Source organism: Desulforamulus aeronauticus DSM 10349 (assembly GCF_900142375.1).
GTDB lineage: Bacteria > Bacillota > Desulfotomaculia > Desulfotomaculales > Desulfotomaculaceae > Desulfotomaculum > Desulfotomaculum aeronauticum.
The window spans coordinates 63,552-121,222 of sequence record NZ_FRAR01000005.1 but is presented as its reverse complement, the minus strand read 5'-3'; the positions used below and the strand labels follow the sequence as shown (position 1 = coordinate 121,222).

Below are 57,671 nucleotides of genomic sequence, written 5' to 3'. Positions count from 1 at the left end.
TTGTAATATATTCCACACTTTTAATATCATCTAAAAAAATATCTCGCTTTGCCCAAGGAATCTGCAAAGCTTTAGCGGCAGGAATTACCTGAGAATTTGGCGTAGTAATGCTATCCAATACATACAATCCCTTTTCCTTAGCCACTTCCAACATAAACGTTATTTTTTCCCGGCTGCTGGTTATTTTGGAACCAGTATGATTATTAAAACCACTGGCATGAGGGACAGATTCCAAATTTTTCACAAAGGTAGTTTTGATTTGTTCATCACTCATATCATATGTGATAGCTCCGGGTCCTAGCCAAGACTTCTTTCCTTTTACAGGTTCCATCGGTTGATGCAAAATTACTTCATACCCTCTTTGATGGGCTTCGTTACTGTGCTCTATCGAATGAAGCAAATTGGGCATAACTGCCACGGTAATGGGCACGTTCATGTTCATGAATTCCGCCACACCATGAATGTCTGCTCCACCAAAATCATCAATCACAATAGCTAAAACCGGTGGATGTTTTTCTTGTAATTCCTCCCCGGTAGCTGATAAATTATGGATAAACGCCAAGAATACACAGCCAAAGAGAAAGGCCACCCCAAAAATAAGGCGTAAGTTACATTTTCGAACCAAAATTAGCTCACCTTCTTCTGTAGATTTTTTAGCAATGTCTCTCTATTCTTGTCTTGAAGATAATCTAAAATTCCCCGAGCAATGGCTTCCGAAATCTTTTGTCGGTATTGGGGTTTTAAAAGCTTTTGCCGTTCTTCCGGATTATTGATAAAACCGGTTTCTACAATAACACAAGGAATCTCTGTGTGTGTCAAAAGATAATATCTACCGGTTTTTATCTGTCGCTGATTAATTCCTGGTATTTCATGTAATTCTTTCTGAATATTTTCAGCCAACAGCTTACTAATGGTATCTTTGGGGAGATAAAAAGTTTCGGGACCAGAGCTTTTCCGACGACTTACATTAACATGAATACTGATCATAGCATCTGCATTAAAACCTTTGGCCATCTCAATTCTTCGTTCGAAATCATATCTTTTTGCCTCTTTACCATGAAGTCCTACCACGGCATGATTATAATCCCCTTCTCTGGTTAACAGGCAAGCAACTTTTTTCTCCATCAGTATTTTTTTTATTTCCTTGGCAATCTCTAAATTTATATCTTTTTCTGCAACCCCTTTTCTTATAGCGCCGGGATCGTACCCACCATGCCCAGGATCTATAACAATTCTCCCAAAACTCTCTGCTGCCCAGCCAAATTTAGGAGAAGCTAAAAAAAATACAATCAAAAGAATTCGCCAAAGCACTTTCATCACCTCACAGGGATTATTTTGTCCTTAAAAATCGGAAATATAAATGTTTTCAGTAACCTAAAAAAAGGTTGTAGTTACTCCTTTTCCATTGACGTAGCACATTGGCCTAATAAGGAAAATATGTTAAAATAACCAACAAAAGACAAGCAAGGAGTTGACTAAATGTCCCTAATTAAGGAAATAGATCTTCCGGGCATTGGCAGAAAATTTCAAGTTAATGCCCGCAGTGGGGATAAGCTCGTCATTGTCGTACATGATGATGGCCGTCGGGAAATTCACCACTTTGATAATGATGATCCAGAGGAAAGTATTTCGATGGTGACATTAGATGATACAGAAGCTCGCCGTGTTAGTGGTATTATCGGCGGTATGGCCTATATGCCGAAAGCACTGGAGTCTGTAGATGTAGCCTTTGATGAAATGGTATTTGAATGGTATAAGGTTGAGAGTGGAGCCAAAGCCATTGGCAAAAACATTGGTGAGTTGCACATTCGCAAAAAAACCGGAGCAATGATCATTGCTATCATTAAGAAGGACAAAAGAATCGTTAACCCGGGACCAGATCAGGTGATACCAGAAGGAGCAACTCTGGTAGTTATTGGTGATCGGAAACAGGTTAAGAGTTGTAAAGAGCTCATCCTGCATGGGAGTCTGTAACCATGGAGGGTCATATATTATTTGAAATTGGTTTAGCCTTGATGGTCGTGGCGGCGGCTGGCCTTCTGGCAGCACGCTTTCGAATTTCCATCGTACCTTTTCTAATCCTGGCCGGTATGGTTGTTGGTCCTCACGCACCGGTTTGGGGCGTGCTTGATTTTCGCTTCATTCAAAGTGCACCCCTAATACAGTTCATGGGGCGTTTGGGTGTCCTTTTCCTGCTGTTCTATTTGGGGCTGGAATTTTCCGTTGGTCGTTTATTAAAAGCAGGTAAATCCATCTTTCTGGGTGGTACCACCTATATGCTGATCAACTTTTCCTTGGGAATGGCCCTGCCTTTTTTGTGGGGTTGGCCACTGCGGGAAGCCTTAGTGGTGGCCGGTATCATTTCTATCTCTTCCAGCGCCATTGTAGCCAAAGTTTTGGTTGATTTAAAAAGAACCGTTAGAGCAGAAACAGAGATGATCCTAGGCTTGATGCTTTACCAGGATGTGTTCGTGGCCGTTTATCTTTCTGTGCTCTCCGGTTTAGTACTAAGGGGTTCCAGTTCTCCCTTGGAGGTCTTGAAAGCTGCGAGTATCTCCCTTGGTTTTATGCTGGGCTTTATTCTTATTGGGCGAAAGCTAGCGCCCAGGATTAATCGGTTGTTGAATGTTCCTTCGGATGAAATTTTTATGTTGATTGTCTTTGCCCTGCTTACCGTAGTGGCCGGTTTTTCTGAAACCATTCATGTGGCAGAAGCAATCGGTGCTTTGCTGGTGGGATTGGTGCTGGCAGAGACAGATCATTTCGAACGTATCGAGCACATTGTAGTTCCCTTCCGGGATTTTTTTGGCGCCCTCTTTTTCTTTAGCTTTGGTTTGAGTATAGACCCCACTTCACTGGATGGCGCTATTTGGCCTGCCCTGATTGCGGTTGTGGTGACCCTATTAGGTAATTTTATCGCCGGTGTCGTGGCCGGTCGTAAGGCAGGGTACTCCTATTACGGCTCTACGAATATAGGTTTAACCATTACATCACGGGGTGAATTTTCCATTATTCTGGCCAATTTGGCAAAGGCAGGCGGCTTACTGCCCTTGCTACAACCCTTTGCAGCACTCTATGTACTGCTGCTTGCCATAATTGGTCCACTATTAACCAAAGAATCCAAATGGATTTATAGTAAATTGGCAGTGGTTTTTAAATGGCCTGCCATTAAAGAGAGAAAACAAAGGAAACAAGCTATGGAAAGCTAAATATGACAAGTGGACCTCCTACAGGAGATATCCGCTTGTCATATTTTATCTAACCATCTACTTGTTTCGAATTTTCTTGCACAATTGGTATTCGAATGGTGTTTTCCATGTTCCGTATTCTAAGATGCCATTTATAGATAATAGAAAAAATACGTAACAGGGTAGTAGCCAAGAACAGTATATACAACTGTACCGGATTATCATTTTGAATAAAACCAAAACCCAGCATTAACCCTGCAAACATGGCCCATACAGCATAAATCTCTTGGTGCAAAACCATCGGTCTACGCCGGGCCAAGACATCCCTCAATATTCCACCGCCAATGCCAGTAACCACCGAGCAAAGGATAATCCCCCCTGGAGGAAGTTTTAAGGCGATGCCATAGAGCGCCCCTTGAATGGTAAAGGCAGCTAAACCGATGGCATCAAAAAAATCATTCCAACGGTTCCAAGATTTAAGCCATCTCTTCGGTAGTACGTAAATAATGGTAATGGAGATTAAAGCGGTTTTCAGTAAAATTCCTTGTTCCCATAAAGGAATTACCGGGACCCCGATAAGAACATTGCGAATAATACCCCCTCCAAAGGAGGCCGCTAATCCCAAGACATATACACCAAAAATATCGTACTTTTCCTCCAAAGCCACAATGGCACCGCTAAAGGCAAAGGCAATGATGGCGATGATGTTAAAAATATCCCACTCCACATAAGTCACCCTCTAAGGCTTATTAAGACATATAAAGTATATGTCAATGCTCATTATTTTTCTATACTTTCGATTATTGTTTAAACTTTTAGATTAAAGCAAAATCTTCTAATAAAAAGACAGCCCCTATTTTTTGTCAAGGGACAGTAAAATAGGGGTGTTTGTTAGTTTAAATTTTACATAAAACGTTGTTCCTGCTGATCCAGTATCAACATCAATTTTAGCATTATTCCGTTCCGCGATACTGTAACAAGTAGCTAAACCTAATCCTGTACCATTTTCCTTCGTAGTTAGGAATGGCGTACCCAGATTATTTAGTATCGAAGCATCAATACCATGGCCTTCGTCGCTAATTGCTAATACAATTTCCTGCTCAATGGTGTACGTTTTGATTAAAATGGAGCCTCCCGGGGACATTGCCTCTAAGCCATTTCTTATCAAATTAAGTATTAACTGTCGTATTTCTTTTTTATTAAGTAAATTATCCGGAACGTTATCTAGTTCCAATAAAATATTCTTATCCATATTCAAAGCATCGGCCTGCAGTAATGGAAAGAGTTCATTGATGATTAGATTTAGGTTGTGCTTAGCCAATTCACAAGGTCTGCACTTGGCCAAAGATAAAAACTCCGTAATAATTGAATTAGCCCGGTCTAGTTCACTGATCATTAGGTCGAAATAATCCTTCTCCTCAGCAAATTTTGGCTTTCTACCAAGCATCTGAAGAAAGCCGCGTACCGTTGTCATGGGGTTCCTTACCTCATGCCCAATACCAGCAGCCATTTTACCGATCATATTTAACCTATCTAAACGTGCAATTTCTTGTTGCGTGTTTTTTCTTTCCGTTAAGTCTACGGCTATTTTTACAGCTAAAGGTGTACCATCAAGATCAAAAAACGGGTTTTCATAGATTCCATAGTTAATACCGTTACTAAGGGTACCTTCCCAATAATTTGAAACTTGATTATTAAATACCTCTGTCGTGGGACATTCCTCGCAAGGTTCCTCCCTGGCAAAGAATATTTTATAACAAGGCCTGTTATCTGTGTTGCCAAATACTTCTTTGAACTTACTATTCGCTAATCGTATGGAATAGTCCGGTGCCAGTATGTAAACTAATTGCGGCATACTGTTTATTAATAGATGCAGCCGTTGGTGTTCAAGTTCTTTTTTTTCTTCGGCTCTTTTTCTATCCGTTATATCCATAAGATAAACAGCTAAACCTTCCCGGGAGGGGTAAATGTTTACTTTCAACCACTTCCCGGCATAGGGCGCGAAGCTTTCAAATCTGCCCGGTTTTCCGGTATTTTTTGCTTCATGGTATTGTTCATAATAGTTAGTCTCAACTAAATTGGGGAACACTTGCCATATATTTTGGCCGAGTGCAACTTCAGGATAAGTCTCTCGTGCAACTTTGTTAAGATAAGTAAAATTCCAATCATTATCCAAGGTATAAAAAATATCACTGATGCTTTCCAGGATTCTTGTTATTCGCTTATTTGATTGCTCAATTCTTTCCTCCATCTGTTTTCTGATGGTAATATCCCGGCCAACATAACAAAGTACCTCTTGGTCTGAGATTAAAACATTTGTCCATTCAATCCATTTATAGAACCCCTTTTTACTACAGAAACGAATAACAAATTTAGTATTGGGTGTATTCTGCAACAATTGAACAGAGTCCTTTGGGAAGGATTTAAAATCTTCTGAATGGATGTAACGTAAAATCTTCGTCCCAATAACTTCATTTTTTTCATATCCTAAAGCAGTTCTAAAAGCCAAATTAGTATGTTTTATCACAAAATTATAGTCTACTATACATAGCAAATCCTGCGATAGTTCAAAGAATTGCTCTAACTCAAGCTCCTTTTGCCTATGCTCCGTAATATCAGCAAGCGTTAAAATTAATATTTCCACTTCATCATGATCATTGGTAATCGGTTCCAATGTCCAATTCCAGTAGGTGATACCTCTTTCGGGATTGTGGAAGTAGATAAAGGCACTGTTAAAAATTTGATACGTTTGTTTCGTCTGCACAACCTGCTCGAAGATAGCTTTAACATTATCATTAGGATAATATGTAAAGTGGTTATAACCCGGAAAGTCATCTACTGAACGATTATCCACCTTAGCATATAGTTCGTTAACTTTTATAAAATTAAAGTTCCTATCAAGAATAGCCATTGCCGTATGCGCATTGTTAAAGATTTTTTCCAATAAGATTGAACTGTTAAGCAAGCTATCTTTCTCCTTTTAAAAAATGTTATTTATATTCTGTCAATTGTTCGTTTATTACTTTTAAAATTCCTGCTATGCAAGCATATTTAAACTTTTGTTTACACTTACATTCTATTTTGACGAAAAGCACCCATTAGAATAACATTATCATCTCCAGCCAACTAATAAGGTTAATGAATCTTCCCTTTGATTAGAAAAACTAAGCCTCCGCCAAGTCTTTAGACGCCAGCGGAGGCTTAGTTTGCCTTTATGCAGAGATAAACGAGCCAAAGAACTGATGGAACAATTGCTTTTTACAGTAGAAAAAATATTTAAGATTCACTTAAGAGTAATGCTTTATTTTTCTTTTCTTTGATAAATTGCATGAAGTTTTTGTTGCACCTCTCGGATGGCTCCAGTAGAGCCCTTGGAAGGTGCATAGACAAAAGGCTTCCGGTGGCGCTTACACATCACCTCTACATCGGGTAAACGGTGAGACATCATTTCTGTTACAATCACTACAACATCTGAATTTCGTACTTTAGACTCGATGTTACGTCCAGTACCGCCCTGAAACCCAGATTCCCAGGAAAATATCGCTCCTCTTCGTTCAAACATGCGTTGAAAGGAATCTTTATATAAGTCAGCCCCAACAACTAGGATTTTGCGTCCTTCTAAAAGAGGATCTGCAACATCTATGAGTGGTTTTGTTTTTTGAATTCGTTGTTTTGCTTTGTTGCCAGTCACCTGATCCAGCGTTTGTTCTTCGAACACCCAAGCAATCCGGGCTTTGTCTATTTCACCCTGCATATAAGCGACCTCTACAAGCCGCCCTTCCCGAAGCCTTAAGGCTGTCACTTCACGGGAATTCAGAGTTATTGTGGTTTCTTCCTCCGGGTTGTAGACCATCCATTCTCCTGCATGATATAACAATGCTGCTATAACCGCCATTCGTTTAGAAGGGATTTTTTGGTTTCTACGCTCCATAACGGTAAACTCGTATAACATACTCTCATCAAGAATTCCCAAAGGATCAGCAGCCATCCAATCTCCGTGCTCTATTCCCAGTCTTCTAACCCAAATTTCAGGCACAAAGACCTCCGAATCCTCACCAATTATAATACCGCCTTTAGCAATTCGAGAAAAAGGACCTAAAACTCTACCTTCCGGTTCCTCTTCAAAATCCTCATAAGTAGACAAAATGTTTATTTTATTTACATCTTCTTTAGATGACATGTTTTAAGCAACTCCTTAGGAAATTTGCTTAATTATAAATAAGTAGTTTAATTAAGTAAAGGATGTTGCAAAGGAATAGATCATAATTTTTATTTATTTAGCTAGCCTGTTTTTTATTCGGCATAATCCTTGTTGAGAAACAGCTAATTCTAAAGTTCAAATCTCTTTACATATTTTTATTAAGTATAATATCCAAAATTGCCCTATCCGCTGAAGTAGAACTAAGCCTGGAAAGTTTGCCCAGATTATCTACCGTATTCTCCACCTTCTCCTCAATGATGCCATCGGTAGCCCGGATGGTGATGTTTTGCAATGCTAAAAATGCTGATTGTACTGCAGCAGATGTACAGGTTGCAATCTTCAAAGCACAGCCCGACTTGGCCCCGTCACACAACATACCCGTCACATTTCCCAGCATGTTCTTGATGGTAAATGTAACTTGTGCCAAGTTACCCCCAAGCAGATACACAATACCACAACTTGAACCAGTAGCAGCAACAGTTGCACCACACAGAGCGGATAAGCGCCCAAAGGAAGCCTTAATATAAATAGTAATCAAACAACTCAAGGCAACGGCACGAATCATTGATTCTTCATCTTTATTCAACCTTTGGGCAATGGCTACGATAGGCAGAGAAGACTGAATCCCCTGATTACCGCTACCTGAATTAGCATAGGCCGGTAAAGTACATCCTGCCATCCGAGCATCTGAACCCGCAGCAGTCAAGGCCATAGCATAAGAACATAGATCGTTTACGTAAAAACCATCTTTTATGCCGTTAATGATACTTCGCCCAACTGCCAGCCCATAAGGATTCTTTAAGCCCTCTTGACCAAGCCGTGTGTTAACCTTGATTAGCTGTTTGATCATCTCAAGTTTACTTATTTGTATATTTCGGCTAAAGTCCCAAATTACGTCCGGGGTGAGTTCCTGCTCCAAACGGGTAATATAGTTACTACCCTCTGAGGGAAAATTGTCTACTAAAATTTTCCCGTTAACCACCAATCTGGCCACATGGGTATGATGGCCGGCCAAAATAACCGTGGCCTCACCTTTATCCGTTCTAACAGTCGCGGCAATATAAACCTTATAAGGAGTATCCGCAATCTCTACCGTTACACGCCCTTGGCGAATCAGTTTTCTCGCCTGATCGTGATCTGCCGCTGTCAATTCAGACAAAACCTCCAGCTTTTTTGAGGAACGTTTACTCACCGCTCCCAAAGCAGCAGCTAAATCCATGCCACATCCGTCCGTGCCCGGAATCGTAACGGCTGCAACATTTTTTATGATATTAATGCTGGCAGATACTTCTATCTGATCGATAAAACAACTGGCAACCTGCTCACAAGCTAAGGAGGTAGCATAGGCCACAGCACTGGGTTCAGTGCAGCCAAGAGCGAGTACAAGTTCTGCATCCAATATTTCAAAAATAGCATTGTTCTTCACAACATATCCTCCCCACGGTTTTTCTAACAAATAATCACGCAAGAACTATACCAACCTTGAAGCCCGTGGCAAAGGACATTTAATTAACAATGGAAACCATATTTTTCTCAGAAGTAAGAAAAGTGTTACAGAGTTAAAAAAATGGCATTGGCTCAGGCCCCTGCCATTTTCTCAAAATTGATAAATAAATTCTTCCTATTGAGAAATATTGAATGTTGTTTTTATCAACCTAGATTATATTTCTCTAACTTACGGTATAAAGTTGCCAAACTAATTCCTAATTCTGAAGCTAGCTGATTTTTTTCTGCAGTAGAAGCACCCTGCTTTACTTTTTCCCGCAGAAGCTTCCCTTCATAATTTGCCAATAATTTAGCTAACGTAAGCCGTTCAAAGGCAAATTGGGTTTTATTCTCTTGAAACTGTTCGGGAAGGTCCTGAATACTTAAATAACTGCTGTTGCTCATATTGATCATATATTCAATAACATTCTCCAACTGGCGGATATTTCCTGGCCAAGGGTACCTTGTCAGCCAATCCAGCAAAGCCGAATCTGCTCCCCGTATTTCCTTATAAAGAAAGCAGTTGTATTTCATTATAAAATGCTGAACATATAAAGGTATATCTGTAGCATGTCTGCGTAAAGGTGGTAAAAAAAGGGGAATAACATTTAAACGATAGTATAGATCTTCCCGAAATTCCCCTGAGGACATCTTTGCTTCCAGGTTACGATTGGTAGCGGCGATTATCCGTACATCCACTTGAATTGATTTCTTGCCTCCTACCCTATCAATAGCTCGCTCTTGCAAAACACGCAATATTTTGGGCTGTAAAGCTAAAGACATATCACCCACTTCATCTAGAAAGACCGTTCCTCCTTGGGCCAGTTCAATCTTTCCTGGCTTCCCTTTGGGATTTGCTCCAGTAAAAGAACCTGCCTCATAACCAAAGAGCTCGCTTTCTAATAAAGCTTCCGGTATGGCAGCACAATTTATGGTAACAAAGGGCTCTCTACAACGACAACTCTCACTATGAATGGCCCGGGCCAGCATTTCTTTACCGGTTCCACTTTCGCCACGAATAAGCACCGTTGATGCACTTGAAGCTACCTGTTTTGCTTTCTCTAAAACCTCTCTAAAATGAGGATCATTTCCCAATATTTTGCCAAAAGCATTTGGCTCATTTGCTGAAACTTCTTTTACTCTGTCCTGAAGATATTGATTTTGTTTCAGTAAAAGCAGCTTACTTTCTAAAAGATTACTCATGTGTTTTAGAAAATTCCATAGTTTTGGAGATGTATTAATCAGTTTCTGTCGTTGCTCCTCAGTAAAGGCACTAATGCCAATGATGCCAATAGGCTGGGAACGGGCAAAGAGAGGAAATCCCATGGTTGCTAATTCCTTGCAATGCCCAACCAAGGTACAAGTACTACAAGAAAAAGTTGTCCTCATATCTTCAATAACACCAGGGTTACCGCTGGCCAGTACAGATCGAAAAAAAGAACCATGCGGCACCTCCTGACATAGACTTCCTTTATGAGGACCGGTACCAGCAATACGTATACCTTGTTCATCAACGATTGTCACATCCAGCTCCAACACATCGGAGATTGTTTCAGCATATTCCTGAACAAAATCCTTGATTCCCATAAGTATGGACACTGATTATCATCTCCGTAACACGCCAACTTTTAAGCAGCATAACACTTGTCTTTTTTTTATGTCAAGGTAAGAAAATTACCCCAATAAAAAACTCGCCCTTGTAACTAATTTGTAATGCAATATAGATTAAAATGGTAAGAAAATCCTGCTATAATTTAATGTATTACAAATCTCGGGGGAGGGCTACAAACATGCTTCCTAGCAATCAAAGCTCTTTAAATTACACTGATGAAATTGGAAAACTTGCCGGGTCATTCATGACCATGCGGCAAAATCTGCGAGAGCTAATTAGTCAACTAGCAGAAAAATCTAACCAGACTAATGATTTAGCCAATACCATGTCCCAAAGTACCAGCCAGGTATCAGAAGCATCCTCCTCCACGGCCGCTACCATTATGCAGATAGCGGCAAATTCAGACAATGTTGCCGAACGAGCCCAGGAAGTCGCTGTTAAGGCCAGAGAATCGGCGGATTTGGCTGATCACGGAGCCCAAAATATGCAGCAAATGACTGCTCAAATGAACTCCATAGCCACCGCCTCCCAGGACGCCGTGGCAGCAGCTCATCGTTTAAATGCTACTTCTACCAGAATAAACCAAATCCTGTCGGTTATTGGCAATATTGCCGACCAGACCAATCTTTTGGCCCTAAATGCTGCCATTGAGGCTGCCAGGGCTGGAGAACATGGCCGGGGGTTTGCCGTAGTGGCAGACGAAGTACGCAAACTGGCAGAGGAATCAGCCCAGTCCACCAAGGAAATCAGTAACTTAATTAACGGGATTCAAGTAGAAATTTTAGAAATTGTCTCCAAGATGGAAAGCACCAGCCAGGAAGCTGTTAAAGGAAGTGAAATTGTACAGGTAACATCTACCTCCTTTGTACAAATCCATGATGCCGTAAACGGAGTTAGCTCCCAGGTTGAGGATATGGCCTCAGCTACCCAGGAAATATCCAGCGGGGTACAAAATATTGCCGCAGCGGTGGAAGAACAGACCGCAACCCTTGAGGAAGTTAACAGTAATATTGAAATATTGGCCAGTGTATCCGATGATCTGCAGGGTATGGTTAAAAAATTCAAGCTATAAAGCGGAGGATGCTATGAAGAATTTAAGCTTAAAATGGAAGGTGTTAATCCCACTTATACTCGTGTTAGCCACCACTGTTTTGCAAATCAATCTCATTATAGCTATGAACCGTGCCCAACAGGAGGATGCTGTACGGGTTAACGTTGCAGGACGGCAGCGGATGCTAAGTCAACGCATGGCCAAGGATGTGTTTGGCTTTGTTTTATCAGCAAATTCCCAACACCAAGAGGACTTAAAAAAGGCCATGGATATTTTTGAAGAATCCCTTGGTGCTTTAAAAACAGGTGGCTCCTTGGAAGTAGGGGGAACCAAGGTAGAGGTAACGAAAACAAAAAACACAGAGATTGTAAAACTTTTGGTGGAAGCAGAAACAAACTGGCAAGGCATTAAGTCTGATATTCAGGGAATTAGCAGCATCACTGCTGATGCCATAGATCAGGCGGAGGCTGTTAATGTCAAGTTAGTTAAGATGGTAACCACCTTTGATCAAGCAACCAAAATGTACGAAACCGCTTCAGCTGTTACCGTTAAGGAAAATATGACTGTCATTTATGCCTGTGCAGTGGGCTATTTGTTACTGATACTCTTTTCCTGGCAGATTACTAACAGGTATATCATTAAACCTGTAACAGTATTGCAGAAGGCAGCGGAGGATATTGCCAAAGGAGATTTATCGCTTAACGACAAACACTAATTTTTTCAGCGAGGTCCGTGTTCAATAATGCACGGACCTGCGCTATACCAACTGGTGCCCCGTTTTTGGGAGGTAACGGTGCCATCTGGGTATTCTACTGTAACCCAAGATCGTACAACCAGCCCCTCTTGGCCGGGCATCATTATTTTTTCTTCTCCCGGTAATAAAGCAGGGTTTAATCGTTCCACTATCCAGTAATTTAATCGTTTAGTAACCACGTGGTGCCAGGTAACTTTGGGGGGGCTTTGTTGGCCGTAAAAGGCCATGTAAACGCTATTATCGACCTTCTGAGACCAAATTAACACCGGGCCACTGGTGTTATTTAAAAACCGTATGTCCTTTATACCATAAAATACCGTGGCATCCTGCCCCGGCGGCACATAAGGTACAGTCATGGAGTGTGGGCTACGTAAAACTATCTTTAAATTGCTAAAGGTAGCTACATTGTAAAGGAGTGAGGCAATCTTACAAACGCCGCCGCCTACCGTAGTGGTTACATTACTACCGGAATAAGTCGGCCCAGCCTGGTAACCCCGGTAAGAGGTATAAGGACCGATGGCACCATTCTGGGAGAAAATCTCACCGGGCTGTACTACCTTACCCGATAGTTGGCTTGCAGCCAAGCCTACGTTGTACTCTTCACCGGGTAACGGGTCGTGCAGGGTAGCCTTATAAGCTGCCATTTTGATAGGGGTATTATTTTTTGTTAAGGTAGCTTGAAACAAGGGGTCGCCTTCCCAGGGCAACGGTCCTTCATAAGATCGATCCATATCAGGAAATTGTTGATAAATATCCTCCGCATAAACCTCCTGCTCCGGCTTATCTATAGATATTTTTTCTTTTTCCACAGCATAAACGGGAATCTGGCAGAAGAGAGTTAGAAAAATTAGTAAGAATAAAGCTGGATATTTTACCATTGTTAGCCCCCATTTATCCGATAGTAATAAATTCGTAGCAATACTTTATTATGTTCAAACTGTTTTTTGTCATCCATCATCTCCAAATTTCCATTGTCCAGTGCCAGTCTATTATAAAAATAGACATATTTAAGAACAATAAATATATTAGCAAGATGTTACATAGCAAACGGTCTTGCTAACGTGGCCGCAGAAAAGGTAAAATTATCCTCGCACTGACTATTTTAGCAATATTTGGCGGAATAGATAACGCAGAGAAAGTAGATAGTTTCTAAGAGGTGATGGCATAGCATGCACGAGATTACAACGATCCTTCTCCAAAATATATATACGATCATTACAATCCTCAATATTTTTCTGGCCATCATTGTCATTTTTATGGAGAGAAGAAATATTGCAGAAACCTGGGCTTGGCTAATGGTTTTGCTGTTTTTGCCAGTGCTTGGTTTTATCCTATATTTAATTTTTGGTCAAAATATGAGCAGAAGAAAATTATATAAACTCAAAGAAGAAGAACAAAGCATCGTACTTAACATCCTGGGTAGCCAATGGGACCAGTTTTCGCAAAATCAATACCCCTTCTGTGACCCAGAGGCAGCGGCCTACCAGGATATGATTATGATGAATTTGAGCAGTGGAATGGCATTGTACACACAGGATAATAGTGTGGATGTTTTTACAGACGGAAAAGAAAAGTTTGAGGCGTTGTTTAAAACAATTGAAGAAGCCAGAGATCACATTCACCTTATGTATTACATCTTCATTGATGATGATATTGGGAGACGATTAAGGGATGCTTTGATTAGCAAGGCCAAAGAAGGTGTCGAAATTCGTCTTTTATATGACGATGTTGGCAGTGCTAACTTATCTAATCAATTTTTCCGTCCTTTTAATGAGGCAGGAGGAAAAGCAGCCGCTTTCTTTCCATCAAAAATCCCTTATTTAAATATTCGGGTAAACTATCGTAACCACCGTAAGCTAGTCATTATCGACGGACAGATTGGTTTTCTTGGCGGGTTTAATATTAGCAATGAGTACCTGGGATTAGATCAGCGTATTGGCTATTGGCGAGATACTCATTTACGTATTTGCGGCAGTGCCGTTCTGCAGCTTCAGGCTCAATTTTTTCTGGATTGGAATTTGGCTTCGTCTGATCCACTACAGGCCGCCCCGCGGTACTTTCCTATGGAGCAATCCACTGAAGCTCCCATTGGTCAAATCGGCATCCAAATCGTTTCAAGTGGACCTGATAATGAGAGAGAACAAATCAAAGATGCCTACATAAAAATGATTTACAAGGCAAAAAAATGCGTCTGGATCCAGACGCCCTATTTTATTCCAGATGAGAGTTTACTGAATGCCTTACGATTGGCCGCTTTATCGGGTATAGACGTTCGTATCATGATTCCGCGGGTTCCCGATCACAAGATGGTGTATTGGGCCACTTACTCCTATTTAGGAGACTTATTGCCATTAGGCGTTAGATGCTTTTTGTATGAAAAAGGCTTTCTCCATGCCAAAACCATTGTCGTGGACGGCCTAGCCACCTCTGTGGGAACAGCCAATTTCGATATTCGCAGCTTCAAATTAAATTTTGAGACAAACGCTTTTCTATACAATAGAGAAATCGGTACCCGGATGTTGCAAATTTACGAAAAGGATATCGAGAACTGTTGTGAATTATCCTTAGATGAATATGAGCAACGTTCACGATTCCAGAAAGCAAAAGAGTCCTTTACTCGATTGTTGTCGCCGATTTTGTAACCAGGATCAGGTAATCTACTATGAAGGAGTTTCTGTCATGCGTGAAACCTGTATTGATCAGACAATGAAGGAATGGACTAAATTTTTAATTACCTATAAATTTGCCTTAGATGAAATGCGAACAAAGCTTACTATTTTAAATGAGGAATTTCAGATTATGCATGATTACAATCCTATCGAACATATTAAAACTAGATTGAAAAAGCCAGACAGTATAGTAGGGAAATTAAAAAGTAAAAGTCTTGCCATTTCTTATGAAAATGCTCAACTACATATACGAGATATCGCTGGTGTACGGATTATTTGTTCCTTTACAACAGATATCTACAATATTTTAGACCTGATTTGTTCACAAGATGATGTTCGAGTACTGGAAATAAGAGATTATGTAAAAAACCCCAAACCAAATGGGTATCAGAGCCTCCACGCAATTATTGAAATTCCCGTTTTCTTATCCGGTGGAGCAAAACATCTTGCTGTAGAAGTTCAGATTCGAACCATTGCCATGGATTTTTGGGCTAGCTTAGAACATAAAATTTATTATAAATACAATAAAGGCATACCATCCAGCATCCAACATCGTCTGAAAGAAACAGCTGATATTGTTGCAGCGTTAGATTCAAAAATGTTAGCCTTGCAAAATGAAATTGAAAATCTACCCTAAGTTTCATTTGATATTGCTTACTGCTAAATCTTACTATTCCCAAACAGGCGTAATTTCCGTATAATTCATAAGGTAGATTTATCTAAAATAGGTAAAACTGTGTAAGAAAGGGGTGACGTATTTTGCTGGCAAGAGAGTTTTGGGACATAATTAATCGATATGATAAAAAATTTATAGCTTTTACCGAAAAGCAGCCAACACTAACCTTTACCCAAGATATACCGGAGTATTCCACCGGGCTGGAAAACGGTATGATGGCTGAACTGACCTACATTTCTGAACAGCAGGACATGCTCCATGTTGTTTGCGATTTGACGAACTTTAAAACATATAACAAAACATTTGAAAAACCGATCTATGAGGGAGAAAATGGTGCGTTTGTCAAGTGGAGTGAATCGTTCTTTTATCCTGAAGATAACATCGTAGAGTTCTTTATAGAGGCTAAAAATGAACTTCCCTTTGAAGTAGGGCAAAGCAATGGGTTATACAAAGAATACCTGGAAAGTCAATCTAACCTTACATACATAAAATGGCTAGAATCAACTTTGTTACAACTGAGGGAGTCCAGTTAAGGCGTTAACACCTCTGTCTTGGTTGCCGACCGGATGTACAAAAAGAGTCAGGGTACCATCCCTGACTCACCCTAACTCGTTTATTACATTGATAAGGTGCGTTTTAAAAATTCCCTGGTACGTTCTTGTGTTGGATTATTAAATATTTGCTCCGGGCTCCCCTCCTCGGCAATAACCCCTTTATCCATAAATACCACACGGTCCGCCACATCTTTAGCAAACCCCATCTCATGCGTTACAATTAACATTGTAAGACCGGATTCGGCAAGTTCTTTCATAACTGTGAGAACCTCTCCTACCATCTCTGGATCAAGGGCTGATGTTGGTTCATCAAACAACATCACATCCGGTTCCATAGAAAGTGCCCTGGCGATCGCCACGCGCTGTTTTTGGCCACCCGATAATTGTTTTGGCTTTGCATGAATATATTGATCCATCCCAACAACTTTTAAATATCTCATAGCTACTTTTTCGGCATCTGCTTTGGAGCGCTTTAATACTTTCATTTGTCCTACAACGCAATTGCCTAAAACATCATGGTTATTAAATAAGTTGAATTGTTGGAATACCATACCTAACTTGGTACGGTAGGCATAGATATCATGCTGATCATCTAAAATATTTTCTCCCTTATAAATGATTTGACCACCACTTGGTTTTTCTAACAGGTTAATGCAACGAAGAAGTGTTGATTTACCCGATCCAGATGAACCAATGATGCAGACTACCTCTCCTTTATTAACGGAGAAATCAATATCTTTTAGCACTTCATGATTACCAAAGGATTTGCTTAGATGTTGTATGTCAACCACTTTTTCCATAGTACTCATCCTTCGTTTATTATTATTTTCATCACGGTTTTGTTCTTCGCAACATATCTTCAGGTCTTTCTACTTGCATTTGATTACCACACAAGATGTAATTTTCCGGACCATCTAATTTCTTTTCGATAAAACGTAAAATTCTTGTTACTGTAAAGGTCATTATAAAATAAATAATACAGGCCACGAAAAAAGATTCAAAATACCTAAAGTTATTGCCAGCTACCGATTTTGTCTGGAAATATAATTCTGTTACAGAGATTACGTTAAGTACTGAGGTGTCTTTGATATTAATTACAAATTCATTACCTGTTGCTGGTAAAATATTCCGAATTACTTGTGGTAACACAACGTTTAGCATTGTCTGAATGTGATTCATGCCAATCGCATGAGCCGCTTCAAATTGTCCTCTATCGATGGAAATAATACCACCACGAACAATTTCTGACATATAAGCCCCTGTATTAATCGATACGATAAAGATAGCTGCAACTAATCGGTCCATATCCCACCCAAAGGCTAAAGCGGAACCGTAAAAAATAACCATCGCTTGCACAATCATAGGTGTTCCACGGAAGAATTCTATATAAGCAGAAAGAATAGCATTGGTAACTTTCAGAGCTACTCTTTTTGATCCCCGTTCAGGCATTGGCATAGTACGTATAACACCTACTATTAAACCAATAAGGGAACCTAAGATGGTACCAGTAATGGAAATTAAAAGGGTAATACCTGCGCCACGAATGAACATTGGACCATTTTCTAAAATAATTTTGATTATCCACTCAAAGCTCATCTTAGTCCTCCTTTAATATCGTTATAAAACCGGGTGCTTAAGGCACCCGGTTTTACATAATTATTATTTAGCTGCAGGTTGATTCTTGATAGCAGTATCCATAATACTTGTACGTTCTTCCTCTGAGATGCCTGCTAAAATTTTATTAATTTGTTCAGTTAAGGGGCTCCCTTTTACCACACCCACGGCAATTGCGGTATCATCATCGGAGGTATTGAATCCCTCTTTAAATTCTACCATGGCAAATTTGTCGTTAGCGGCTGTTGCACTAACACCTTCTGGGCGTTCTGAGACATACCCATCAATAATCCCCGATTCAAGAGCAACTCTCATCACTGGGAAATTATCCATAGCCGGCTGTTGGGCTACACCTTCAATTTGTTTAATTACTGAATAGTGGAATGTATTTAATTGAGCCGTTATTTTCGCTCCTTTGAAATCTTGGATAGCAGTAGCTCCCTCATATTTTCCACCTTTTTTAACAACCATAACTAAGTTTGATTTATAGTAGTTATCTGAGAAGTCAATGGTCTGCTTACGTTCTGCGGTAGGTGACATACCTGCGATAATGGCATCAATTTTGCCTGAAGTTAATGCCGGTACCAGACCATCCCATTCGGTCTTAACAATAACTAATTCTTTTCCTAAACCTTCAGCAATCTTTTTAGCGATTTCTACATCGTATCCACCTGCATATTCTGCATTGCCATCAATTTTAACACCACCATTGGACCCATCCATTTGAGTCCAGTTGAATGGTGCATAACCACATTCCAGACCAATCTTAAAGGTTCCACCCTTGGTGGCTGCTGGCTCGTTTGCCGGTTCTTTTGTCGGTTCTGGACTGCTACTTGACCCACACCCGGTTAATAGCATAACCGCTGATAGAGCCATTACTAAGAATAATGACAATTTCTTTCTCATACTAACCCTCTCCCCCACAATAAATTTAACATGTATTTTGGAATTATAATGCCGACCCCACTTGGTACTTAATTGATTGAAAACTGTCTAAGCTTGTCAATTCAACTTAGTAATTTTATCATTTTTTCCAAGTAGTTTCAAGAATAATCTGAGTAGTTTCACTTGTGAAGCCCTTTTCTTCTGAGGAAAAGGGCTTCACAAGGTTGCTTAAAAACAGGAGGATTATATCTATTGATTTTTGATGTTCATCATCAATGCCAAAACCCATCGAGACAGCGATATTACCACCAAAAAACCACCGACATCTAAACAATAAGCTATTACTGATGACCATTGCCTAGGATAAAAGTATCCTAACCAGCCCATTATTATTTCAAGCCCTAGAAAAAGTCCTGCTGTAAAAAGGATATAAAGAACCCTTTGCCAATTTTGGGAGGGATAATGATAAACTAGTATCATAGCAGCAGGAAATGCACTGGTCCAATAAAATGTGGGCAAGCCAACTAATTTATATAATAATGTATGATCTGTCCTGTAACTAATAGCTCCCAGCTTGATTAATAATATGTCAATGAGATATAAAAGGATTAGGCCAACTATGCCAGCAGGCCACAATTTCCTCCACTCTTTTATTGGTACTAATAATAACGCCAGCAACCAGGCCGCAAAGAAAAATACTATCCAGCCCACGGAATCTCGTCACATCCAACGGTACAGTCAAATCCGGCAGAACCTGTCCCAATAATGGCCATACTTATTCCCGCTTTCTTATAAAGAATAACATTTATTATGTTCAATAGCCAAAGGTACTATACCTTCTAACAACAAGCTGGATAATAATTGCATTGACGAATGGTTACCCTCTACTAGGTACATGCCAATTTACAAAGAATCTACCATGGTCTTTACTTCTCGGTTTATATCCGCAAAGTTCTTGTTAACTCCTTCATGCCATCTCTTGTCTTCAGCATATTTATGATTAATCCAAACTATTGGATCTATTGCTTGAGGTCTATTCTTACTGAGTTCTACCACAGTTCTTGCAGCAATCCTGGCTGAATCAAGAATATCCGTGTTATAGACTTGCCAACTGCCAAAAACATTAAATGGATTATTAGCAATAATGGCTGCATTACTGTGATTTTTAGGAACATAGGCTTGTTCCTGACCCGTAATCGCAATTAATAGTAATGGGTTAACATCCAGTTCAAAGGAAGCTTGAATGATTGCAGAAATATATTTTTCTTCGCTTAGTAGGGAGTTCTTCCTTACTAAATATGTAACTAAACTATCTTTATCGACCTCCCTATATCTTAAATAATTAGGCAAACTACTGTTACTTATTTGTTTTCCAGTGACCTCTTCCGCCTGTGCATTTTTAGAATTATTTTGTTCTAAAAATACATCATCCATATTTCCAATGGCTAAATAGGTAATAAAAACGGTTGTTATCAAAAATGAAGCAACTACCCTAGAATAAGCTAGCTTTCTAGCAGTAATTTTTTGCTTTACATAAGTATAAGTAACATGAATCCTATCTAGCAATTGTTGCAGTAACAATACCTTGTTTTTAAAGGTCCCGGCTCGGCCTAGGTCATATTCTATCCATTCGTCAGAAGAAGTGGACTGCCTGCGATACAATTGATCAAGATATTCCTTTTTAATGGAAGAATTACATTTGTTATTCAGCCAAATGACTAACGATTCTTTAAGCTCCTCTTCCGTATCTTTTAGAGCAAGACAAGCATAAAAAATATCCGTTCCCTTGATATTGTAATTATCTTTCATTACAGCTCGTTTAAGAACCTCATGTTTAACCCTATCCCTGATCTTTGTATCAAATTCTTCGATATGCTTATTCATTGCTTTATAAACTGCATCGGCTAAGATGATGGATCTCTCTTCTGGACTAGCCGTAGGAAATTTTTTCTGGATGTAGTTTCTAAATAATGTAACATGATTACTTTGCAATATCTCAATCTGTTCTAGTTTGGCTTCAAATTCCACCAGACTCACCTTTTAAGACTATATTTAACCATTCTACATAGAATAATATAATTTTTTATCCTTGACAAGAAACACAAATAACACGATTAATCAAGTGGGGAGATTACTATTTTGGCATTCTCCAACTATATCGTGACAAACTCCCCAATTCTGGCTTGTTTAAGAATTTCTTTACTATTGGTTTTTACTGCATCGTTTCTAAAACCGTTATCTTTAAAAACCACCCGCATCTTTTCGGGGGCTAGTTTATCCTTAAGCTGAATGATACTATCGATTAGAGCTGTGGTAATATCATCGTCCAGGCAAATCACCAGGGAGCCAAAACCTAGGGAATAAAGTTTTTTGCCGTTAACATCATATTCCTCCATTGGGACGGCGAGATCGATGCCATACTTCAGCATAATTTCATAGACCACATCCATTTCAGTCCGTCCCTGAACGTAGTTTGAAATCATATCTTCCAGGCTTGTTTGCAAATCGGCCAAATCGGGGTTCCATTTTTTAAAATTGGAACTAGCCAGCTTGAATACTTTAAAACCTATGTCCAGCCCCTCCACTGCACTCCCTTGTTCTGCTTTCATTTTTGCCCCTGCCCGACGAATACGTTCTTTGCCTATTTCACAGATATTTTTATATCCTACCTTGACAGCTTCTGAAGTCAGAGCGCAGGGTTCGGGCAGTTGCGCCATGATAAATCTTCGGTTACCCCCATCTTCAGCGTTTAGCTGCAATACCGCTTGGGCTGTGGTGGCAGAACCTGAAAAGAAGTCCAGAACTACATCATGCTGACCAACATTAAAATTCAGAAGATATTTTACTAGGCTGACAGGTTTCGGATAATCAAAAACTTTAAAGCCAAATAATCGCTCCAATTCCTTACTGGCCTCTTCATTGGTTTTTACGTTGAAGCTTCGATTAATTAAATTCCAGGGAACCTCAGGTTCATATTCCTTCTTTTCATAAGAGGGCGAGAATGCGATGGTCTTAATCGAAATTTTCGTCCCCGCCTCTATTTCCTTATTTAATTTATCCTGGCCCCACTTAAAATTGGCTTCCAAAATGACATCCTTAGTGAAATACCCGTCTTTAACCTCTGTGTCCTCCAGTAAGATTATCTTGTAACTGCTGGTACCATATTGGCCAGCCTGATACACCCCATCTGCTAAAGAAGTATCTACCACCTGCTTAGGAAATACTAATCTTTTCACCGCATTGCTTTGATTCAGCAGTCCGTTACTACTTTTACTTTCTTTTCTCAATCCTTTGAACTTGTGGTCATTTTTATTTTTTTCATAGCAAAGGATATATTCCACTGCCTTTTTGGTTTTTTTAGACAGGTTGGCAGGGGTCTCCGTTTTAACCCAGGAGAAGATATCAATAAAGTTGTTTTCTCCAAAAACTTCATTGCAAAGCTTCTTTACGTTATCCAGCTCGTTATCATCAATACTGATAAAGATCACGCCATCGTCTGTCAGTAAATTCCTGGCTAATCGTAAGCGTGGATACATCATATTTAACCAGTTGGTATGATAGCGACCCGCTTTTTCACTATTGGTAGAAAGCTTTAAGCCATCCTCCGTTTTTTGCCCGGTCAGGCGTAGGTAGTTTTCTAGGTTATCTCTATAATCATCGGAATAAACAAAATCATTACCTGTATTATAGGGTGGATCTATGTAAATAGCTTTCACTTTATTGTGATAGGCCTTTTGCAACAGTTTTAAAACCTCTAAATTGTCTCCCTCCAGATAGAGGTTTTGTGTGGTATCCCAGTCCTTGCTCTCCTCCTGGCAAGGTAGCAGCGTCCCAGTGGACGGAGTTTGCGATAATCGCAAGGCCTGGACTTTACCTTGCCAAGTAAAACTATACCGTTCATTAGCATGATCTATATGTTGACCTAAAACTGCTTGCAGCATTGCAAAATCGATTTTATCCTCAGTCACAATTTCCGGGAAGAGTATCTTCAGTTTCTTTACATTTTCTGAAACCAGGTCTAAACTCGTGCCATTAAGGGATGCTTCCAACATATTGTTGTCCTCCTCCAAGTGAATACCCCCCATACTCCTGAACCGCAAACTATTGAAAACCATTCCCTACACTTCTTCGATAAATGTCTTAAAATTATCTACATCTTTAAATGCTACACCATGCCCCAGTTCTTCAAAGTGTTTATAGCCGCACTTCATTTTTGCATACTCCGTAGGCCTTAGTGCCTCAGGTAAAATAGTAGCCTTGGTTTCCAACACAAAATAGAGCTTTTGCTCACCATTCTTTTCAATTAGCACCGCCCAATCGGGGTTATAACTTCCCAGAGGGGTAGAAATTTTAAACCAATTTGGTAGCTTGGCATAGAGTTTAACCCCTGGGTTATGCTCAAACCTTTCGGCAAAACCGGCTTCATTGGCGGAATCGTAAATCACATACTGATAAACAGATTTAGAACTCTCCAGCATATTTTTTGAGAGATAGCCGAAGAGCTCCTTATCCTGAAATAGCTCCTGGGCGTAATATTCTTTATCACCAATTTTGGTGTATTTGATACCATCCACAATAAACAACCGCATTTGTGTGGAAATAATTTTGGCTACCTTATCCATATATTTTTGAGGATTTTTCTTAAACAGGTGCAACGTATTGCTTTTTAGTAAGATATCTACGATGGTCCTACGGGTAAGGCTGGTTTCATTTTGCAAAAAGGAGATAATGTCCGGCAGGGTTTCCCGCAGGTTGGTAGTCAGCACCGATTCTCGTTTTTTTTCAGTGGTTGCAACGCCCCCGGCGGCAATATCCAAGGTTGCTTTGGTATAGATGAGCCTGGCTGCTTCAACGCGTACATTGTTTTGTATTTCTCCACAGCACTTGTCGATAAGTTTCTTGCTATCAAAATCAACAGCATAGGTGGTTTTATACTTAATTTTATCCCAAAGTAAGTTGAATTCTTCGCTCAGGAATACCTGCTTATTCAAACTGACTTTCTGTCTGTCGGCGGTATTTTTAATAGGTAGGGTACCGCTAACCTTCTTAACAAGGGTTACAATGTCAGTTCTGGCAGATTCGTACGCCTTGGGCAGCTCCAGAGCGTTATTTTTGAGAGCCGTTTTCAACTTATCCTGCACTTTTCCCCGGACATCAATATATTCCCTGGCCACAAAGAATTTGTATAGTTGTTCCGATGCTTCCCGACCTAGATAGATAAAGTCTCCCTCTGGCTGCCTGAGAGAAAGGTTGGCAAAGAAGTGGGTTTCTATCACGCCGAATTTAATGCCTTCTTCCCTTTCAATCTCTTCCTGCAAGCCTTTGGCAAAACTTTCATAGCTTTCATTGGCCATTACCGTTAAAATGTTTATTCCAAAGCCACGCAGGCGCTCGCCCTGCTGATTGACACAAAGGCGCAACCCCCGGCCAATTTCCTGGCGTTTTTTTACCTCAGAGGAGGTTTCATTGAGGGTACAGATTTGAAATACATTGGGGTTATCCCAGCCTTCTCGCAAAGTTGAGTGGGAGAAAATAAAGCGCAGCTTGGTAGCAAAACTTAATAATTTTTCTTTATCCCGCAGGATGAGATTGTAGGCATCCTCATCGGCTTGGCTTTTCCCACTGGTATCCTTAAATGTCCCTTTCTTATCCTGGGAAAAATAACCATTATGAACTCCTGCCAGGGCACTATCTACATCAATATCCCCCAATAGTGTACGATACTTGGGCAAAGTAATTAAATCCTTGTATTCCTCTTCAAAGATGATGGCGTATTTACCCTGCCGGGGATTCCCTTGTTCATCGTAATAGCGGTAGTTAGCCACCCGATCGATAAAGAAAAGACTAAGAACCTTGACTCCCAGATCCTTAAAACGTAGCTCTTTATCTAAATGTTCTTCAATAGTCTTACGGATTTGCTGACGCTTGATGGCTAGGTCATCGATATCCCCCAGTGATAAACCGATGCGTAAGATTTCCTGTTTGCTGGTAAAATTAACATATTCCTGGCCTGGGACACAGTAGATTTCATTCACGATATAGTCCTGATAAACATCTCGACTGCCGGATTTCTCGTATAAATTATCTCCCTGTTTTACCGTGACGGTTTTACGCTGAACCTGGCCTTTCCTGTGCACATCAATTTCGATTTTAGCCGTAATGGGGGATTTTTTATTATCCACACTGACCAGCTTTAAATAGGCGTTATTATGATAATCCTTAGATTCTAAGCCGGCTACCTCGATTTGTTTGACTAAGCCCAGTTCATAGGCATCTACCGAATCCAGTTTGTACACCAAATTATGTTTATCCACATGAGTAGCAGAATAGCGTAAGGTACACAGGGGATTGAGGGATTTTATAGCTTCTTTGGACTTGGGTGTGGTGTCCACCGATTGAGGTTCATCAATGATCACGATCGGGTTGGTCTCCCGAATTAATTCAATGGGTTTCATACCATTCATGCGATCGTTTCTACGGTGAATGATATTGGCCTTACTTTCTTTACCGGTATTCTCAAAACTTTTACGGAAAGCATCAATATTAATGATCATGATCTGGATATTGTCACTAACCGCAAAATTACGCACCTGCTCCAGTTTTTCACTATGGTAGATAAAAAACTCATAGATGCAATTATCGTAGAGGTCTTTAAAATGTTCCTTGGTAACTTGCAAAGATTTATAGACCCCTTCTTTAATGGCGATGGAGGGTACAACGATAATGAACTTGGTAAAGCCATAGTTCTTGTTCAACTCTAAAATGGTGCGGAGATAGACATAGGTTTTCCCTGTGCCGGTTTCCATTTCCACAGCAAAGTCGTATTTGCCTTTCCCAAGCATTTTAGTCTGGGCTAAACCATACCTTAATTGCACGGCTTGTAGATTTTTTAGAATAGCCGCTTCATCTAGCTCCCGCTTATTGCCTACACCATGACCGGTGTCTAGCATACCAATTTGTTGATCCCAGTCAGTGACCGTAAAGTTAGCTTGCATAAGAGTTTGTCCTTTAAATAAATCCACTACCGCAGCTACCGCTTGTTTTTGATAGGATAAATCCTTGTCAAACTGTAGTTTCATCTTTTCACCTATCTCTCGCCTGTAAGCAACTTCTAAAATTTTTAACCATTATCTTCTTGATTAGGTACTCAATTTGCAGGCATAGCCTATTTACTGGCGCCATCATCTTCGTTCATAATGATCTCGATTAAAAGACTTGCAACCTCTGGATCAAATTGGTTACCAGCGTTTATTTCAAGTTCCAGGATTGCTTCTTTGACAGTCATGGCCCTCCTGTATACACGGTCGTTGGTCATGGCATCGAAGGCATCCACCACCGCCAGAATGCGGCAAACGAGAGGGATTTCTTCTCCTTTTAATCCACGCGGATAACCTTCTCCGTCCCAGCGTTCGTGGTGTGAAAGGATAAAGTCTGAGACAATTGCCAGATCGGGGGTCGCCTGGGCAATACGATAACCGATTTCAGGGTGCCGTTTCATCTCGTCCCATTCTGCAGAGGTAAGAGTACCGGACTTTTGCAAGATATTTGGATTAATACTGACCTTCCCGATATCATGCAGGAGAGCAAGCAAGGAAAGCTCATCCATCTCTTTTGAAGAAAGCTGAATCTTTCTTCCTATGGCATGACAGTATTTTTCTATCCGCTTTGAATGACCCTCAGTCTCATTGCTCTTTTCATAGAGTGTAGCAAGCAAAGTACTGATGATTGCATTCCGATAGCTCTTGCCGTCTAAAAGCTTCTGGTGATACATATATTCCTCAGCTTCCTGTATGGCAGCCTGGATACTGCTTTCCATCGTACCTTTGCTGGCGCAGCCAAGGGATAGGCTAAGGGACAGGTTGCTGCCTTCCATGGCGATATGAGTATTTTTAATTCTGTGAATAACTGCTTCCGCTGCTTTTAAGCTTGTCTTGGGCATTAAAATAACGAATTCATCGCCGCCCAAGCGAGCGATTAAATCATCCCCTTTACAGTTCTTTTCCAATAGCCTGGCTACATTTTTCAGCAAAACATCTCCGGTTCTGTGTCCAAATACATCATTTGTGATTTTAAGGCCGTTGACATCCCCCATAATTACAGAAACTGGCAGATACTCTGCCCTATCCAGTCGGATCATTGCTTCCTCTATGTAGCGCCTGTTGTAAAGACCGGTCAAAGGATCATGATAGCTTAAAAACTTAATTTGCTTACTATGCTCTTTTTCACTGCTGACATCACGGAATACCATCACAACGCCGTTAGTCTGTCCATCTTTTGTTTTTATGGGTGCAGCGTTGTCGGCAATTGGGAGGCACTGTCCATGACGATTTATCAGCTCTGTGTGATTCGCAAGACCAACAATTCGACCTGTTTCGAGTACCTTTTGGATTGGATTCTCTATCGGCTGCTTGGTATCTTCATTTTGCAGGATAAATACATCGCTAAAAGGCCTGCCAATCGCCGCATTGTTATCCCAGCCCGTTAATTCCTGGGCCACACCGTTCAGGCTGGTGATCATGCCACCGTTGTCCGTTGTGACTACGCCATCTCCGATTGACCGCAGCGTCGTCTCAAGCAATTCCTTTTCCTTCATTAGCTCATTACGATACATTTCTCGATCCGTCGCGTCAAAAATAATGGAATAGAGTAGTTTACTTTCCCCGTCAATAATGGGGCTGGAATAGACATCCAACAGCCTAGTCTCTCCGCTTTTTAAGCGATAGGGGACAGCAGAACAGTGGTTTTGTTCATTTAAACTTTGAAATCTTTTCTCAAGCTGATCGGATGGAAGCATATTAATATCCGAAATCTTTAGGCTGAGAAGCTCTTCTCTGGAATAGCCGTAAAACTTGCAGGCCGCAGGGTTTGCGTCCATGATACATCTAGAAGCAGGATCGAAAATCAGTTGGATTGCATTGTGCTGATTGAACATGGCCTGAAGCCGCTGGGCCAGCATAACATAGCACCGCTGCGCCTGTTCCAATCTTTTTCTGCTGGAAAGAAGCATGATAAATACAATGCAACCTACCACGGTGGTCAGCAGGATGGATGCAATGCTAGTACCTACCACATCTTTAAAGATACGCTCCGAACGCAACAGTACGTCCGGCCCCCGCACAAAGGTTACCAGATGCCAATCGTTATACTCCAATTGATCCGCAGATACGAAGTAGGTTTCTCCCTTGCGGTTGAATGTGGTGCTGTCCATATCCCGGCTACTGATGATGCTAGCAATTTGGTTCACTTCCGCCCGAGTCAGGCCATATTTTCCTAAATCGGTGAACAGGTTGCCTTTTTGGTTCGGTTCATATGTGTTAAAGATGATGCGCCCATCGGAGGTGACTAGACAGCTTTGCACGTGCTTGTAGACGGCGCTATCGGAAATCTCCGGGAGCAAGCCGTCCGCCTGTATGCGGGTATATAGAGCACCCGTTACTCCGCCATCCTCCAGCAGCGGCGTAATCACGGAAAAATAATAGCCCGCCAAGGGTTCGTAATAGCGTATGTCGCTCACCACGGTTTCACCCCGGTTCAACCGCTGATAGGTTTCCCTTTCCAAAGCACCCGCCACCATCTCCTCCCGGGTGATATATTCGATGGCATGGGTAGGGTTCATGACGTTTATTTGCTCTAAAAATCCTTGGGACCAATGGCCGTCAATAAACCGGGGCATGGCTTCCGCCGCCCGTATGGTGCTGCTTGCGTCCGTGATAACCTGATTGATCCGAGCGGCGTTGTTGTGGGTATGAATGTTTAGGCTGCTGGTCACCATGCTTTCGAACTCCTCATTCAGCCTCTGCTTTTGCTGCATGAAAAGCAGGATGATGGAAGACACAAACAGAAGACTGCACAAAACTAACACCAGAACCGACTTTTTCCCCAGCACTGGCTCATTCTTTTGCTTTATATCCTTCATCTGGCTCCCCCCTTCGCAGCACCTAATCGAATGTTTTATTTGTATGGATTGTAATAAAGAAGGTGCCGAATAAGCCCCCTCCCTCTGCAAAGTGGTTAGGCACTTTTCCAGCACCAACTGTCGAATGTAGTGATCAGTTGATTTAAATTTATTTTGACACGGCAACTGAGCGTTTTTCAAGACTTATTGATAAATTTTGGCAGGAATCTTTGAAACTCTGCTATGGAATGGTGTTATCTGAATTGTCAAATTTAGTTTCGCCCGTAACACACCCTAAAAGTACTTTGGAATGAGTTCAAAAATGCCCTAAAAATAGAGTATGTCCTGCGTTTTTCACGCAGGACATACATTGTGCAGGTTAATTTCTGAATCAATGATGGAAAAAGATTTTACGAGTTCACCCGACATTCCTTACAACCTGCAGGCAAATTAGAATTCAGTTGCTTTTAGCAGATGGTCGTGGCTAGCGGGTCAGGTGGGAAGGATAGCATGTTCTTGGATCCAACGCGAGATATATTCCTTGGATATTATACCCTCTGCAATGGCAAAACCTAAATCCACCAGTTCATCCTCGTGAAATTCGATGGGGTAATCATTGTAATCCAGTAGAATTAACATTAAATATATCCCCAGCCGCTTGTTGCCATCCACAAAAGGGTGATTGTTTATTACACCGTAACAAACAGCCGCAATTTTACTTTCGATATCGGGGTAAAGATCCTGCCCATCAAAGGTAGCTTGGGCGTTATAAATAGCCGATTGCAGTAAACTAATATCCCTGAGTCCTGTGGCCCCGCCGGTTCTCTGGGACATTTTTCCATGTAGCTTAAGAATATAATCAATCGAAAGCCATTTCATTCGGCTAACCTCTTAAAAGCGTTTAGATTCTTTTCCAGGATTTTATCAGCGATGATATCCAGTTTCTGTTCCTCAGCCCGTTGGGCTTCGTAATCCTCAAAGTCTATGATCAAATATCTTGGCTTGTTATTTTTCATGACAATAACTTTCTTTTTTTCATCTACCAGCCGGGCCACTTTAGAAAAATTCTGGTTCGCATCGGAAATGCTTACAATACAATCGGTATTGATATTCATAGCAGCACCTTCTTTATTTTTTATTTACAGTATACTATATTTAGGATTTATTTAACCTATTATTTTAGGTGTTTCCCCCTCTTTATGCTCAATTATGTCTTTCTAATAGAAAAATCAGCCGGCCTGCAAAAAGAACTAAAAGAAACTGAAAAATGGCAATTCGTGAGGCTTTTCATCAGAAAGATAGAATTTAACCCAAAGACTACCATTAAATGGTTCAGTGACCCGCTAAAAAAGCATAAAGGGGATGTAGATTTAAACTACATCCCAATATGTAATGCCTTGGTGAGAATGCTCATAACGACAAACTCGGAAACCCATGTAAAATAGGGATTTACGACCACAAGCAAACAGATATTCCATTGTGTTTGCACGCAAACGTGCCTATCGAGACAAGACGGGGATGCTTAAGTTTGTCGGCTGGTTCTTAACAATATATAGAACATGAGAACAGGGAAACCAGCTGGTTTCCCTGTTCTCATGTTCAAACGCCCGGTAGTTTCATTTCACATACCTTACACTATTTCAATCCACAGCACATAGCTGACTTTCTAAGATTAGCATATACCAGTTTCGTATTTTATAGAAGTGTCTGTATTCTTTCCAGGCTTAAATTCAGTGTTAGGTAGGTGAATACTTTCGACTAGCAAAGAATAATATGTAGTGAGGAGGTGAGAAAAATTAGGATTCGCGCATCGCCAATACTTTGTGTGTGTTCCTAGGAAAGTTAGACATAACAGAAGGTCGTCGATAAAAAATCGACGACCTTCTTCTTATGGTGTCGAAGGCGGGACTTGAACCCGCATGGTCTCCCACACGCCCCTCAAACGTGCGCGTCTGCCAATTCCGCCACTCCGACATGTCTTAATCGCAAGTGTTATTATAGCATGACAGGTATTGTGAGGCAAGAAGTTTAAATAAGAAATGTGTGGTTTTTATTAAATTTTTCGGTTTTATTTACATAGAAAGGAGTACTGGCTATCCCTTAGCATTTCTTTTAGAATCTTCTTAACGCTTTGCCCGTGTAAATCTTCATTCATTTTGTTTTGTATCTTTTTAAAGGTCCACTTTGATAAGGTTTCGTCTTTTAAGTCCCTTTCAATTGCTAAAAAGGCATCCAAAAAAAATTTTCGCCAAGCATTTTCTAAGGAACTTTTCTTCGTCAATCTAAATAATGCAGGATTAGCTAGGTGTTCCCTTCTTTCTTCCATGGTTGCACCAAGAAGCAGTAAGGAATCATTAATTTTATTTTTTACGTTACTTTTCAATTGTTTATCTAATACGGTTTCTTCCAAAGAAGATAAAATGATTTTAACTGCAACTAAAAGAGAATCACTTTTATTCATTGCCTTGGGAAATAGAATAAAATAGCAATGGTACATGAAAATTATTGGCAGGAGCAAAATGATGGCACAGATATAGTTTTGCCAATTCGGATGCTGCTCTAGATTTTGAGCAATTATCGTTACGGTGATAATACTCAAAAAGATCATACTGAGGTACTTTTTCATAGGAACACCTCTATTTGATAAGAGCTTTTAAGTTTTTCGATTATACTATGTATTAATTGCACAATCATTTTACCATAACTTTTATAGGGAGAAAATATCTTAATCATATCTACGCTAGGATTTGTAAAAATAAAGTGATGGGCTAAGTCACCCATCACTTCACTCATTCTTCTGTTTTTTCCGTTTCCTTATTAAAAGGTTCTACAAAGGTATTGTTGTCCACTGGAAAAGGTGGTACTAGTTCCTCGATATATTCCTTGGGCAGAGGAATGGTAGACTCTATCACATTGCCTGCTTCATCTTTTTTTAGGACCACATATTTTTCACTTTCGTAATTTTTTTCGTTCACCGTACCCCCCCTTTATTTAATGGGTAATTGTTGTTGGTCATTATTGTAACCGTCTACGAAGAATTTCAATCGGAACCCCAAAAGAAAGAATTTTTTTAGCAAATTAGGGTCACCTTATAAAGAATACTGCATAATACTACAGGAGGGATAGCATTGCCGGAGCAGGAGAAAATTCGTTTAACTACTTTGGATGAGTTCGCCCAATATTTGAAAAATATTGGAACAGGACAATTAGCTTTTACAGCATATCCTATTTCTGGTAACCCCGAAGCGTTCCACTATGACGGTTATGAACAGTTAGTAACCCGGGTGTCAGACGGAAAATCCTTTGATAACGTAGAAGATTTTCTATGTTACGCCTTTCAATGCGACCAGGAAGGCTACACCCACACTGAGTATGTAGATATTACCGTACAAAGCTGATAAAACCCCTGCCGTCTCGGCAGGGGTTAGCTTTAATAATAAACTTGCACCAGATGTAACCCTTTGGCTGCCGCTGTGGGGCCAGCTAAGTTTCGATCTCTTTTCTCTAGAACTTCTTTGAGTTGAGTTGGTTTCATCCTGCCCAAGCCCACCTCCAAGAGAGTGCCCGTGATGATACGGACCATATTATGCAAAAAGCCGTTACCACGAAAGGTTACTTCTACTAAGCACTCTTCCTTTGTTATATCAATACTGTATATTTCTCTTATGTTAGATTTTTTCTTGGAGCGAGAGGATACAAAAGCAGAAAAATCATGTTGACCTAACAGATAAGAAGTAGCCAGCTGCATCGCTGCCAAGTCTAAAGGTTCGGAAATATGCTCCACATATTTCCGAAGAAAGGGGTTATGGTAAGGGGCATTCCATATTTTATAAATATATTGCTTCGCTACAGCATGGTATCTAGCATGAAATCGCTCGTCTACTTCCTTTATATCCGTAACAACAATATCCTCGGGAAGGTAGTGGTAAAGGTATTGCTGTATTTCAGCAGTTCTTTTGGTGCTGCTGGTTTTAAAATTAGCCACTTGACCCTGTGCGTGTACCCCCACATCGGTACGGCCCGAGCCAATGATTTCAATTTCTTCCCCAGTCATTTTGGACAACACCTGCTCGATCTTACCTTGCAACGTGTTATCAGTGTTACCTAATCGCTGCCAGCCCTTGTATCTGGAGCCATCATACTGAATGGTTAATTTAAAGTTGCACATCCCTAGACTCTCTTTCGGTCAAAAATTTGTGTGGCATAGTTTCCTCTTTAAGGTAGAATAGTATTATCGTGTTGTTATTATAACATAAGGAGATGAAATCATGCCTCAGCTGTTATTAAGAGGTGTCGAGACTGAAAAAATTCTGCCCGTCAGTACCGAAATGTTGGATGAACTGCAGGGAATTATTGGCTGCCCCCGGAGTGATTTAACGTTAGAATGCCTAACGTCCACTTTTATCTTGGATGGTCAACGATCCAAGGGTTACCCCTTTGTCGAGATCGCTTGGTTTGATCGGGGGCAGGAGGTGCAAGATCAAGTGGCATTGGCAGTAACCAAAGCCATGCAACGAGCGGGTTATGAAAGTGTGGATATTATGTTTACTCCTCTGGAAAAAAACCGCTATTATGAAAATGGACAACATTTTTAAAGAAATCAAGGAAATGGAAAATTAGCTCTTTTTATCTCTCAGGCAGTTGGCCTGGGTTTATTTTTGGCTGTCCTTATTATAAACAAAGTTTCCTGCAACAGGGAAAATAGTATATGAGAAGAACATATAACATAGAAACAGTCCGGGTGGTACTAAATTGAAAGGGTGTTTGCTATGTATTTAAATAATTTATTTGTTTTTGGCACCTTACTTCCTGGTTTAGAGAACTACCAGCGTTTTGTGGAAGCGTATAAACCCCAGGTCCATGTGGCCCGCACCAAAGGAGCTATGTATTTTCTGCCGGAGGATGGCTATCCGGTTGTAACGGATAACGGTGAAGGTGAAATTAAAGGAGTCCTGTTTGTTACTAGGGAGATGCCTATCATATTACCCCAAATTGATGAGATTCAAAAATATACGGGAGTGGACAGTCAAAGCCACTTGATTCGGGAGATTAAAGATGTGGAATTGATAGAAACAGGAGAAGTGGTAAAGGCCCATATGTACCTGTGGCCTCGCTCCAAGACAGCATGGCTAAAGGAACATGGTGTTGTTATTCCGGACGGAGATTGGGCCAGATTTTTACATGAGCTAAATCGAGTAAAAGAGAGTGACTAAATAGGTTATGCCCTATACTATAAGACGTTGGTGGGGGCCAGTTTGTCGTTATACAGGAGTATCCTTTTCTGATATGCCAAGCAGAAGGGCTGCATAATTAGCAGCCCTTCCCACAGAATCAGCCGTGCAAAATCCCACAATAGATACTTCCTTACAGACCTCTTTACAAAATACATGCTTAAGTTGCCTAAAACTGACATTAGGGTATCCATGGATACCCTAATGTCAGTGCTTTTTATTTGATGATAGACTTTAAGTTCTCGGTGGCAGCAAATAGCTCCTCGGAAGAGGCGGTGATTTCCTGTGCCACCCCTGCGGATGAATTGGCTAATTCCTGTACCTGTATAGATTCATCGATTAGCTTTTGAATGAGTTCGTCCAGTTCTCTTTGGTTACCGTTTACTTCAGACTTATACATATTTACGGATTTCAATTTCTCGTGAGTATCATTAGATAGCTTCATAACCTCTCCAGCTACTACGGCAAAGCCTCTGCCGTGCTCACCAGCCCTAGCTGCCTCAATTTGAGCGTTCAGACTTAGCATCTTCGTTTGATCGGCAATGCCGGAAATGTTATCTGCCATCTCAGAAAAATAGCTGAAAGTTTTAATGACTGTATTAATTTTTTCCTGCAGTTGCTTAATCTCCTCACCATGCAGGGTAATATCCCCTAAAAGACGGCTGGACATCTCAGCATTCCTTTGGTTGCCCTGGACAATTTCATTAGTGGTGGCAATAAGGGCTTCCGTGTTTTCTCTCACAAGTGTGTTTACTTGTTTAGCCTCAGTATGTAGCTTTTCTGCAAGGTCCCTCTGGTAAACGATGCAGCCGCCAGGTTTGTTTTCCCCATTGAATACCGCCACTGCCCGTTCACGGCAGGTTTTATAGCCACAGGCTCGGCAATTCAATTCATCTTCCCGACTATACTTACCGTCCTGCTCCAGAATCACTCTTAGTTCCGCGTCGCTGGGTATACTTTTATGGTAACATCTATTATCCCAGGTTCTGGTAAATTGATTATTCTTTATCAGTTGCTCAACCACATCAATCCAGCGTTTAAATTCAGGAGCTTCCACGGTATTTTTAGTCAGGAAGCGATACCCCTTGTATTTTTTAAATAGACCTTGCTGCTGTACTTTCTCAAAGCGGCTCTGGGTATACTCCGATACAATCCTCTTATGCTCTAATAAGTTACCCTTCACACCCATTGCCTTCCCTACGATACAACCTTCACAATATAAAATATCAATGAGGGTGGGATAATCTGCAAGGGTTTTATCCCTTTTTTTATCTGCCGCCATGTGTCTTAAAAATTCCAGGCTTCTTTCTTCTCCCTCCAGGATAAGGATATCATTACCAATAGGATTTAGTTCTAACCCTCCAGAAAACTGTTCCAGGGTTTTAGTTAATCCTCCGGAAATTGGGAATCCTGCACCATACAGGGCTTGCATACCATCAAATTCTACTTCCTCCAAGCTAGCCGGTTTAATGCCAGCCTCATCGAACATTTCAATAATTTCTTCAAAGGTAAGTACCTCTTCAAAAAGTCTTAGCTTGTCATCCAATAACTCCGATTTTTTTGCTACACAAGGACTGGCTCCAATGATGGAAATATTCTCTTTATTCCAGTGCTTTACCAATACAGCTTGGGCTGCCATAGGACTCAGTATTGGAGCAAATTCCTCGATGAGCTCTGGAGTATGTTTTTCAATAAAATTCATTAAGGAGGGGCAAGGACTGGTAATAACATGAGTATGCCCTTTACCCTTTGTCTTTACTAGTTGATTAACGTAATCAAGATAAACCTTGGTTACGATATCCGCACCAAAACTGGACTCGTAAATCAGCTTAAAACCTAGTTTCTTTAAAGCACCGCAAAATTGTCCTGGACTGCAGTTATATTTTTTTCTGGCTACAATTATATAGGAGGGTGCCAGCACAACAGCACAATTTCTGTCTAAGAGAAGCTGTCTGACATTGTTTACACTCTTTCTATATTGTTTTGCCTTCTTACTACAAACACCCATGCAAAGCCCACAGTTTAAGCAACTATCCTGGATAATTTCGGCTTTACTATCTTTAATTTTAATGGATTTAGTTGCACAAACCTGAAGACAAGCGGAACACTCCCTACATCTTTCCTTGTCTGTGTACACAATGCCGTTTAACACTTGGAAGTAGCCCCCTATTGTGAATTATTATCAATGGATTATATTGTCATTTTAACATAGTTTTTTGTTGTTAGTGTATGAAAATTGTCACATTTTCGGTCATTTCTTAGACAATATTTTAAAACAACTTTCTAATAACCTGACAACTTAAATAATTACTTTTATAGGCATAGGTCTCATATTTCTGTTGTTTTCAGTAATACTAGATATAAGAGTATAACAAGTTGAGGTGACAATATGGGCTGTAGATTTTTTAAACTGACGACCGTGCTACTTCTTGTATTTCTAACAACTCTGATTACCGGTTGCCAAGGAAAAAAGGAACCCCAGCAGAAACCAGATTCTCAGGAGAAAATAAAAATTGGTGTTAGCCTGGCTTCCATGGAATTTGACGGCAACGTCATGATTAAAAAAGTGATGGATGAACGAGCCAAAAAAGAAAAAGTTAAAATTACCTGGCTGGATGCCAAAATGGAACCCTCTCAGCAAGAAAAGGATATCGATACATTAATTCAACAAAAAGTACAGGCTATTATTTTACAGACTGTGGACCCACTGGAAGGAGGCAAGCTAGTAGAAAAAATTACACAGGCCAATATTAAAGTGATCGGTTTAGAAACACTTCCCTTTAATGCACCGATGGACGGTTATGTGGCGGCGGATCATACTCGGGCCGGAGAATTAATGGCTCAATTTGTTTTGCATCAAATGAATGGGCAAACGGAACAAACCCAAGGGAGTCAACAGCAACCGTCTGCAAAAAGTAGTTTTAAGGTGCTGGTGCTAAAGGGTGATCCATCGGATCCAGTTTCCGAATTAATTGCTACAGCAGCTAATTCTACCTTAAAACAAAATAAAAACACTGAAAAAGTTCAGGTTGCGGAACATCCCCAGGGGAACCCATTGATGGCCCAGATGACTGTGCAAAAGGCACTACAGGAAAGCACGCCTGATGCCATTCTAGCCACCGACGACCGGCTGGCTGATGCAGCTATAAAAGTCCTGCAAAAGGGTTTTCTAGATAGCAAGGTCTTAACCGTAGCCGTGGGTGGTGATCAAAAAATTACCCAAGCACTTTCTGGTGGAGAACACGATGCCGAAATAGATATCATGCCAGAACAGTTGGCTGGCTTTGCATTGGATGCAGCCTTGGATTTAGCACAAAAAGACACCTGGAACTATGATACCAAAATTAAGAATGGTAATTTTGATATCCCATCTAAAATAATTCCCGTTCGTCTAATCACCAGAGAACAGGTTCATCTATTAGAAGCCCGTTGGGACAAGGGTGGTAAACAGGAAGATAAAAAGAAGAAGCCAGACCAACAGAAAGAACAGAGTGATTCGGAAGAACAATCCTCCGGTGGTGGTGAGAATTCCGGTCAGGAACAAGGTGGTCAAGGTGGCGAGCAGGGTCAAGAGCAGGGTAAGCAAGAAAAGAAAACTAAATTGAAAATTGTAACCCAGGACGGCAAAACAATGGAAGTTGAAGTTCCAGGGGAAATTCAAAAGATAGAACAACAAGATGGTGGAGGGAGCCAAAGTCAGCAAGAAGGCGGCCAGGGCGGTGGTGGTAGCCAATAATTATCAATAGGAGTCGGGCCGTCAGCTCAAAAAGCTCATGGCTAAAAAAGGAAGTGGCGCAAAAATAGTTTTGCGCCACTTCCTTTGGTATGTGCCCTTACTGCGTAACGGTTATCTGTTTACTGTCATCATACTCCACCTGCACACCCAGAGTTTCGCCGACAAAACGTAGCGGGACAAAGACGCGGCCTGGCGGCAATATTGCCGGGGCGCAGTCGATGGCTTGCGACTTGCCGTTTACCAGCACCTGGCTGGAATCTAGGGTGAGGATCATTGTCCTGCCGGTATCTTTAACAGTTACCTGCCGGGCAGTGGAGTCCCATGTTACCTGCGCACCCAAAGCTTCGCTTACAAAGCGGATGGGCACCAGGGTGCGATCATTTACGATTTGGGGAGCTGCGTCCAGTGTATAGGAACTGCCGTTAACGCTAGCGGTTAGACTATTGATGGTCAGTTCGATAACCTGCCTCAACGTTGCCTGTTTTGACCGCATGACGGTATACAGGCTAAATTTATCCGTGCTAAAGGTAAAAGTCTTGGTGGCTGGGTCGTATTTGCCACCTAAATTTACCGGCACCAGGTTGCCCTGTTCATCCTTTTCCAGTCGCACACCGGTCAATTGACTAATTTGCTCCGGTGTCAAATCTCCTAAGTGGGATAGGTCGATAGTGACATCTACGGGTTTGCCGAAGTTCTCAATTCTCTGTTCAGTACCTGCAGCAGTTTTCACCAAGGCGGTGAAGTCAAAAATCTTACCGCCGATTTCAAACAGTCCGGTACTTTGTCCGGCAGGCACTTCGGCCAGTATCTCATCCTTTTCCGTTCCGGTTACTTCCCTGGCTCCTATTTCCACCTGGGTCCCGCCTGCTGTCACTTGATCACTATCAAAGGAGCCGGGGGCGAAATCCAGTCGCACACCAGTGTTTTCCACCGAGAAGGGAATTTTATGCTCTGCCAACTTGTTAATTACGTCACTGGATAATTGTGCAGTAGCACTGCTACTATCGGCCAGTGAAAGCACAGCTTTGTTATTGTCCTTTATTGCCTGGTCCAGAGTCTTATCTCCGGCGGTTTCAACCACATCACTGATAACGGAACTTCTTTGCGCCGAAGAAGCCCCCCCTCCGCCACCTCCACCGGTGGACGAAGATGACGTTACCGTCAAATTGTTCGTGTTCGTGGTCTGTCCGTTGCAGCTTACCGCTATCGGCTGGTTGTGGTGAGTTACCGCCGACAGGACCGTTCCATTAGCAGGATTGGCTGTGATATTCATGTAGCTAAAATCTGAATAATCCACTTCCCGGGTGGAACTGTCGTTATAGGTGAGGGTTACCACCAAACCGCTCAGGTCAAGAGTTTCCCCTGCTGAGTAGGATAATTTGCTTGGCTGAGTCTTCACAACTATGCCCGTTACCTGCTGGGCAGCTGCCGTTACCGTCAAATTGTTCGTGTTCGTGGTCTGTCCGTTGCAGCTTACCGCTATCGGCTGGTTGTGGTGGGTCGCTGCCACCAGGACCGTTCCGTTGGCAGGATTGGCGGTGATATTCATGTAGCTAAAGTCTGAGTAATCCACATCCAGAGTGGAACTGTCGTTATGGGTGAGGGTTACCACCAAACCACTCAGATCCAGGGTTTCCCCGGCGGTGTAAGTTAAATCAGATGGCTGGGTCTTAATAGCTATGCCAGTTACCTGCTGGGCGGCTGCCAATACCGTCAAATTGTTCGTGTTCACGGTCTGTCCGTTGCAGCTTACTGCTATCGGCTGGTTGTGGTGGGTCGCTGCCACCAGGGTTGTTCCGTCTGCAGGATTGGCTGTGATATTCATGTAGCTAAAATCTGAGTAATCCACATCCAAGGTAGAGCTGTCGTTATAGCTGAGGATTACCACCAAACCGCTCAGGTCAAGAGTTTCCCCTGCTGAGTAGGATAATTTGCTTGGCTGAGTCTTCACAGCTATGCCCGTTACATGCCGACCCTTAACCCAGACATTATTGCCGATGTTATCGGTATAGGTGAGGTATCCTTCCTTAGTTGTGGTTTGCGCGTAATCGCCAATGCCCTTCACACTATCTCCGACCTTGATATAGATCGTCGTCGTCGTCAACGTTCCCTCGATCGTCACTATGCCGCTGTTTACGGCTCTGGCTCCATTATCACCATCTACATTACCGCCGATGTTAACCGTGCTGCCATTGGAGTATACGCCAAGGCTGTCGACATCATAAACGGTCACATTGCCGCTTACTGTGACAGTGCCGCCACCTCCCGCGCTGATTCCTTCGGCTTCCGGGCCGCTTGCCGTGACATTGCCATAAACAGTCACCTTGCCGGATTGCGGCATTCCGTAAACCGTTATGCCCTTTTTACCTGCCAGGATATCGCCGGTTATCTGTACCTCGCCGCCGTTGTTTGCGTTAACACCCGTACTATCTGTATCGGCTACCGTCACGCCACCGCCCACTTGCACAAGGCTGTTGGTGTAGGCGGAGAATACCCCCGTGTTGTTTCCGCCCAGGCATTCTACCTGACCGCCGATGGTTATCTTGCTCCCATCGTAGGCGACCGCCCCGTGGCTTGCGGCGCTGGTGCAATGGACATCAGAATCTACGATAATCGTACTGCCACCACCGGTGCCGCCGACAGCCAGCACGCCCACAGCACTTTCGCCGGTCGCTGTAACGTTGGTAACACTGACGCCGCTTGCAGCCTTGGCGTGTACGCCACAGCTATCGCCAACGATATTGAGGTTGCCACCGCCTGTGTAGTTCACGCTACCGCTGTTTTGTACCGTCAGCGCGGTGGAATCGACCACAGTACTGCTATCAATCGTCAAGTGCTGACCACTGCTGATGTTGAAGGTGATTTTCTTCCCGTCGATCACGACCGGAGAGGTGTGAGTAATGGTTTGCAGTAGTTTGATGGTCTGTCCGGTCGTTACCTCTGTCAGCGCCCGGTCAAGGGTAGCGTAGTCGGTGCTGCCGATTTGGCAGACACTGCCGCCCGGTGCCTCTGTTACCGTTAAATTATTGGTGTAGACGGCATAAGTATCATACTTCACTACCACCGGCTGGTCGTGGTGAGTCGCTGTTGCCAGTGTGACACCGTGGGCCGGGGCGGTGGTTATGCCCTTAGCTGCAAAATTGTCGAAGGCTACATCTTCGCTGGAGCCACCATGATAGGTGAGGGTTGCCACCAGACCGCTCAGATCCAGAGTTTCCCCGGCGGTGTAAGCCAATTTGGTTGGCTGGGTCTTCATAGCTATGCCGATTACCGCTAGGGAGGACGCATCCGGGGTCCTTACATCGATCCTAACCGGATCGGTGACGTTATTGGCTGCATCCTTGATGACTAGCCAGGCGTCGTAATCCGTGGCATCCGCCGGCAAGGTGGCGGTAAAGTTATGATCGCTCGTGATGTCCGCCTGGCTGCCGGCAGCAATGGCCGGTTGACCTGTACTGTCTTTTTCGGCCATAATCTGTGCAGCGCTGGGCTGGGCGGCACCATTCGCCACCACCACATAATAGGCGGTCACAGTTTCATTTAGAGGCTTGACTGCCAGTTGCACTTGTTTGCTGCCAGGTACTTGGTCGCTGCCGGCTTGGGGATAACCGGCGGCAAATTCCACCCGTTTATCCAATAAAGTAAATACAGCTGCTTCACCTATTGCCATAAATTCATCTGTCCCATACACGGCATCGGCCACAGCAGGACTGATGGCAATAGTCTCTGTACCGCTGGGGGGCCCTCCGGTCAGGCCTATAAAGAACAAGAAATTCTTGTTTCCCGGTGCCGGAACTCCATTACTACTATTATTAATAGCGTTAATTACAGCATTAGTCACTGCCCCCCCATTACTGTTTACAGTGAGGTCGAAATCATCTTTGCTTACAGCACTGCTTTTATCCGCATCACCATAGATTCCTTCACTAAAATTAACCAACGCCCGTATATAATTGGGCCCCAGCAAATTATCCATCTTAGCATTGGTAATTGTCGGTGCCGCGTAAACAGCTCCCGGCCACAACATTAGCAGCATGGTTATCGTAAGCAAAATGGATATAGCTTTGGATTTTCTTTGAAAAGCCATTTTACCGATTCACTCCTTTCCCATTTTCCTCGACAAATTGGCCGGCCTCTCATAAAAACATCCTTTATTCCCCCTTTTAAGCTAAGGATATAAAATCTAATTTTGCTTTTATCTTTCAATTTTACGGTACAGCCATCAAAAAAATATAAAATAGAAACAGGGCCCCACATATGCCGGAGCCCTTGAAAAATCAACAAAAAAATTCGTTTTACACGGGATTTTCTTATGGTAAGATAAGTAAAAATATTTTTAATATTTTATCATGTTGTTGAAATTATCTTGTACTCTGGACCTAAGGAGTCGATGGTGGGATGAACAACATAGTGGTTTTAAAAAGCAAGCTAATTATGCCGGAACTGTCCGGAACCTTTTTGCTGACAGACCGACTGAAGAGACTTCATGAAAAAATGGATTCTTGCAGGGCCATTACCCTATGCGCTCCTGCCGGATACGGTAAAACAACTCTTGCAGTTTCCTATTTAAACTGTCAGGCAGCTATAGCTTCCAGGGTATGCTGGTACCGCCTGGACCCGGAGGACAAAAACCTGGCGGTGTTCATTACTCACGTTGCAGAAGCATTATTCCCACCGGAAGCCGCTGCGTTTGCAGAAACCAGAAAAGTCCTTGAAGACCAAGCAGCCAGACAATTACAGCCGCACCACATCATTTCCCTGATCTGCCGGGAAATGTGGGCGCAGCACAGCCGAGCTGGTGATACCAGGACATATATTGTACTGGATGATTTTCAAAACGTGGCAGAGGTCCAGGATATCCGCGATATGACAAGATATATGCTTGATAACTTACCGCCATCCTGTACAATTTTTCTCTTAAACAGGACCAACCATAGTGTTTTAACTGAAAAACAAAAACTTGAAAAAAAGGTTTTAAAAATAGGTGCCGAAGACCTTGCTTTCAGCCATGCTGAAATAGAGGATTTATTGCTCAGTATGGGCCAAACTGCTACAGATAAGCAATTAACGCAACTCATTGCTAAAAACACCGAAGGTTGGGTAGCCGGTATCATCATCTTATACCAGGCCGTCAAAAGAAAAGGCCCTGATACCCCATCAATCGAACCGGGTAAACTAGGCCATGATGATGCCGTATTCCGGTATATGTCCCTGGAAGTCCTCAAATCCGTTGCAGATGATCAGCAGGAGGCCCTGGCCAAACTGGCACTGCTTCAGGACTTTTCCGAGGCTGAGGCAGCGGAAATACTTGAAATTAATAATCTAAAATTATTGATGGAGCAGTGCCTGGAGTTCGGTATGTTCATCCAGAGGATTCCTGGAGATCCGGTTGTCTACCGTTTCCATTCTTTATTTCGGGAAGTTCTGTTATATATTCTAAAAGACCGCTATCCTCACGAACAGATTGCCGAACTTCACCTAAAAGCCGCCGGATATTACATGGACCACGTAACCTATGGCCGCGCTGCGGAACATCTAACGAAATGCGGCAATGCTGCTTCTGCGGTGGATATGGTGACAGAAGCAGGCTTTAATAAGTTCATTATCGGAGAGACCGGGCAATTGAAGCTGTGGCTGGATTTGCTGCCGGAGGATATGATCAGGGACAATCCAGTGCTATTACTGTTTAAAGCGCAGCTAATGCCAAACAGCAAGCAACCAGAAATGGTAGACACCCTGAAAAAGGTTCTGCATCTATCACTGCTGGATAACAACCTGGCAACTTATTATGATGCAGCCACTGTCCTTATTTATATTTTAATGTGCAGTAACGACATGAACGGATTAGTCGAAATGACGGCGGGCCTTCCCCAACAGCCACAAAATATTTCAGCAGAGCTTAGAAACACATTGCTCATACTTGACATGGTGCGCTCCATCGGGGAAGAACGGTTTTCCCTGGCGGAAACGCAAAGCGAAAGCATTCTGTATGCTCTACTTCCCGAAGACAGTAAATGGCTTTATTTAATCCTTTCCTGTATCAATTATTACTGCCTGGGCAAGCTCAATCAGGCAGAACACTGCATGGAAACAGCGTTATTACTGGATAAATTTAAAAATATCGAGCCCGCCCGGGGGTTTATCCTGCTGTTTCTTTCCATCGTATTGACTCTAAAAAACGAAAGGGAACCTTTGCCATCATACATGGCTGAAATCCTCGCTATCGGTAAGAAATACGATTATGAATATTTGTCGGCCCACGGGATGCGTCTGGCTGCCTATGAACGATATCTTTCCTTTGATACGGCAGCCTCCGTTGAAATGCTCGATCGTGCTGGTTTCCACTTCCAGCAAATAAACAATAAGGCCATGGCCGCAGCATGCCGATTGCTCTTGCGTCTTTGGACACTACAACCCAACCATGCCGCGCCGGAGAGCCTCGTCGAAGCTTATAAGGATGTAACGTTAATCCAAAAGGCACGCCCTGGTATGATGGTCTATGAAGTTTCACTGTCCGTACTGGGAGCTATTGCCCGGGAGTCCGGTGATTTTCACCGAGCAGAACGTTACCTGCTTTCTTCGATAGAAGAAGCCAAGGCAAAAAAGGGGTATCAGGTGCTCTGTGGCTCCTGCTTCCACCTAGCCCGACTGTATTATGCCAGCGACGATATGGAACAGGGACACCGCTATCTGAGGCAAGCCATGGATTTAGCGGCCAGCAACAGGTATTTCATGTTCTGGGATATCCATCTCCCCACTCTCGTTGAAATGGTGCTCCGAAGTATACGGTACGGCTTTTGTGCCGGTTATGCTGAAGAACTGCTGTGTAAATTTTATGGTCATAAGACGGTAAAATACTTAAGCGAAAGGGTAAAAACCTTAGATGAAAACCGAATAACTGCTTTTAGCAACGATTTTGTCTTCACCCATCACGAAGATAGATCCGAAGAACAGCTTTATTTTGTTAAGGCATCTCTGTTTGGCCAGCCTGAGATTTCAGTAAATGGCATAAAAATTGCCAACACTGAATGGAAAACCAAAAAGGTCAAGGGCTTACTCGAATATCTTTTACTCAACAGCGGCAAAACCATAGCAAAAGAAATTTTGGCGGAGATTTTTTGGCCCGGCTCGGACAGCAGATCGGCAATTGCTTCACAGCGGACGGCACTGTATTATCTTAGAAAAACACTTGCTAAATATAACGCGACCGTTACGGGACACCATGCCTTTCTCTACGAAACTATGGAAGGGCTGCAAATAAAAAAGAACGATACATTGGAACTGGATATACATGAATTTTTAGACCTTTATAGCCAATTGTCCGATACTTCCCAAACAGAACAAAAACAGGTGGATGTTTTGGAAAGAATGATCTCTGTTTATCAAGGGGACTTGCTGGAGGGAAGTGATTACGGAGACCTGGTATTCCATGAGAGGGAAAGATATAAATCCATCTTTCTAGAAGCATGTCAAAAACTAAGCTCAATTTATATAAAGCGTGAAGAATTACGGCGGGCTGAAGAAATTCTCAAACATGCCTTAGCAACAGAACCATATAACGAAAACCTATGTCTGGAACTACTTACACTATATCTGTTGCAGGGGAGGAGAAGCAAAGCCGTCAAACTTTATTACAGCTTTAAAAAACGTTTCGAGCAAGAGCTTGCTATCAAAGTTGACAAAAGATTAACGGAGGCAATCAGTACTAGGCCTAAAAGGTAAGAGGACCTAACTGAATAATTACTTGTGTTTACCAAAACAGGGAGTGCACCACTACATAGTTTGGTGACACTCCCTGTAACATTTATTGAATAGCCTTTTCTAAAATCTGATTCATCCGCTGCACAATGTTCCTGGGATCCACAATTAAACCGGCAGCAATTAATGCATTATCAAAGAGTTGTTCCACAGCCACTTTGGCGAAGGGATCATCCTGCTGGCTTAAAACACTAAGCTGTCTAATAATAGGGTGATAGGGATTAATCTCCAGTATCTTAGGCCCAATGGACTGTAAATCCTTATTCATGACCTGCATCATCCGCTGCAGACTGCCAGTCATCTCATCGGGATTGAGCACAAGCACGGGGCTATCAGACAACCGTTTGGATTCCTTCACTTCCGATACCTTGTCTCCCAGCACTTCCTTGAGCCACTTCAGTAAGTTCTCTAACTGCTCGCCGGCCAGGGCCTCTCCCTCCCGGTGTTGGTGCTCAGGAACTTCCAGATTGGCTTGATCGATGGAAACGATCTTTTTCCCCTCGAACTCACCCACTTGGCTCAGAATATAATCGTCCACCGCTTCGTGAGTGTACAGCACCTCTATCTTCTGACCCCGGAAGGCTTCCAAATAGGGGCTTACTTCGATGGCCTCTTTGGTAGGTCCGTTGATAAAGTAAATCTCCTTTTGCTCTTCTTGCATCCGCTCCAAATAATCCTTTAAGGAAACCAGTTGCCCCTCCTCCACCTGAGAGGAAGAGAAGCGAAGCAGCTTGACCAATTCTTTCCGATGGGTGAAATCAACGGCGGCACCTTCTTTAATGAACATACCGAAATTAGTCCAAAATTCTTTATACTTCTCCGCATCAGATTTAGCTTGTTCCTGCAAAAATTTAAGGAATCTACCCGTAATGACCTTACGCAACTTGGCAATAAGTGCACTATCCTGCATGGTCTCCCGGGAAATATTCAAAGGTAGCTCTTCGCTATCCACCGCCCCCCGGACAAAACGCAGCCACTCCGGCAAAATATCCTTGTCCTGCTGCTGAATTAGCACTTTCTTGCAATACAGATTGACCCCGGGTTCCAGCCTGCCAAAACCAAACCGCTCCATGTTATCCTTAGGCACAAATAACAGCGCATTGACGTTAATCGGAGCATCCACTGAAAAATGCAGACGTAACAGGGGTTCGTCATAGGCATTGGCTACATATTTATAAAAATCGTTGTATTCTTCTTCGGAAACTTCATTCTTATGCTTGGTCCAAATGGCCTGGACGGTATTTACCTTTTCACCATTTACCAGAATGGGGAAAGGCACAAAACCCGAATACTGTTTAATGATCCGTTTAATAACCTCGGGCTTAGCAAATTCCTGGGCGTCTTCCTTTAAAGCCAGTGTAATTTTGGTGCCTCGTGTGAGCCCCTCGGCCTCTCCGATGCTATAATTGCCCGTACCTTCCGAAGACCACAAACTCCCTGTGGTATCTGGCTGGAAAGACCGGGTTTCTACGGTCACCCCGTCAGCCACCATGAAGGCGGAGTAAAAACCAACCCCAAATTGTCCGATAACATTAACATCTTTTTTGTCCGTTTCCGCTAAATACTTGAGAAATGCCTTAGAACCGGAATGGGCAATGGTACCCAAGTTTTCCACCAATTCTTCTCTGGTCATACCGATGCCAGTATCCGTAATGGAAAGGGTGTGTTCTTTTTCATCCACTTGAATAGAGATCTCCAGTGGTAGGTCGCCACCTAAAATTTCTTTTTGGGTCAACTTTTGATAGCGCAACTTTTCCAGGGCATCTGAGGCATTGGAAATCAATTCCCGCAGGAATATTTCCCTGTCAGTATAAAGGGAGTGAATGACAATATCGAGTAATTGTTTTACCTCAGCCTGAAATTCCAATTGTTCCATTTTAGTTTGTTCTGCCATTTAATTACCTCCTACTGATAGTGAAATGTTTCCATATAATACTATAGTTAGGGGACTTCTTCTTGTCAAGATTGTACCATTCCCAACTACTTTTGGTTGACACTGGAGTTGTCACCATACTATAATTAGTTAAATTACAAATTGACTCCTACGTGTTGTACTAAAAGCTTTGTATGTATTAGTACAAGGATTTGAGCTAACGGGGGGGGTAGCTTTTTTAAAAGCTGCCCTCCTTTTTTGTTTTTCCATTTTTACCCTGTACCTGGAGGTGAGTAAGTGAATTCTATTTTGCACCAATAAATCACAATATTTTTTTTTAATTTTGGCAACCTTATTTACAGAAGGAGATGGAATATGGATAACTTTACTTTGTCTTTAATAATTTTTGTCATTACCTATGCCTTTATTGTATCTGAAAAGCTCCCTCGTACCGTGGTAGCTTTAGCAGGTGCGGTAATTGTTCTTTTCAGTGGTATTGTTACCCAGGAGAAGGCTATTCATTATATCGACTGGAACACCATTGGGCTGTTAGTGGGTATGATGATTATGGTTAACATTACCCGGCGGACCGGCGTATTTGAGTACCTGGCTGTCAAGTCCGCAGTAGCCTCTAAGGGTGACCCCATGAAGCTACTGGTGCTGCTGGCAGTGATTACTGCCGTACTTTCGGCCCTCTTAGACAATGTAACAACTGTCTTATTGGTTGTCCCCGTTACTTTCGCCATTTGCCGTCAATTGCAAATTCCTGTGATGCCCTTCTTAGTCACGGAGATTATGGCCAGTAACATCGGTGGCACCTCGACTCTGATCGGTGACCCACCGAACATTATGATCAGTGGCCCTGCTGGGCTATCCTTTATGGAATTTATTTATAATTTAGCCCCGGTGGCAATTGTGGTCTTCTTAGTAACCATACCGATTTTGCGCTTCCTCTACCGCAAGGATTTAAAAGCAGATCCCAAGCTAATGGAAGCAATTGCCTCCATGAATCCCAATGATGAAATTAAAGATCCTGCCTTGTTGAAAAAATCTTTCCTGGCTCTGGGTCTAACCATTTTAGGTTTTGCCCTGCACAGCGTCATTCATCTGCCCACGGCCACCATAGCCATTGCCGGTGCAGTGTTATTGCTTTTAATGACCCGGGAAGAACCGGAGCACGTCTTGGAAACCGTGGAATGGCCCACTATTTTCTTCTTTATCGGTCTGTTTATTGTCGTGGGTGGTTTAGAAGAATCCGGTGTTATTCACTGGGTTGCTGAATCGGCCTTGCACTTTACTGGTGGGGAAATTATGTCTACAGGCTTGCTAATTCTTTGGCTCTCTGCCCTGGCCTCCTCCTTTGTGGACAACATCCCCTTCGTAGCCACCATGATTCCATTAATTCAGCAAATGGGCCAAATGGGGGGTATTACCAATCTAGACCCCATCTGGTGGTCTCTGGCTCTGGGTGCCTGTCTGGGTGGTAACGGAACCCTGGTGGGCGCTGCTGCTAACGTAATTGTAGCGGGAATGGCCGAAAAACGGAGTACTCCCATCAGCTTCCTGGGCTTTATGAAAGTCGCTTTTCCGCTGATGATTCTGTCCATCATCATCAGTACCATTTATCTGGTCATCTTTCAATTAAGTTAGTTGTAAAGGCCAACGGAGCAGAGGCTCGCCCTGCTCCGTTGTTTATTTTCATTAAACAGAAATAACTGGTTGTCCGCTTTGATATTTGTCGATGGCACTCTGTACCGAAACAGTGATATTGGCGGGAAGTTGGTTAATATCTACCCATTTCCATTCAATCATTTCATGAGGTTCTGTGAGTACCGGGTTTCCCTCGCCCCTGGCCAGCAAATTAATAAACACCACATGCTTGTTTGCGGTGGTTTCTGCAACTATACCAAGGAGTCCCACAACCTCAACTTTTAAAGCAGTTTCTTCCCACACTTCCCGGCACCCACACTGGGACACAGACTCTCCATAATCCAATTGACCACCAGGGAAAATCCAATGGTTAGCATGGTAGCCCTTCCGCTTTAACCCCAGCAATACTTGTCCCAGATTATTCTCAATCATGACTCGAATGGAAAACTTGATGTTTTGTGCCAAAGCATTCTGCAAAGGAGCTGCCCCCTCCTAGTTATACTTTATATTACATTACTAGGCGAAGGCACTTCATCCCTGCAACAAAAGTAAAAATAATCTGATTTTATACTATTTTTCATTTAAAACGCAGACAAATATTTGTCTGCGACATAGGACAATAGTATCTACTAATCCACTTTATAGGAACTCATTACAGTATATTTTTCAATGTTAAGGCTTCCTTCTCTGGTAAATGAAGAATCATCAGCTTTAGTTCGGATAATTGAGCCAGGGACATTACATTGTCTTTGGTGGCAATGTATTCCTTAAGTTTGGCCAGAGCGAACTCAATGTTGTCAATCTCCTGATGATCCAGCACCATCGGCCACCAAGTACCAATTTTTTCCCATTTCTGCTCCAACTCTTCTACATGCTTATTGGCTTCCTGCCAATTATCTTGTTGTACTTCCTGGGTCACCTGTTTGATATTCCCGGTGAGTTCTTGGGAAGCCTTATCCAGAGCATGACTCGTCCATAAACCAAATGCTAAGACCAATACAATCATGACAAAAAGTCCAGCGAGTAACCTCATGGCAACCTCCAGTATACATCATTATACAGTCCGGCTCTTAAGCTGGTAGAATAAATTCCCTTCGGTATCCAAACTGGCCAATAGTACCTGTTTTACATCTTGGATGCCAAACTTCCCCAACTCGCCCTTTAGCCAGTCTTTGGTCAGGTTCACCTTGCCAAGATTTTTCTCAAAAACATACCCATCGATAATTAAAGTCATGGGAATTCCCTCATATTTTGTCGGAATATTAAGGTCGGCAGGATTTATCGGGCGCTTCTGGGATTTAGGAATAACACTGATCTCACCGCTGGTTTCCAAAATAGCAAATTCAATATCTGCCACATTGGGAAAATTTTTTGCCCTCAGTTGCTCTAATAAATCGTTAATGTTGTAGCGCAATCTGGACATTTCCTTTTCTATAATTTTACCATTTTCGATTAATACACTGGGCGTCCCGCAGACAAAGCCTCTTATACGTTCACTCTTTAAGGAAAAATAGGAAATTGTCACTTCAATAAACAATAGAGTAAGAATGGGTATTACGCCACTTAAAAGAGGGATGCCGATGTTCTCCATGGGTATTGATGCCAATTCGGCAATCATGACAATAATCACCAATTCATAAGGCTGTAGTTTCCCAACTTGCCTTTTTCCCATAATTCTGATAGCTACTACTACCACTAAAAATAACACCAGAGTACGGATTAAGTTAAGAATCATTTGAACACCCCATAAGCAGAATTACTTCCATTATTTCAAGTACCTCCCAAGATTATGCACCCGATTAAATTAATTTAATGTAGTAATACCAGCAGCTTCAATTTATTCCTTGAACAAGAGTATAAAACCCATTTAAAGGGTATGATAGCTTTGCAAAATATCATGATTTGGGGAGGTATTTCTTATGACAGTGGCATCTCAAGTTAAACAAACCCTAGCCGGTTTGAAAAGTGCTCAGTCCAGTCTGGAAGGCTATGCTTTGCAAACTCAGAACAAACAGGCCAAAGATCTGTTTACCCAAGCAGCTCAGCAAACCCAATCGGTCATTGATAGTCTGGAACCTAGAATCCAGCAGCTGGAAAGTGAAGAACCCCAATACAAAGGTTTCTAAGGGAAAGAACCGGGTCTTAGATCCGGTTCTTGTATCTCCTTTTTTAGTTACTAGAAAAACTTGGCTTGTTTACCGGCCAGTAACCTATAGGTTATGCCCTTCAGGATACGCCAAGCCTTTACGCCGGTGGAAGCCTAGTTTGCCCTTAAGCATATCAGAAAGTTTATATTTCTGATATGACCAAGTAAATCTATCAGAGGTACGGTGATTCATATTGACAGTTGCATCTCAGGTTAAACAAACCGTTGCCAGTCTTAAAGGCACCAAAGCCACCTTAGACGCCTTCTTTACCATTGCCCAAGAGGAAGAAACCAGAGAATTGTTAGGCAGAAACAATGACAAGCTCAATAGCATTATAGATCATTTGGAACAACGGGTAAAAACCTTGGAATTTGAAGAACCACAATATAAAGGTTTCTAAAGTTTTCATCAAAGGGGTAATCCTTATGCCGGATTGGTATTTGACAATTCTTCGCTCTCTGGGCGTTTTTGCCCTCACCCTGCTGTTAATACGATTAATGGGTAAACGCCAAACATCGCAACTCACTCTTTTTGACCTGATCACCGCAGTAACTGTTGGTGTAACCGTTGCAGTTATTTCATTAAATCTCATGGACAATCTAGCCAACGGCCTAGCGGTATTGGCGGTGTGGACAATTCTGCCCATCGCCCTATACCTTTTAGCCCTAAAATATAAAACTGTGCGAGATATTTTACAGGGAAAAGAAACGGTTCTCATTAATCATGGCAAGGTTCTGGAAGACAAGCTCCTGGAGGTTCGCTTTACACCAGAGGATTTATTAAGCCAGTTACGCCGAAAAAATGCTTTTCAGGTGGCAGATGTTGAATTTGCTATGTTAGAACCCAATGGAGAAGTAAGCGTCCTTCTCAAAAAAGACAAACAACCGGTCTCAGCCAATACACTGGGTATTCAGGTGAGTAACCAGAGTGTCCCGCAAACTGTGATGTTAGATGGTGTGGTGATGGACGAACCCCTTACCGCTCTCGGATTAAATCGCAGTTGGCTGCATACGGAGTTAGAAAAGGTCGGTGTGGCACCGGAAAATGTTTTTATCGCACAGGTAGATGCGCTCGGTCAATTATATCTGGACACCTTTAACGATGCTTTGCAGTTACCTCAACCTAAAACAAAAGAGCTGGCCTATGCTACCTTGAAAAAATGCCAAGCTGATTGTGAAATGTATGCTTTGGGAACGAAACATAAGAGTGCTAAAAGAATGTATGCCGACTGTGCTAAAGAATTGGAGGAAGTAATCGGGGAGTTACAGCCTTTGCTTAAAAGGTAAGGGGGAATAAAAGGATGTCTAATAAGCAAAAGAAAAAACTGACACCCGTTCAACAGGAGTATCAGGCCTTTGCCAAAGCACGGGAACCAAAACGCCCGGTGCTAACCAATATGCTGCGCGCTTTTTTCGTAGGCGGCTTCATTTGTCTGATCGGCCAAGGTATTGCGGATTTTTTTATCTGGAATTTTGAGTTTACTGAAAAAACTGCCGGCAACCCCACCGTAGCAGTGCTGATCCTTGTTTCCGTGATACTGACCTCGCTGGGTGTTTACGACCATTTTGCCCAGTGGGCGGGAGCTGGCACCGCAGTACCAGTAACCGGCTTTGCCAATTCCATTGCCTCAGCAGCCATTGAGCATCGTACCGAAGGGTACGTGCTAGGGGTGGGCGGCAATATGTTTAAGCTAGCTGGTTCGGTCATTGTCTTTGGTACAGTAGCTGCCTTTGTGGTAGCTCTCATTAAAACTCTTCTGGGAGGTACCTAATATGTTAAAGGGGCATCAAAGCTGGGTATTCCCCTCAAAGCCCGTCATTTTATCCACGGGCACAGTGGTGGGGCCCTTTGAAGGCAAAGGGCCCCTGGCAGAAGATTTTGATCTTATCCATGGCGACCTATGGGTAGGCCAGGATAGCTATGAGAAGGCAGAAAAAAAGATGCTGGAGGAAGCTTGTGAAATCGCTGTTAAAAAAGCTGGTTTGCAAAAACAAGATATTCAATTTTTCCTGGGTGGCGATTTATTAAATCAAATAATTTCCTGTAGTTTTGCCGCCAGAACTATGGCTACCCCCTATCTAGGACTTTTTGGAGCTTGTTCCACCTCTATGGAAGGCTTGGCCCTAGGAGCTTTATTAGTAGAAAGTAAAGCAGCCAAATATCTCATATGCGGTACTGCCAGCCATAACGCTGCGGTGGAAAAACAATTCCGTTACCCCACTGAGTACGGTGCCCAAAAACCCCCCACTGCCCAATGGACCGTTACCGGTGCCGGGATGGCCGTGCTGGGTCCCCAGGGACAGGGCCCCAGAGTAATCTCCGCCACCATCGGCCGGGTAGTGGACATGGGCATCAGTGATCCCTTTAACATGGGGTCCGCTATGGCCCCTGCTGCAGTAGACACCCTCACCGCCCATTTCCGAGATTTAGATTTATCCCCCAGTGATTATGATTTGATTGCCACCGGAGACTTAGGGCGGGTTGGCCATCAAATTGCCAGTGATTTGCTGATAAAACACAACCTAGAGATTCCAGAAGAAATCTTTACCGATTGCGGCATGCTAATTTACCAGCCAGACCAGCCGGTTATGGCCGGTGGCAGTGGCTGCGGCTGTTCTGCCGTGGTAAGTTATGGCCATATTTTAAACAAAATGAAAAAAGGCGAACTAAAAAAAGTACTGCTTATAGCCACCGGGGCTTTGCTATCCCCCCTTTCCTATCAGCAGAAGGAAAGTATTCCTTGTATCGCACACGCAGTTGCCATTGAGCACATACAATAGGGGTGATTTTTTATGGAAGGATATTTTTGGGCCTTTGTGGTGGGGGGCCTTATCTGTGTTATTGGTCAATTATTAATGGATGTAGGAAAGCTAACGCCGGCTCACACTATGAGTCTTTTGGTGGTTACAGGGGCAGTTTTAGGTGGGTTAGGCTTATACGAGCCACTCATTGATTTTGCCGGTGCCGGTGCCACTGTACCCATCACCAGCTTTGGTAATTCCCTCGTGCATGGAGCCATTGCAGAGGCTCAAAGGACTGGCTTGGTCGGCATTCTTACGGGAATTTTTGAAATAACCAGTGCCGGTATCTCGGCTGCCATTATTTTTGGATTTTTAGCTTCCCTATTGGTACGATCCAAGGGATAAAGAAAAGGTGATATAAATGAAGAAACCTCTGCTATTCTTACTAATCTCTCTATTGGTAATGGCCACCGCTGGCTGTCAACCACAGAAAAAAGTTGAACAAAATCAGCCAAAGTCCACAGTTCAAGCCGTAGCTGTTGATACCCAGATGGCTGAAGAAGCTAAAAAAACAGCCAAATCGGTAACCGGTGTGGAAGAAGCCACAGCGGTCGTGCTTGATCAAAAAATTACTACAGCTATCAAAGTAACTGGTTTTAACCGGCTAAAACTATCCACCATCAAAAAAGAGGTAGCGAAAAAAATTTCGCTAGGCCATGACGAATATTCTGTACATGTAACCTCAGACAAAAAACTATTTACACAACTTCAGGAAATAGAAAAACAAATTACCGAAAAAAATGTAAAAAACAATGCAGATCTGAAAAAGAAGTTGGAAAAGATTAATGAAGCCATGAAGGGATAATTTTTATATGGCTATAGTTTTTTTTCGCTATCAGGCAGGAATATCTTAAAACCCGTGGAAAATATATGTTAGAATAGTGAAAAAACAGAGGGGTCAGGTGAGGACGATGAGATTAACCTTAAAAGAAACCTCCTACCGGACAGCCAGCCAATTTCTAGATGATACTCCTACCATAAGGGAAGAACTTTACCAAGTTTTGTTAAATCCCGCCATGGACTTATCCAGTCTATCGCGTGCTCACTTCAACCACCTGCTGAGGGAACGGTTTAAAGAAAGCGGTTGGGAAAACTACCCTTCACACTTTCACGAACGAATCAACCCCTTTGCGAAAATAGAACTAATCAAAGAGGATATCGGTTTGGAAATTGGTTTTCGTCATTCCTCTCTTATTGGCCATAACCTCTTAAAATTTCAGTTGTCTGCAGCCCATAATTCGGATACAATCAAAGTGGGCATTTTTGTAGTTACCACCACACCCTTCCAAAAGTACATGAAAAAGCAGTTTAACCAAAATTGGGCAGGTTCCATGAATTATGAAAAAGTGGAACGCTACCTACGCCACTTTAAAAATACCCTGCTTATGCCAATTTATTTATTGGGTATCGATGTGGCTTAAACTTAACATACTAAATTACAATGCCCGGACCCCTACCGGGCATTCTTTATTTCAATAGGCTTTTTCGGGCAATCTATAAACACATTACATCATCCATCATTAAAAAGAGGCGAATAAATGATGAAGCTAAAAATTGCATTGGGCCAAATGGAGATTATTCCTGGCAGACCGGACCTTAACTCTCAAACCATGTTAAAAATGATTGACGAAGCCCAGGCAGCGGACTGTCACATGGTGATCTTTCCGGAAATGGCCATTCCCGGCTATTTGCTGGGTGATACCTGGGAACAAGAGGCCTTCCTAAGGGATTGTGAGTCATATGGACAAGATATCATTGCGGCATCGAATCATATCATCATCCTGTTTGGTAATGTGGCTGTGGATTGGGAGAAAAAAGGAGACGACGGTAGAATTCGTAAATACAACGCTCTCTTTATTGCCCACAACGGCAGCTTATTAGGCGGCGATAACTTCCCTTACCCTTTCCGCATTAAAACCTTACTGCCAAATTACCGTGAATTTGATGACGACCGCCACTTCTTCAGCCTGCGTAAATTAGCCCAGGAATTGCAACAAACACCGGAAGATTTAATAAGCCCGGTCACTGTCACCATGGCTGGCGAAGCAATCAACTTAGGTTGTATACTCTGCGAGGACGGCTGGGGTGAAGATTACTCCACCCAACCCATCACTGCCTTGCAAAAGAAGGGTGTTACTTTTTATATCAACATTTCCAGTTCCCCTTTCACCCTGGGCAAAAATAATAAACGAAATCGGATATTTGCTAAACAAGCTGCTACAGCCCAAGTACCACTTATTTATGTAAATAACGTCGGACTACAAAATAACGGTAAGACTATTTACACCTTTGACGGTGCTAGCACCATTTACAATAAAAAGGGGCAAGTTGTTTATTATAGCCATCCAGCCTTTGCCCACAAGCTGGACATGTTCGAGCTGGATGTAGCCACGGGTGCGGACGAACTTGCCCCGGTGGAAGTCCCCCGGGACGATCAGATCGATTTTATCTACCAAGCCCTGGTCTATGGAATTCAAAAGTTTACCTCAGCCATTGGTATGAAAAAGGTGGTTATTGGTATTTCCGGGGGCATTGATTCTGCCGTAGCAGCGGGGTTATACGCTAAAGCTCTTAATCCGGCTAATCTATTGCTGGTAAATATGCCCAGCCAATATAACTCTGAAACAACCAAGAATTTAGCCCGCCAATTGGCAGAAAACCTTGGCTGCCTCTACACCGTGCTGCCCATTCAACAATCAGTGGACTTTACCATCCAGCAAATCGAGGGTGCCCCGGTAATAAACCCTGAGACCGGAGCTGCATATCACCTCAAACTAACCCCTTTTATGACGGAAAATATCCAAGCCCGGGATCGTTCTTCACGAATCTTGGCAGCCGTTGCCGCGGCCTTCGGAGGTGGCTTTTCCTGTAATGCCAACAAGGCAGAAACTACCGTGGGTTACTCTACCTTATACGGCGACCAGGCTGGTTTCCTGGCGGCCATTGCCGACCTTTGGAAATACCAAGTCTACCAATTAGCCCACTATCTTAACCAAGAAGTGTATCACCGTGAGGTTATTCCCCAGGGTATTATTGATATTGTTCCCAGTGCGGAACTTAGCTTTGACCAAGCTGTTGACGAAGGAAAAGGTGACCCCATCCAATATGCTTATCACGATTATCTATTTCGTTCCTTTGTCCAGTGGTGGAACAAATCCACTCCGGAGGACATTCTGCAGTGGTATATAACCGGCAACCTGGAAGAAAAAATTGGCTGCCAGCCAGGCTTGGTGAAGCAGCTCTTTACCAACGACATTGACTTCATCCAAGATTTAGAGCGCTGGTGGAACCAGTTTACGGGCATCGGTGTGGCCAAAAGAATCCAGTCTCCTCCCATTATGGCAGTGAGCCGCCGGGCCTTTGGCTTCGATCACCGAGAGGCTCAGAACGGTGTCTATTACACCAGGAGATATCGTGAACTCAAAGAGCAGCTTCTAGATAAATAAATAGAACCATCTAATGAAAAAAGGGTAGTAGACGTTTTTTGTCTGACTACCCTTTTTCATTTCCTAGTAGAATCACGAGAGCGTAATGTTGGAATTGCCAGGTTGCCAGTGTGAACTTTCTCAAAACTCTAGACTTGGCATAGGCCAAAGTTTCTTCATCAAATGTGTTTGTTCTACGCCGGGAACTGAAGGCTGAAATAGAAAATATTATGTTATTTCAATACATCAAATGTGTTAGTTTTACACTGTCACAGGTGGTGCTAATCTAAGTCTTTGGTAATTTCAATACATCAAATGTGTTGGTTTTACGCGAAATCTGCGCCCTTGGCGATGAGCTAGTAGAATTTCAATACATCAAATGTGTTGGTTTTACACTTGACCAGCAAAACCCATAGTGTCCACCTTAAACATTTCAATACATCAAATGTGTTGGTTTTACCCGGAG

At 42.4% G+C, this 57,671-nt stretch carries 49 protein-coding genes and 1 tRNA gene (1 of these 50 only partly in view); 22 read left to right on the top strand and 28 right to left on the bottom strand.

Annotated features, from left to right (window positions below):
- A protein-coding gene (locus BUA78_RS01800; protein ID WP_238456680.1) for a divergent polysaccharide deacetylase family protein crosses the window boundary here: on the bottom strand, nt 1–625 show its 5' portion. Its footprint begins 191 nt before the window's first position; the window shows 625 of its 816 coding nt (coding positions 1–625); it begins with the start codon at nt 623–625; its stop codon lies beyond the left edge, outside the window.
- A gap of 2 nt (nt 626–627) precedes the next feature.
- Complete coding sequence (locus BUA78_RS01795) at nt 628–1,317, bottom strand: N-acetylmuramoyl-L-alanine amidase family protein (RefSeq protein ID WP_072910575.1); 690 nt, start codon at nt 1,315–1,317, stop codon at nt 628–630.
- A gap of 162 nt (nt 1,318–1,479) precedes the next feature.
- Here BUA78_RS01795 and BUA78_RS01790 point away from each other — a divergent pair, with 162 nt between their 5' ends.
- Nucleotides 1,480–1,974, top strand: coding sequence for a cation:proton antiporter regulatory subunit (locus tag BUA78_RS01790; RefSeq protein WP_072910574.1), 495 nt, complete (start codon nt 1,480–1,482; stop codon nt 1,972–1,974).
- Nucleotides 1,975–1,976: 2 nt separating this feature from the next.
- The gene (locus BUA78_RS01785; RefSeq protein WP_072910573.1) at nt 1,977–3,209 is read left to right on the top strand and encodes a cation:proton antiporter; all 1,233 of its coding nucleotides are present in this window, start codon (nt 1,977–1,979) and stop codon (nt 3,207–3,209) included.
- A gap of 49 nt (nt 3,210–3,258) precedes the next feature.
- On the opposite strand, the gene BUA78_RS01780 is transcribed toward BUA78_RS01785, so the two are convergent.
- The 5 genes from BUA78_RS01780 to BUA78_RS01760 form a co-directional block, all read right to left on the bottom strand.
- The gene (locus BUA78_RS01780) at nt 3,259–3,915 is read right to left on the bottom strand and encodes a trimeric intracellular cation channel family protein (RefSeq protein ID WP_072910572.1); all 657 of its coding nucleotides are present in this window, start codon (nt 3,913–3,915) and stop codon (nt 3,259–3,261) included.
- Nucleotides 3,916–4,041: 126 nt separating this feature from the next.
- Nucleotides 4,042–6,153 carry a PAS domain-containing sensor histidine kinase gene (locus BUA78_RS01775; protein WP_072910571.1) on the bottom strand — a complete coding sequence of 704 codons (2,112 nt, stop codon included), beginning with the start codon at nt 6,151–6,153 and terminating at the stop codon, nt 4,042–4,044.
- A gap of 336 nt (nt 6,154–6,489) precedes the next feature.
- Nucleotides 6,490–7,368: a DUF2325 domain-containing protein gene (locus BUA78_RS01770; protein WP_072910570.1), complete on the bottom strand. Its 879-nt coding sequence runs from the start codon at nt 7,366–7,368 to the stop codon at nt 6,490–6,492.
- A gap of 166 nt (nt 7,369–7,534) precedes the next feature.
- Complete coding sequence (locus BUA78_RS01765) at nt 7,535–8,815, bottom strand: L-cysteine desulfidase family protein (RefSeq protein ID WP_072910569.1); 1,281 nt, start codon at nt 8,813–8,815, stop codon at nt 7,535–7,537.
- Nucleotides 8,816–9,039: 224 nt separating this feature from the next.
- A complete protein-coding gene (locus BUA78_RS01760; protein WP_207650476.1) occupies nt 9,040–10,473 on the bottom strand; it encodes a sigma-54 interaction domain-containing protein in 1,434 nt (477 codons plus the stop codon).
- Between the two features lie 131 nt (nt 10,474–10,604).
- Here BUA78_RS01760 and BUA78_RS20060 point away from each other — a divergent pair, with 131 nt between their 5' ends.
- Nucleotides 10,605–11,558: a methyl-accepting chemotaxis protein gene (locus tag BUA78_RS20060; RefSeq protein ID WP_084082267.1), complete on the top strand. Its 954-nt coding sequence runs from the start codon at nt 10,605–10,607 to the stop codon at nt 11,556–11,558.
- A gap of 13 nt (nt 11,559–11,571) precedes the next feature.
- Nucleotides 11,572–12,252: a type IV pili methyl-accepting chemotaxis transducer N-terminal domain-containing protein gene (locus BUA78_RS01750; RefSeq protein WP_072910567.1), complete on the top strand. Its 681-nt coding sequence runs from the start codon at nt 11,572–11,574 to the stop codon at nt 12,250–12,252.
- A gap of 5 nt (nt 12,253–12,257) precedes the next feature.
- Here the strand turns inward: BUA78_RS01750 and BUA78_RS01745 are convergent, their stop codons facing one another.
- Complete coding sequence (locus BUA78_RS01745; protein ID WP_072910566.1) at nt 12,258–13,169, bottom strand: VanW family protein; 912 nt, start codon at nt 13,167–13,169, stop codon at nt 12,258–12,260.
- A 291-nt stretch (nt 13,170–13,460) separates the two neighbouring features.
- Between BUA78_RS01745 and cls the strand changes: the two genes are divergently transcribed.
- From cls to BUA78_RS01730, 3 genes are all read left to right on the top strand, one after another.
- A complete protein-coding gene (cls, locus tag BUA78_RS01740) occupies nt 13,461–14,933 on the top strand; it encodes a cardiolipin synthase (protein WP_072910565.1) in 1,473 nt (490 codons plus the stop codon).
- Between the two features lie 37 nt (nt 14,934–14,970).
- Nucleotides 14,971–15,597: a GTP pyrophosphokinase gene (locus BUA78_RS01735; RefSeq protein ID WP_072910564.1), complete on the top strand. Its 627-nt coding sequence runs from the start codon at nt 14,971–14,973 to the stop codon at nt 15,595–15,597.
- 122 nt (nt 15,598–15,719) lie between these two features.
- Entirely contained in the window at nt 15,720–16,169 is a 450-nt protein-coding gene (locus BUA78_RS01730; RefSeq protein ID WP_072910563.1) for a hypothetical protein, read from the top strand.
- 83 nt (nt 16,170–16,252) lie between these two features.
- Here BUA78_RS01730 and BUA78_RS01725 read toward each other — a convergent pair whose 3' ends face one another.
- The 13 genes from BUA78_RS01725 to BUA78_RS01660 all read right to left on the bottom strand — a co-directional run bounded on the left by BUA78_RS01725 (nt 16,253) and on the right by BUA78_RS01660 (nt 31,559).
- Nucleotides 16,253–16,990: an amino acid ABC transporter ATP-binding protein gene (locus BUA78_RS01725; protein WP_072910562.1), complete on the bottom strand. Its 738-nt coding sequence runs from the start codon at nt 16,988–16,990 to the stop codon at nt 16,253–16,255.
- Nucleotides 16,991–17,021: 31 nt separating this feature from the next.
- On the bottom strand, nt 17,022–17,786 hold the full coding sequence (locus BUA78_RS01720; RefSeq protein ID WP_072910561.1) for an amino acid ABC transporter permease: 765 nt from the start codon (nt 17,784–17,786) through the stop codon (nt 17,022–17,024).
- A 63-nt stretch (nt 17,787–17,849) separates the two neighbouring features.
- Nucleotides 17,850–18,710, bottom strand: coding sequence for a transporter substrate-binding domain-containing protein (locus BUA78_RS01715; protein WP_072910560.1), 861 nt, complete (start codon nt 18,708–18,710; stop codon nt 17,850–17,852).
- Nucleotides 18,711–18,938: 228 nt separating this feature from the next.
- Complete coding sequence (locus BUA78_RS01710; RefSeq protein WP_072910559.1) at nt 18,939–19,400, bottom strand: hypothetical protein; 462 nt, start codon at nt 19,398–19,400, stop codon at nt 18,939–18,941.
- Between the two features lie 192 nt (nt 19,401–19,592).
- Nucleotides 19,593–20,717, bottom strand: coding sequence for a hypothetical protein (locus tag BUA78_RS01705; protein ID WP_072910558.1), 1,125 nt, complete (start codon nt 20,715–20,717; stop codon nt 19,593–19,595).
- Nucleotides 20,718–20,842: 125 nt separating this feature from the next.
- A complete protein-coding gene (locus BUA78_RS01700; RefSeq protein WP_338011591.1) occupies nt 20,843–22,759 on the bottom strand; it encodes a site-specific DNA-methyltransferase in 1,917 nt (638 codons plus the stop codon).
- A gap of 48 nt (nt 22,760–22,807) precedes the next feature.
- Nucleotides 22,808–25,768 carry a type III restriction-modification system endonuclease gene (locus tag BUA78_RS01695; RefSeq protein WP_072910556.1) on the bottom strand — a complete coding sequence of 987 codons (2,961 nt, stop codon included), beginning with the start codon at nt 25,766–25,768 and terminating at the stop codon, nt 22,808–22,810.
- 86 nt (nt 25,769–25,854) lie between these two features.
- Nucleotides 25,855–28,605: an HD domain-containing phosphohydrolase gene (locus tag BUA78_RS01690; protein ID WP_238456679.1), complete on the bottom strand. Its 2,751-nt coding sequence runs from the start codon at nt 28,603–28,605 to the stop codon at nt 25,855–25,857.
- A 471-nt stretch (nt 28,606–29,076) separates the two neighbouring features.
- Nucleotides 29,077–29,463, bottom strand: coding sequence for a type II toxin-antitoxin system death-on-curing family toxin (locus tag BUA78_RS01685; protein WP_072910555.1), 387 nt, complete (start codon nt 29,461–29,463; stop codon nt 29,077–29,079).
- Nucleotides 29,460–29,699: a type II toxin-antitoxin system Phd/YefM family antitoxin gene (locus BUA78_RS01680; RefSeq protein WP_072910554.1), complete on the bottom strand. Its 240-nt coding sequence runs from the start codon at nt 29,697–29,699 to the stop codon at nt 29,460–29,462. The genes BUA78_RS01685 and BUA78_RS01680 overlap by 4 nt, the downstream gene beginning before the upstream one ends.
- 776 nt (nt 29,700–30,475) lie before the next feature.
- Nucleotides 30,476–30,558: transfer RNA gene (locus tag BUA78_RS01670), tRNA-Leu, on the bottom strand.
- 94 nt (nt 30,559–30,652) lie between these two features.
- Nucleotides 30,653–31,210: a hypothetical protein gene (locus BUA78_RS01665; RefSeq protein ID WP_072910552.1), complete on the bottom strand. Its 558-nt coding sequence runs from the start codon at nt 31,208–31,210 to the stop codon at nt 30,653–30,655.
- A gap of 163 nt (nt 31,211–31,373) precedes the next feature.
- On the bottom strand, nt 31,374–31,559 hold the full coding sequence (locus tag BUA78_RS01660) for a hypothetical protein (protein WP_072910551.1): 186 nt from the start codon (nt 31,557–31,559) through the stop codon (nt 31,374–31,376).
- A gap of 153 nt (nt 31,560–31,712) precedes the next feature.
- Here BUA78_RS01660 and BUA78_RS01655 point away from each other — a divergent pair, with 153 nt between their 5' ends.
- Nucleotides 31,713–31,982 (top strand): hypothetical protein, encoded by a 270-nt coding sequence (locus BUA78_RS01655; protein WP_238456678.1) that lies wholly within the window; start codon nt 31,713–31,715, stop codon nt 31,980–31,982.
- A 32-nt stretch (nt 31,983–32,014) separates the two neighbouring features.
- Here the strand turns inward: BUA78_RS01655 and truA are convergent, their stop codons facing one another.
- Nucleotides 32,015–32,752, bottom strand: coding sequence for a tRNA pseudouridine(38-40) synthase TruA (gene truA / locus BUA78_RS01650; RefSeq protein ID WP_072910549.1), 738 nt, complete (start codon nt 32,750–32,752; stop codon nt 32,015–32,017).
- A gap of 100 nt (nt 32,753–32,852) precedes the next feature.
- On the opposite strand from truA, the gene BUA78_RS01645 reads away from it, so the two are divergent.
- Together BUA78_RS01645 and BUA78_RS01640 are read left to right on the top strand one after the other, a co-directional pair.
- The gene (locus BUA78_RS01645; protein ID WP_072910548.1) at nt 32,853–33,179 is read left to right on the top strand and encodes a DUF1904 domain-containing protein; all 327 of its coding nucleotides are present in this window, start codon (nt 32,853–32,855) and stop codon (nt 33,177–33,179) included.
- A 174-nt stretch (nt 33,180–33,353) separates the two neighbouring features.
- Nucleotides 33,354–33,797, top strand: a complete 444-nt coding sequence (locus BUA78_RS01640) for a gamma-glutamylcyclotransferase family protein (RefSeq protein ID WP_072910547.1) — start codon at nt 33,354–33,356, stop codon at nt 33,795–33,797.
- Nucleotides 33,798–34,032: 235 nt separating this feature from the next.
- On the opposite strand, the gene BUA78_RS01635 is transcribed toward BUA78_RS01640, so the two are convergent.
- Nucleotides 34,033–35,967 carry a [Fe-Fe] hydrogenase large subunit C-terminal domain-containing protein gene (locus BUA78_RS01635; RefSeq protein WP_072910546.1) on the bottom strand — a complete coding sequence of 645 codons (1,935 nt, stop codon included), beginning with the start codon at nt 35,965–35,967 and terminating at the stop codon, nt 34,033–34,035.
- A gap of 237 nt (nt 35,968–36,204) precedes the next feature.
- Between BUA78_RS01635 and BUA78_RS01630 the strand changes: the two genes are divergently transcribed.
- Complete coding sequence (locus tag BUA78_RS01630; RefSeq protein WP_072910545.1) at nt 36,205–37,551, top strand: substrate-binding domain-containing protein; 1,347 nt, start codon at nt 36,205–36,207, stop codon at nt 37,549–37,551.
- A gap of 97 nt (nt 37,552–37,648) precedes the next feature.
- Here BUA78_RS01630 and BUA78_RS01625 read toward each other — a convergent pair whose 3' ends face one another.
- Nucleotides 37,649–41,638, bottom strand: a complete 3,990-nt coding sequence (locus tag BUA78_RS01625) for a copper amine oxidase N-terminal domain-containing protein (RefSeq protein WP_072910544.1) — start codon at nt 41,636–41,638, stop codon at nt 37,649–37,651.
- 311 nt (nt 41,639–41,949) lie between these two features.
- Here BUA78_RS01625 and BUA78_RS01620 point away from each other — a divergent pair, with 311 nt between their 5' ends.
- Entirely contained in the window at nt 41,950–45,273 is a 3,324-nt protein-coding gene (locus tag BUA78_RS01620) for a BTAD domain-containing putative transcriptional regulator (RefSeq protein ID WP_072910543.1), read from the top strand.
- 82 nt (nt 45,274–45,355) lie between these two features.
- Here the strand turns inward: BUA78_RS01620 and htpG are convergent, their stop codons facing one another.
- Nucleotides 45,356–47,203, bottom strand: a complete 1,848-nt coding sequence (gene htpG, locus BUA78_RS01615; protein WP_072910542.1) for a molecular chaperone HtpG — start codon at nt 47,201–47,203, stop codon at nt 45,356–45,358.
- Nucleotides 47,204–47,557: 354 nt separating this feature from the next.
- Here htpG and BUA78_RS01610 point away from each other — a divergent pair, with 354 nt between their 5' ends.
- The gene (locus tag BUA78_RS01610; RefSeq protein ID WP_072910541.1) at nt 47,558–48,832 is read left to right on the top strand and encodes an ArsB/NhaD family transporter; all 1,275 of its coding nucleotides are present in this window, start codon (nt 47,558–47,560) and stop codon (nt 48,830–48,832) included.
- A gap of 51 nt (nt 48,833–48,883) precedes the next feature.
- On the opposite strand, the gene BUA78_RS01605 is transcribed toward BUA78_RS01610, so the two are convergent.
- From BUA78_RS01605 to BUA78_RS01595, 3 genes are all read right to left on the bottom strand, one after another.
- The gene (locus BUA78_RS01605; RefSeq protein WP_072910540.1) at nt 48,884–49,309 is read right to left on the bottom strand and encodes an NUDIX domain-containing protein; all 426 of its coding nucleotides are present in this window, start codon (nt 49,307–49,309) and stop codon (nt 48,884–48,886) included.
- Between the two features lie 175 nt (nt 49,310–49,484).
- Nucleotides 49,485–49,865 carry a DUF4363 family protein gene (locus tag BUA78_RS01600; RefSeq protein WP_072910539.1) on the bottom strand — a complete coding sequence of 127 codons (381 nt, stop codon included), beginning with the start codon at nt 49,863–49,865 and terminating at the stop codon, nt 49,485–49,487.
- Between the two features lie 21 nt (nt 49,866–49,886).
- On the bottom strand, nt 49,887–50,567 hold the full coding sequence (locus tag BUA78_RS01595; protein ID WP_072910538.1) for a DUF421 domain-containing protein: 681 nt from the start codon (nt 50,565–50,567) through the stop codon (nt 49,887–49,889).
- A gap of 184 nt (nt 50,568–50,751) precedes the next feature.
- Between BUA78_RS01595 and BUA78_RS01590 the strand changes: the two genes are divergently transcribed.
- The 9 genes from BUA78_RS01590 (at nt 50,752) to nadE (ending at nt 57,226) form a co-directional block, all read left to right on the top strand.
- Nucleotides 50,752–50,958 (top strand): DUF1657 domain-containing protein, encoded by a 207-nt coding sequence (locus BUA78_RS01590; protein ID WP_072910537.1) that lies wholly within the window; start codon nt 50,752–50,754, stop codon nt 50,956–50,958.
- Between the two features lie 214 nt (nt 50,959–51,172).
- Nucleotides 51,173–51,379 (top strand): DUF1657 domain-containing protein, encoded by a 207-nt coding sequence (locus BUA78_RS01585; protein WP_072910536.1) that lies wholly within the window; start codon nt 51,173–51,175, stop codon nt 51,377–51,379.
- 25 nt (nt 51,380–51,404) lie between these two features.
- Entirely contained in the window at nt 51,405–52,265 is an 861-nt protein-coding gene (locus BUA78_RS01580) for a DUF421 domain-containing protein (protein ID WP_072910535.1), read from the top strand.
- A gap of 14 nt (nt 52,266–52,279) precedes the next feature.
- Nucleotides 52,280–52,750, top strand: a complete 471-nt coding sequence (gene spoVAC / locus BUA78_RS01575) for a stage V sporulation protein AC (RefSeq protein WP_072910534.1) — start codon at nt 52,280–52,282, stop codon at nt 52,748–52,750.
- Nucleotide 52,751: 1 nt separating this feature from the next.
- Nucleotides 52,752–53,759, top strand: coding sequence for a stage V sporulation protein AD (gene spoVAD, locus BUA78_RS01570; protein ID WP_072910533.1), 1,008 nt, complete (start codon nt 52,752–52,754; stop codon nt 53,757–53,759).
- Nucleotides 53,760–53,771: 12 nt separating this feature from the next.
- Nucleotides 53,772–54,125: a stage V sporulation protein AE gene (gene spoVAE / locus BUA78_RS01565; protein ID WP_072910532.1), complete on the top strand. Its 354-nt coding sequence runs from the start codon at nt 53,772–53,774 to the stop codon at nt 54,123–54,125.
- A 16-nt stretch (nt 54,126–54,141) separates the two neighbouring features.
- Entirely contained in the window at nt 54,142–54,585 is a 444-nt protein-coding gene (locus BUA78_RS01560) for a YhcN/YlaJ family sporulation lipoprotein (protein ID WP_072910531.1), read from the top strand.
- Between the two features lie 106 nt (nt 54,586–54,691).
- Nucleotides 54,692–55,201 carry a BglII/BstYI family type II restriction endonuclease gene (locus BUA78_RS01555; protein ID WP_072910530.1) on the top strand — a complete coding sequence of 170 codons (510 nt, stop codon included), beginning with the start codon at nt 54,692–54,694 and terminating at the stop codon, nt 55,199–55,201.
- A 120-nt stretch (nt 55,202–55,321) separates the two neighbouring features.
- A complete protein-coding gene (gene nadE / locus BUA78_RS01550) occupies nt 55,322–57,226 on the top strand; it encodes an NAD(+) synthase (protein ID WP_072910681.1) in 1,905 nt (634 codons plus the stop codon).
- Nucleotides 57,227–57,671 lie beyond the last annotated feature (445 nt).

What these genes read in the sequence shown, in the direction of transcription:
- BUA78_RS01795 (WP_072910575.1), bottom strand. Translation starts at nt 1,317, where the DNA reads ATGAAAGTGCTTTGGCGAATTCTTTTGATTGTATTTTTTTTAGCTTCT.
- BUA78_RS01790 (WP_072910574.1), top strand. Translation starts at nt 1,480, where the DNA reads ATGTCCCTAATTAAGGAAATAGATCTTCCGGGCATTGGCAGAAAATTT.
- BUA78_RS01785 (WP_072910573.1), top strand. Translation starts at nt 1,977, where the DNA reads ATGGAGGGTCATATATTATTTGAAATTGGTTTAGCCTTGATGGTCGTG.
- BUA78_RS01770 (WP_072910570.1), bottom strand. Translation starts at nt 7,368, where the DNA reads ATGTCATCTAAAGAAGATGTAAATAAAATAAACATTTTGTCTACTTAT.
- BUA78_RS20060 (WP_084082267.1), top strand. Translation starts at nt 10,605, where the DNA reads ATGGTAAGAAAATCCTGCTATAATTTAATGTATTACAAATCTCGGGGG.
- BUA78_RS01750 (WP_072910567.1), top strand. Translation starts at nt 11,572, where the DNA reads ATGAAGAATTTAAGCTTAAAATGGAAGGTGTTAATCCCACTTATACTC.
- BUA78_RS01745 (WP_072910566.1), bottom strand. Translation starts at nt 13,169, where the DNA reads ATGGTAAAATATCCAGCTTTATTCTTACTAATTTTTCTAACTCTCTTC.
- cls (WP_072910565.1), top strand. Translation starts at nt 13,461, where the DNA reads ATGCACGAGATTACAACGATCCTTCTCCAAAATATATATACGATCATT.
- BUA78_RS01735 (WP_072910564.1), top strand. Translation starts at nt 14,971, where the DNA reads ATGCGTGAAACCTGTATTGATCAGACAATGAAGGAATGGACTAAATTT.
- BUA78_RS01725 (WP_072910562.1), bottom strand. Translation starts at nt 16,990, where the DNA reads ATGGAAAAAGTGGTTGACATACAACATCTAAGCAAATCCTTTGGTAAT.
- BUA78_RS01720 (WP_072910561.1), bottom strand. Translation starts at nt 17,786, where the DNA reads ATGAGCTTTGAGTGGATAATCAAAATTATTTTAGAAAATGGTCCAATG.
- BUA78_RS01715 (WP_072910560.1), bottom strand. Translation starts at nt 18,710, where the DNA reads ATGAGAAAGAAATTGTCATTATTCTTAGTAATGGCTCTATCAGCGGTT.
- BUA78_RS01695 (WP_072910556.1), bottom strand. Translation starts at nt 25,768, where the DNA reads ATGAAACTACAGTTTGACAAGGATTTATCCTATCAAAAACAAGCGGTA.
- BUA78_RS01690 (WP_238456679.1), bottom strand. Translation starts at nt 28,605, where the DNA reads ATGAAGGATATAAAGCAAAAGAATGAGCCAGTGCTGGGGAAAAAGTCG.
- BUA78_RS01685 (WP_072910555.1), bottom strand. Translation starts at nt 29,463, where the DNA reads ATGAAATGGCTTTCGATTGATTATATTCTTAAGCTACATGGAAAAATG.
- BUA78_RS01680 (WP_072910554.1), bottom strand. Translation starts at nt 29,699, where the DNA reads ATGAATATCAATACCGATTGTATTGTAAGCATTTCCGATGCGAACCAG.
- BUA78_RS01665 (WP_072910552.1), bottom strand. Translation starts at nt 31,210, where the DNA reads ATGAAAAAGTACCTCAGTATGATCTTTTTGAGTATTATCACCGTAACG.
- truA (WP_072910549.1), bottom strand. Translation starts at nt 32,752, where the DNA reads ATGTGCAACTTTAAATTAACCATTCAGTATGATGGCTCCAGATACAAG.
- BUA78_RS01645 (WP_072910548.1), top strand. Translation starts at nt 32,853, where the DNA reads ATGCCTCAGCTGTTATTAAGAGGTGTCGAGACTGAAAAAATTCTGCCC.
- BUA78_RS01640 (WP_072910547.1), top strand. Translation starts at nt 33,354, where the DNA reads ATGTATTTAAATAATTTATTTGTTTTTGGCACCTTACTTCCTGGTTTA.
- BUA78_RS01630 (WP_072910545.1), top strand. Translation starts at nt 36,205, where the DNA reads ATGGGCTGTAGATTTTTTAAACTGACGACCGTGCTACTTCTTGTATTT.
- BUA78_RS01625 (WP_072910544.1), bottom strand. Translation starts at nt 41,638, where the DNA reads ATGGCTTTTCAAAGAAAATCCAAAGCTATATCCATTTTGCTTACGATA.
- BUA78_RS01620 (WP_072910543.1), top strand. Translation starts at nt 41,950, where the DNA reads ATGAACAACATAGTGGTTTTAAAAAGCAAGCTAATTATGCCGGAACTG.
- htpG (WP_072910542.1), bottom strand. Translation starts at nt 47,203, where the DNA reads ATGGCAGAACAAACTAAAATGGAACAATTGGAATTTCAGGCTGAGGTA.
- BUA78_RS01610 (WP_072910541.1), top strand. Translation starts at nt 47,558, where the DNA reads ATGGATAACTTTACTTTGTCTTTAATAATTTTTGTCATTACCTATGCC.
- BUA78_RS01600 (WP_072910539.1), bottom strand. Translation starts at nt 49,865, where the DNA reads ATGAGGTTACTCGCTGGACTTTTTGTCATGATTGTATTGGTCTTAGCA.
- BUA78_RS01595 (WP_072910538.1), bottom strand. Translation starts at nt 50,567, where the DNA reads ATGATTCTTAACTTAATCCGTACTCTGGTGTTATTTTTAGTGGTAGTA.
- BUA78_RS01590 (WP_072910537.1), top strand. Translation starts at nt 50,752, where the DNA reads ATGACAGTGGCATCTCAAGTTAAACAAACCCTAGCCGGTTTGAAAAGT.
- BUA78_RS01580 (WP_072910535.1), top strand. Translation starts at nt 51,405, where the DNA reads ATGCCGGATTGGTATTTGACAATTCTTCGCTCTCTGGGCGTTTTTGCC.
- spoVAC (WP_072910534.1), top strand. Translation starts at nt 52,280, where the DNA reads ATGTCTAATAAGCAAAAGAAAAAACTGACACCCGTTCAACAGGAGTAT.
- spoVAD (WP_072910533.1), top strand. Translation starts at nt 52,752, where the DNA reads ATGTTAAAGGGGCATCAAAGCTGGGTATTCCCCTCAAAGCCCGTCATT.
- spoVAE (WP_072910532.1), top strand. Translation starts at nt 53,772, where the DNA reads ATGGAAGGATATTTTTGGGCCTTTGTGGTGGGGGGCCTTATCTGTGTT.
- BUA78_RS01560 (WP_072910531.1), top strand. Translation starts at nt 54,142, where the DNA reads ATGAAGAAACCTCTGCTATTCTTACTAATCTCTCTATTGGTAATGGCC.
- BUA78_RS01555 (WP_072910530.1), top strand. Translation starts at nt 54,692, where the DNA reads ATGAGATTAACCTTAAAAGAAACCTCCTACCGGACAGCCAGCCAATTT.
- nadE (WP_072910681.1), top strand. Translation starts at nt 55,322, where the DNA reads ATGAAGCTAAAAATTGCATTGGGCCAAATGGAGATTATTCCTGGCAGA.